A 56348-nucleotide genomic window follows, 5' to 3' on the forward strand; every position below is an offset into this window, starting at 1 on the left:
CGTCCGCGGGGCGGCCGTCGTCGTCGGCGCACCAGACCGCGTCCGCGCCCAGGGCCAGGGCGGTGAGGAAACCGTAGGCGAAGCCGCCCGCCCCGCCCAGATTCGTCCGGCTCGCCAGGTACACCGCCCGCTCCCCGGCGAGCTCTGCGACCAGGTCGCGGACCGCCTCCTCACAACCGTTGTCCACCACAATCACCCAGTCCACCGGGTGAGTCTGGCCCACCACCTGCTCCAGCGAGGCCCGGAGGAGCTCCACCCGGCGATGGGTGACGATCACCGCTGCAGTGGTGCCGGAACGTGACAAAGTGGCTGTTGGCATGGGGATCATTGTGCCACCTCCGCCCACCACGGGCCGTCCCGGATGAACGTGTTGTGCCATCTCCACACCTGACGCGCCTCAGTACCCAGATGCTCCGGGTCCTCATTGACGGCCGCCGCAATCTGCTCCACGACATCCTCCAGGTGGTATTCCACGCAACTCCCCGAATAGCGCAGCACCCGGTACCCGTGCCGGACAGCGTAATTGGCCTTCCACCGGTCAGCGATGAACGTCTCGCGGCTTTCGGCCGAGTGGTACTTGTAGCCGTCGATCTCCACGATCAACTGCGCCGCCTCGATCACCCCGTCGAAAAGATAGCCCCCGATGTCCTTGTTCTGCTCGACGACCAGCCCCCGCTCCCTGAGCCTGCGGAACACCTTCCGCTCGGCGTCGCTGTCACCGCCGACGGCCGCCCGCCCGAGCAGACTCGCCAGCCCCGGTGAAACCCGCGGCAGCTGCTCCAGGTGGCGCTCCAGCAACTGTCTGCCCTCCTTCCGTCGGTACGCCTTCTCCAGGAAATCCAGCAGTTCGGAGTCGTCATGATCCATATGATCGGCCACCGCGGACACAGGGGACACCACCTTGAGTTCCCCGATTGATTCGAAGGGCAGCTTCCTGCTCTGCCTCAGGGTCAGCAACGGGGTCCCCGTATCCGAGGAACCATAAAGAACCCGCCCGGTCAACGGCAGCGTGAGCTCCTGCTCAGAGTGGAGTTCGAAGGCTGTTTTTCCCGAGTACACCAGGGTCGGCCGCCGATGCGCCAGCGCCCGCAGCAGCAGGCTGCCTGCCGGCGGGGAGGTGGTGTAGACGCCCCGTTCCACGCGGTGCAGTTGACCCGCCTGCACCAACACGGCGATGTGGTGCGCACTGACCCCGTTCGCCTTCAACATCGCCGTATCCACGACCGCGTCCTTCTCCAGCCGGAACTTCTTCATGTCTCATCCCCCCAGGCGGAGAGATTATGCCGGGAGCGGCGTTCGCGCAGCTCGAGAATCCGCCGCAGAGTGGACATCGGTCCGGAAACCGGGCCGTTTCAGCGGCGATGTCAGCGCGGCGGCGGATCCTTTTGGGGGACACCATCGACGCAACGGGCGTGCCGGGCATACGGGGCGTCGGGAAGCACGGATATCCGCCGCAGGGTGGACATCGGTCCCGAAACCGGGCCGTTTCAGCTGCGATGTCAGCGCGACGGCGGATCAACCTCCCTCCGCCCCGCTACGGGGAGGGGGTCGGTTGGCCGTCCTCGTCGAAACGCTGCAGCAGGGAGCGGACGTAGTCGCCGGCACCCTTGCCCTCATAGGCCTCCACGACCTCGTCGACGAGGCCGGCCTTGCGCACATGGCCGTGGTCGATCCACAGGGCGGTGTTGCACAGCTGGGCGAGGAAGTCGTTGGAGTGGGACGCGAAGACGAGGATGCCGGAGCGTTTGACCAGTTCCTGCAGGCGGACGCGGGCCTTGGCCATGAAGGCGGCGTCGACGGCGCCGATGCCTTCGTCGAGAAGCAGGATCTCGGGTTCGATGGAGGTGACCACGCCGAGGGCGAGGCGCACGCGCATGCCGGTGGAGTAGGTGCGAAGAGGCATGTTGAGGTATTCGCCGAGCTCGGAGAAGTCGGCGATCTCGTCGATCTTGGCTTTCATCTGTTTGCGCGTCTGGCCGAGGAAGAGGCCGCGGATGATGATGTTCTCGTAGCCGGAGATCTCCGGGTCCATGCCGACGCCGAGGTCGAAGACGGGGGCGACGCGGCCGCGAATGTCGGCGGAGCCGCGGGTGGGTTCGTAGATGCCGGACAGCAGGCGCAGCAGCGTGGATTTGCCGGCGCCGTTGTGGCCGACGAGCCCGACGCGGTCGCCTTCCCGCAGGTGCAGGTTGATGTCCTTGAGCGCTTCGACGACGACGGTGTTGTCGCTGTTGCGGCCGATGGCGCCGCCGGCGGTGGAGAGCAGGGTCTTCTTCATGGAACGCGATTTGGCGTCGAAGATGGGGAAGTCGACGCAGGCGTCGTAGGTGTCGATGGAAACCAAGGGATCCTCCTAGACCCAGTAGCTGACGCGGAATCGCCACTGCTTCATGGCGAGCAACGCGAGGACGAGGCCCAGGGCCGTGAAGGCCAGGACGATCCACCAGTGGTAGGCGGCCAGGGGCTGGCCGATTAAGGGTGCGCGGATGATCTCCATGTAGTGGTACAGCGGGTTGATCTCGGCGAGCAGGGCGCGTTCGGCGACGTCGCCGCCCTGCTCCTTGAGCGTCTGCGTGGTCCACACGATGGGCGTGACGTAGAAGAGCAGCTGCACCATGGCCTCGAGCAGCGGTGCGACGTCGCGGTAGCGGGTGGCGACGATGCCGAAGAACATGGTCACCCACACCCCGTTGAGGATGAGCACCGCCATCGCCGGGATGGCCATCAGCACCTCCCAGCCGAGGTCCCGGGGGAAGATGAGCATGAGGATGACCCAGATGACCAGGTTGTGGGCGAGGAACAGCGCCTGGCGCCACACCAGCCGGTAGACGTGGACACTCAGCGCGGAGGGGAGCTGTTTGATCAGGCCCTCGTTGTCGATGAAGATGTCCGAGCCGTCCTTGATGCAACCGGAGATGAACCCCCACATGATCAGGCCCACCGTGACGTGCGGCAGGAACTCGGCGAGTTCGATCTGGAAGAGCATGGCGTAGAGCAGGCCGAGGGCCAGTGCCATCACGCCGGTGGCGATGGTGATCCACAGCGGGCCGAGTGTGGAGCGGCGGTAGCGCTGCTTGATGTCCTGCCAGCCGAGCTGCAGCCACAGTTCGTGCTGGCGGAATCCGCGGACCAGGTCGTTCCACGCCGCGCCGAAGGTCTTGGACCTGGAGGCGGGCGGGTTCGTGTCGACGCTCGCCGTCATGCGGGCGACGTCGTCACGCAACTGCTGTTCGTCCAGCTGGTTTCGGTAAGGGGATGGTTCCTGCACACCGACAACACTATCCCCGCGGGGGCGGTTGACGGGCATCCGGCGCCGGTCAGGTCCGCGCCGGCCCGCACTCTGTGAATTTCATGGGAGTCCGGCCAGAATTAATCTGATTCACAGGTCGCCTAGCAGGGCTTTCCTGCTTATCTGTCCGGCGCGGGGGCGATGGTGCATCTGGGCGGTGGACGGGGCATACTGGACGGACGTGTCGGAAGGAGTGTCGTGAATGGCCTATGACGTCGCCCGGGTGAGAGGGCAGTACGTGTCCCTCGGAGACGGGTGGACCTACCTCAACGCGCACCAGTGCCCGCAGATCCCGGAGCGTGTGTCGGCGGCGGTGTCGCGTTCCTTCCGCCTGGCCACCGGCGTGGCCGAGGTGGAGAAGTCCTCGGGTTCCCATTCCCGGGTGCATGAACCCGGCCGCCTGGAGGGGTCGCTGCTTCTCGACGCCGCCCGCACCGCCGTCGCCGACCTCTGCGGCGCCACCCCGGACCGGGTCATCCTGGGGCCGAGCCTGCCCGCCCTCTACGTGTCGCTGGCCCGCGCGATGCGGCCGCTGCTGCGCGCGACGTCCTCCGTGGTGCTCTCGGGTCTCGACGAACCAGACCTGGTGGCCCCGTTCGAAGAGACGGGGGCGCGGATCCGCCGCGCCCAACCGGACCTGGGGACGGGCACGTTGCCGGCCTCGCAGTACAGCGAACTCGTCGACGGCTCCACCCGCCTCGTCGCCCTCTCCGCCGCCCAGCGTTATCTGGGCACCGTCGCGCCCGTCGCGGAGATCGTCGAGCACACGCGCTCGCGTTCCCGCGCCTGGGTGCTTGTCGACGCATCCTCCTACGCCCCCTACCGCCCCCTCGACGTCAGCGACTGGGACGCCGACATCGTCGCCCTCGACGTCGCGGCCCTCGGCGGCCCGCAGGTGTCGGCGCTGGTGTTCCGGGACACCGCGATGTTCCGACGCCTCAACCCGGTTCTGGAGACCCCCGTCGCTCCGGCGCTGGCGGGCGGTGTGCCCACCCTCGTGGACGTCATTGCCGACCAGACCAGCCCCGGCGGAACCCGCCGTACCCGCCTCCAGCGCGCCATGCGGGAGATGTCGGGTTACCTCACGTCCCTGACGGGTGAGCTGCAGCAGTTCCTCGGTGCTCTGCCGGCCGTGCACATCCTCGGCGTCACCGGCGAGGCGGGCGACGGCGGCCGCTCCGACCGGATCCCGCGCCTGTCCTTCGCCGTCCGCGGCGTCCCCGCCCGGACGGTCCACCAGCGGCTGCTGGACAACGGCCTGGTCACCACGATCCTGCCCCTCGCCCGGCTCTTCGCCGACATGGGCGTGGACGAGGTCGGCGGCGCCGTCACCATCTCCCTGAGTCCGTACACCGCCCGCCACGACCTCGAGCACCTCACCCGCGTCGTGGCCTCCCTCGCCTAGGCCTCCAGCACGATCTTTCCGGTGACCTCGCCGGAGTCCAGCAGATCGTGGGCCTTCGCTGCCTCGGCCAGCGGGAGGACGGCGTGGATGCGGTGGGCGATGCGGGCGTCGGAAAGCATCGGCCACACGTGCTCGACGGTGGAGGCGACGACCTCCGCCTTGCCGGCCAGGGAGCGGGCGCGCAGGGTGGTGCCGCGGACCGACAGGCGGCGCGGGAGCAGCGCGCCGAGGTTGATCTCCGTCTTCACCCCGCCCTGCAGTCCGATGATGACGAGCTGACCGTCCTCGGCCAGCGCGCGCAGGTTCTGCCGCAGGTATTTCGCGCCGATGATGTCGAGGATGACGTCGCAGCGCCCCTTGAGCTCTTCGGCGAAGTCCTGTTCGCGGTAGTTGATCAGGATGTCGGCGCCGAGTTCGCGGCACACCTCCAGTTTCTCCGCGGAGCCGGCGGTCACCGCGACGGTAGCGCCCAGCTGCCTGCACAGCTGGATGGCGAAGGTGCCGATACCGCCCGCGCCTCCGTGAATGAGCACCGTCTGCCCGGCGCGCACCCCGGCGAGCATCCCCAGGTTGGACCACACCGTGCACGCCGCCTCCACGACGCTGGCGGCCTCGGTCAGCGAGTAACCCGCCGGAATCGGCATGAGCTGACCCTCCGGCACAGCGACGTACTCGGCGTAACCCCCGCCGGCCAGCAGACAGGCGACCTCCTCGCCGGCCTTCCGCCCGGTGGCGCCCGGGTCCTCGATGACGCCCGAGCACTCCAGGCCGATGATGTCCGACGCCCCCGGCGGCGGCGGGTAGTGCCCGCGCGCCTGCAGCAGATCACCCCGGTTCACGCCCGCTGCGTGCACCTTCACCAGGACTTCGCCGTCCCTGAGCTGCGGCAGGTCAGTGTCGACGAGTACCAGTGAGCGCGGATCTTCCGGATTGGTCAGTTGGATTGCCTTCATGCCATCCCAGGGTAGGGAAATTCCAGGCCTGGGGGTGGCTCAGGTATTGTGGAGGATTGTCGTCGGGGAGTTTTCCCGGGCGACGAGGAGATGTGGCAGAGCGGCCGAATGCACTGGTCTTGAAAACCAGCGAGGGTCAAACCTCCGGGGGTTCAAATCCCCCCGTCTCCGCTGCCAAGTGCCTTCCACCGCCGCCGGTGGGAGGTACTTCTTCCGTGGCGGACGTTTCCACTTCGTGCCCCCTCAAGACACCGTCGTGACCTCTCCGGACAGCTTGAGGGGGTACGAAGTGGAAAACCGGCCGCGGAGCCCGGCCCCCGGGTGAATACCGGAGGGTGGAGGTGGAGCAGATGACGCTCACCAGAATCATGGGGAACCTGGGGCCGGGGCTGGCGGGGTAGCATGCCCGCCGGCGGCCCGTCAGCCCTGCCGGTTGAGCCAGGCGTCGATGCCGCCGGCCAGGCTCACCGGTCCCGTCACTCCGCGTTCGGCCAGGGCCCGGACCGCGCGGGCCGAACGGATGCCGCCGGCGCAGTAGATGACCACGTCCTGGCCGGGGGCCGGGGTCGGGGGAACCCATCCGCCGGTGAGCACCTCGCCGAGGGGGACGTTGACGGCGCCCGGGATGCGGGTACCGGCGAACTCGTGGGGTTCGCGGACGTCGATGAGCAGCGGGGCGTCGGGGAGCTCGGTGACCTCCGGTACGGGGGGAAGTTCCGGGGAGGTGACGGGGCCGTTCCCCCGCACCCGGGTCAGGGTCTCCTGCGTGCCGACGACCGGCACGTACTCCCACGTGCCGTCCAGCCCGGAGAACACGGCGAGACGGCCGATCAGCGGGCGGCCCAGACCGGTCAACAGCTTGATGGCCTCCAGCGCCATGGCGGAGCCGACCACCCCGACCACGGGTCCGAGCACGCCGGCCTGGGCGCAGTTGGGCACCACTCCCGGGGCCGGCGGCTGGCGGTAGATGTCCTCGTAGATCGGGCCGTGGCCGGCGTGGAAGACGGAGAGCTGCGCGTCGTGGCCGAGGATCGAGGCCCACACGTGGGGGATGCCCAGGCGGGCGCAGGCCCAGGAGGCGAGGTGGCGGGTGTCGAAGTTGTCGGCGCCGTCCAGGACCACGTCCGCGCCCTGCAGCACCTCCAGCGCGTTGGCGAGGGTCAGGCGCCCGGGGGAGGCGGCGACGGCGATGTCCGGGTTGAGGGCCCGCATCGCCTCGGCGGCCGACTCCGCCTTGGGGCGGCCGACGCCGGCGTCGCGGTGGATGACCTGGCGGTGGAGGTTGGAGATGTCCACGGCGTCGTCGTCGATGACGGTGATGCGCCCGACGCCCGCGCCCGCCAGGTAGAGCAGCGCGGGCGAGCCCAGGCCGCCGGCGCCGATGACGGCCACGTGCGCGCGGGAGAGGGCCTCCTGGCCGGCCAGGCCGAAGTCGGGCAGGGAGATCTGGCGGCGGTAGCGGGAGACCGGGGTCATTCCAGACCCACCCACTGGGAGGCGCCGTCGGGGAGCTCCTGCTCCTTCCAGATGGGCACCTCGGCCTTCACCCGGTCGGCCAGCTCCGCGGCGGCGGAGAAGGCGGCCCGGCGGTGGGCGGCGGCGGCGACGACCACGAAGGCCAGGTCCCCGATGGACAGGTCGCCGGTGCGGTGTGCCGTCCACAGGCGCGCTGCCGGGTGCCCGTTGCTCACCTCCCGGGCCACGACGGCGATGACCTCGCCGGCGGTGGGGTGGGCGGTGTACCGCAGGCTGGCCACCTGGTGTCCGCCGTCGTGGTCGCGGACCACGCCCTCGAAGGTGACGACCGCGCCCATGGCGTCGGTGGCGGTGGCGGCGCGGGCGTCGGCGAGCAGGGGCTCCAGGGGAGCTTCGGTCATCGTCGCGGAGATGACCAATCCGGTCTGTTCGGCGACGTAGGCGGGGTCAGTGCTCATGGTGTCCCTCCAGCTGGTCGAGGAGATGGGTGAGGATCGGCTCCAGTACGGCCGCGCCGTCCCGGGCGCCGCCGGTGGAGCCCGGCAGCGTCATGACGAAGGTCGAACCCGCCACACCCGCCACCGCCCGGGACAGCACCGCGGTGGGCACGGCCGCCAGCCCCCGGTTGTAGAAGGCGTGCACGATGCCGGGCAGCTCCCGGTCCAGGTGCGGGGCGACGACGTCGACGGTGCGGTCGTCGGGGGTGACGCCGGTGCCGCCCGAGGTCAGCAGCACCGAGGGGTCTTCGGCCAGGGCCCGGCGGAAGGCCTCGTCGATGTCCGCGTCGGCGACCACCCTGGCGTCCGGGGTGTCCACGCCGACAGAACGCAGGAAGTCGACGAGAATCGGGCCGGAGCGGTCGGCGTACTGTCCGCGGGCGGCCCGGGTGGATGCGACGAGGACGAGGCCGGTTCTGGTCATACCCATCACCTTAGAACGGATGGACCCGGACGCGGTCGCCCGCGGGCAATCCGCCCGGGGCGGGGATCCGGATCACGCAGTCGGCCTCGAGAGCCTGGGCCAGCAGGTGGGAACCGGGGCCGCCGACCGGCCGCACGCCCTCCGCGGTCACCTTCCCCCGCAGGAACTGGTCGCGATCGGGCAGCCCCGGGGCGTCCTGCGCCAGCGGGAGGGTGAGCGGTGCCGGCGCGGACCCCAGGACCGGGGCCACGAAGAGGAGGAAGCTGACCAGCGTGGACACCGGGTTTCCGGGCAGGCAGATCACGGGCACCCCCCGGAAGGAGGCCAGCCCCTGCGGGCCGCCCGGTTGCTGGTCCACGTGTCCGAACCAGCCGGAACCCTCGAGCACGCGGCGCACCACCTCGAACTTGCCGGCGGAGATGCCGCCGGAGGTGATGACGGCGGTGGGCGAGTGCGCGTCCACGGCGGCGGCGAGGTCGGCGCTCAGTCGCGCCGGGTCGTCGTCGGTGTGCAGCCGGGCCGCGACCTCGATGCCGGCGCGGGCGCACAACGCCTCGAGCATCGGGCCGTTGGCGTCGGGGATGCCGGCCGCGCCCGTCCCGCCGATCTCCGCACCGCCGGTGCAGAGGATGACCCGGGCCCGCGCCAGGACCTCCACCTCCGTGATCTCCTGGCCCGCGAGCACCCCGACCGCCACCGGGCCGAGCACCGCGCCGGCGCGCAACAGGGTCTCCCCGGCGGCGATGTCGGAACCGGCGGGGCGGATGAACTGGCCGGGGGTGGGGGAGACGGTCACCCTGACCGTGGCGCCGGCCTCGGGGAAGGCAGGCGGATCGCAGGCCTCGACGGGCACGACCGCCGCGGCGCCCGCGGGCACCTTCGCGCCGGTCATGATGGGGACGATTTCGCTGAGGATGCCCTCCGGGTAGGCGGCGTCGGGGTCGGCTCCCGCCGCCAGTGTCTCGCCCACCCGGAACTCGCCGGGTGAGGCGGCGATCTGCTCGGGGGAGAGTGCGAAGCCGTCCATCTGCGAGTTGTCGAAACGCGGCGAGGGGTGCCCGGCGAGGAGTTCGCCGGCGAGGACGCGCCCGGGGGCGTCCGCGAGCGCGACGGTGACCGCCCGTCGGGCGGGAACAGCCTCGAGGACTGCGGCCAGGTGATCTTCGGGTGAACGCATGCCGTCCATGCTATCCCCGGTGATGGCATGCTGGACAGCGTGGAAATTCATTACTTTGCCGCTGCCCGCGCCGCTGCGGGGGTCGAGAGGGAGAGCGTCACCGCGGCGACGCTCGGGGAGCTTCTCGACGACCGCGCGGCCCATCACCGCGGAACCACCGACGCCGGAATGTCCCTGGGGGAGATTTTCGACCGCTGCACGTTCCTCGTCGACGGCCGCAACAGCGGCCGCGACACGCCCCTGGCGGGGGCGGCCCGGGTCGACGTGCTGCCGCCCTTCGCCGGCGGCTAACGCTTGAGGCCGACGGAGCCCAGGACGAGCCCCATCACCCACGTCGCGATCCCCATGACGACCGCGCCCATCAGCGCCGGCACAAATCCGTCGACCCTCAGGCCCAGGCCCAGCGCGCCCGAGAGCCAGCCGGCCAGCAGTAAGAGGGCCGCGTTGATGACCAGCGCGAACAGTCCCAGCGTGAGAATGGTGAAGGGCGCGCCGAGCAGCCGCAGGACGGGGCCGACGACGGCGTTGACGACGATGAACACCAGCGCCACCCACATGAAGGCCCACGGGTCATCCGGCGGGGTGACGGACACACCCGGGACGAACTGCGTGACCACGTAGAGGGCGATGGCCGTGACGATGATGTTCAGGAGAAAGCGGAGCATGCCTCCATCATGGGTCACAGACCCGCCGCGCGCCACGCCTCCAGCAGCCGGTCGGTCTCCTCTTCCGTGGTCACCGTGATACGCACGCACTCCGGGAAGGCCCGCACCAGGACGCCCTGATCTGCGAGACGGTCGGCGATGTCCTGCGAATCGACGCCCGGCAGCCACACGAAATTGCCCTCGCTGCGGCGCACACCGAGCGCGTCGGCCACACGGTCGCGCTGCACGACGGTCTCCTCGGTGCGCTCCAGCAGCTCGTCCGCGGCGTTCAGGCTGGCCAGTGCGCCTGCCTGGGCCACGGAACTCACTCCGAAGGGGACGGCCATCTTGTCCAGCGCCGTGATCAACTCCGGGGACCCGAAGGCGTAACCGATCCGCACTCCGGCCAGCCCGTAGGCCTTGGAGAAGGTGCGCAGGCCCACGACATTGGGGTAGCGGGTGATCGCCTCGGTGCCCACGACTGTGTTCTCGGCCCGGTTGTACTCGAAGTAGGCCTCGTCCAGGCCCACCACCACGTCCGCCGGGACCTTCGCCATGAAGCGGTCGAATTCATCCTGCGTGATCACGGCCCCGGAGGGGTTGTTCGGGCTGCACAGGAAGATCAGCCGGGTGCGCTCCGTGACGGCGTCGGCCATGGCGTCGAGGTCGTGGCGGCCGTCGTCGAGAAGCGGGATCGCCACCGGGGTGGCCCCGACGATCTGCACGAAGATCGGGTACGCCTCGAAGCTGCGCCACGGGAAGATCACCTCGTCGCCCGGGGCGGCCGTGATCTGCACCAGCTGCTGGCACAGCGCCGAGGAACCGCAGCCGACGGCGATCTGCGCCACGTCCAGCTCGAGGTGCTCCGCCAGCGCCTCCTTCACGTCCCCGGCGAACATGTCCGGGTAACGGTTGGCCCCTGCGGCGGCTTCGGACATGGCCCGGACGGCGGCCGGCAGCGGGGTCGCGGCGACCTCGTTGGAGGAGAGCTTGAGGGCATCCGGCCGGCGGGTGCCGGGGACGTAGGCGGGCATGGCGGCGAGGTCGGGGCGGATCATGACACCGGAGTCTATCGCGGTTTAAACGCGGTTTGATCGCGGGGCTGTCCGGCAGGTACGATACCGGGAGTCTCACCACTGCGAAGTGGCGGACTGGAGACGTGCCAGAGTGGCCGAATGGGACTCACTGCTAATGAGTTGCCTGCTTAACGGCGGGCCGGAGGTTCGAATCCTCTCGTCTCCGCGCGCCCGTAGCTCAACGGATAGAGCATCTGACTACGGATCAGAAGGTTGGGGGTTCGAATCCCTCCGGGCGCACCAGTAGCTACCCCAGGCGAAGTCTTGTATGCCTGGGGTTTCTGCATTGCCCGGAAAATCCTTCCCCGGGTGGACCCGGGGCCGAGGTCCATGCGACGGCGGAATGGCCGCCTCCCGGGAAAGGGTCTACCGTTGACCAGCGGATAAGCCTGCCGGACGGCGGGCGCCGCAACCCCGGGAGGTGTCATCGTGACCGACGTCGACGCACTGGAGAGAATTCTGCGTTCCGCCGAGGACATTCCGCCGGAACGGGCGGCCGAAATAGCGGCGCGGCTCGAAAAGACCCCGATCCAGGAGGTCGTGCGGCTGGTCGAGCGGTCGACGGCGACGAGGGCGGCCGTGGTGCTGCGGCTGCTGTCGCGACGTCGCTCGATCGCGGTCTTCGACGCCCTGGACGCCGCGCACCAGGCCGATCTCATCGATGCGTTGGGGGACCGGGCCGTCTACGAGTTCTTCGCGGAGCTGGACCCGGATGACCGGGTCTCGCTTCTCGACGAACTGCCGGCCGAGATCGCCGGCCGCCTCCTGCGCACCCTCGACGGCTCCGAACGCGAGATCACGGGCGTGGTCCTCGGTTACCCGAAGGGTTCGATCGGCCGCCGGATGTCGCCGGAGGTGCCGCACCTCTACGAGGACATGAGCGTCGACGAGACGATGGATAAGCTGCGCCGGGTGGCCGATGACGTGGAGACGATCTACACCCTGCCGATCATCTCCCGGGACCGGACGCTGGTGGGCGTCATCTCCCTGCGTGAGCTGTTCACCGCGGAAGGGTCCGCCGGTGTGGCGGAGTTGATGGCCGAGCCGGTGTTCGCGAGCGCGCACGATGAGGCGGAGGAGACCGCCCGCTGGTTTCTCCCCCTGGACATTCTGGCGATGCCCATCGTGGACGACTCCGGCCGTCTCGTCGGCATCCTCACGTTCGACGACGCGGTGGACATCGTCGAGGACGCGGATTCCGAGGACACCGCCCGGTCCGGTGCCCACGAGCCGCTCCAGCAGCCCTACCTGTCGACGCCGCTGCTCAGGGTCGTGCGCTCGCGCATCGTGTGGCTGCTGGTCCTGGCGGTGTCGGCCCTTCTGACGGTCCAGGTGCTGGACACCTTCGAGGACACCCTGGCCGCTGCGGTCGTGCTCAGCCTCTTCATCCCGCTGCTCACCGGCACCGGCGGCAACACGGGCAACCAGGCGGCCACCACCGTCACCCGCGCCCTCGCGCTCGGCGACGTCCGCCCGCGCGACGTCCTCTCCGTCGCGTGGCGCGAGGTCCGCGTGGGCATGCTCCTGGGCGCGCTGCTGGGGACGATCGGACTCGGGTTGGCGTCGTTGGTCTACGGTCTCGACATCGGAATCGTCATCGGGTCCACGCTTTTCCTGGTGTGCACGATGTCGGCGACGGTGGGTGGAGTCATGCCGATCATCGCGAAGAAGGTGGGCGCGGATCCGGCGGTGTTCTCCAATCCCTTCATTTCGACTCTCAGCGACGCTACGGGTCTTATTGTGTATTTCCTCATCGCAAAGACAGTTCTCGGTCTGTAAAATCCGGCGCCTCAGGAATTAATCACCCCTGGACAGGGGTGACCTTCGGGTTGGTGTTGCGCCCGTCTCCGCAGGTGGCGTGCGGCAGGCGCACCAGTGACCCTCACCGCCCAATTGGCGCATGGTGGGGTACTGCACTTAGGTATCTCCGGGTAAGTACCACCACCTCCGTTCCCGACCGGGAACTCCGACGGAAGGATCGTGCATCATCATGAGCACTCCTCAGACCCACGAGGCCGAGGTTCTCGTCGAGCCGGCGCCCGGCGACCTCGCCGAGGGGCGCGACCCCCGCGAATGGCACCGCCAGGCGTTCGGCATCGTCATCGGCGTGCTGCTGGCCGCCCTCGTGTATCTCTTCTTCCCCGCTGACGCCGCGGAAACCGTCCTCCAGTCCGCCGGTGCGGACCCCGAGGCGGAGTACTCCCACCAGGCCATGCGGATCGTCGCCGCCACCACCGTGCTGATGGGTGCATGGTGGATGACCGAGGCCATCCCGCTGGCGGCCACCGCACTGCTGCCCATCGCGATCTTCCCGCTCTCGCAGGTGGCGACCTTCGCGGAGGTCGGGTCCCCCTATGCCAGCGCCACGATCTTCCTGTTCCTGGGCGGATTCCTCCTCGCGTTGGGCCTCCAGCGCTGGAACGTGCACCGCCGTATGGCGCTCGCCGTCGTCCTGGCCGTGGGCACCAGCCCCAAGCGGCTGATCCTCGGATTCATGATCGCCACCGGTTTCCTCTCCATGTGGGTCTCCAACACCGCCACCGCCGTGGTCATGCTGCCCATCGGCATGTCCGTCCTGCACCTCACCGCCGGCCTGGTGGGCGGCATGCACCACCAGAAGAAGTTCGCCACCGGCCTCATGTTGGCGATCGCCTACTCGGCGTCCATCGGTTCGCTGGGCACCCTGATCGGCACCCCGCCCAACGCCCTGCTCGCCGGCTACATGGCGGAGGCGCACGACATCACCATCGGCTTCGGCCAGTGGATGATGGTCGGCGTTCCCATCGCCGTGGTGTTCACCCTGATCGCCTGGCTGGTGCTGATCACCGTGTTCAAGCCTGAGATGGACGAGATCCCGGGCGGCCGCGAGCTGATCCGCGGAGAGATCGCGAAGATGGGCTCCTGGTCCCGCCCGCAGATCATTGTGACGGTCATCTTCGTGCTCGCCGCCCTGTCGTGGATCTTCGTTCCGCTGATCATCGACTGGACCGGTGCGGAAGTCGGCTACAACGACGCGCTCGTCGGCATCATCGCCGGCCTGCTGATGTTCGCCATCCCCGCCGACCCGAAGACCGGCGTCCGCATCCTCGACTGGAAGACCGCCAACGAGCTGCCCTGGGACGTTCTCCTGCTCTTCGGCGGCGGCCTGGCGCTGTCCGGCATGTTCACCGCCACCGGCCTGTCGCTGTGGATCGGTGAAGTGGCCAAGGGTCTGGAGGTCCTCCCGACCTTCCTGCTCATCGCCGCGGTCGCCGCGCTGGTCCTGATCCTCACCGAGTTCACCTCCAACACCGCCACCGCCGCGACCTTCCTGCCCATCATGGGCGGCGTCGCGGTCGGCATCGGGCTGACGGCCTCCACCGACATGAACATTCTCCTGCTGACCATCCCGGTCGCGCTCTCCGCCACCTGTGCGTTCATGCTGCCGGTGGCCACCCCGCCGAACGCCATCGCCTTCGGTTCGGGGTACGTGAAGATCGGCGACATGATCAAGGGCGGCGTCTGGCTCAACCTCATTGCTGTCGTGCTGATCACCCTGGCGACCTTCTTCATCGCCGTCCCGGTCTTCGGCCTCGTCCTCTAGAACTCGCCTGACCTGCGAATTTGTTTGTTGTCGTCGGCCTGATGTAATGTTACATCTCGTTGCACAGCAGCAAACCTGCGCCCGTAGCTCAACGGATAGAGCATCTGACTACGGATCAGAAGGTTGGGGGTTCGAATCCCTCCGGGCGCACAAATGAAACCCCAGGCAGATTTTCTGCCTGGGGTTTCTGCGTTGCGCGGAAATCCGCCGCCGGAGGGCCCCGGGGCCGGGCATCTAGAAGATGTCGATCCGCCCGCCCAGGGATTCGGCCTGCTCCAACTGGCGGACCCAGCCCGGGGTGCCCGGGTGGAGGCGCAGGAGCGGGCGGGAGGAGATCTTCACCGGCGACACGGACTCGCCGCGGGCACCGTGGCGGGCCTCGAAACGCACCCGGGCGGCGTAACCGGTCTCGGCGAGGGCGGTGAGGTCGGGGCGGTCCTTGGCCAGGGAGTCGCGGGCGTCGTGAAGCAGCTCGAGGGCCTCGTCGAGGGCGGCGACGACAGCGTCGGCGTTGGTCTCGCACATGGCCTGCACGAGAGAGGGCTGGGTGCCGGCGACGCGGGTGGAGTCGCGGAAGCTGCCGGCGGCGAGGGACTGCGCCAGAGCGCCGCCGTTGTCGCCGACGATGGCGAGGGTCTCGGCGAATACGTGGACGAGGTGGGAGACGCGGGCGACGGCGGCGTCGTGGCGCCCGACCCGGGCGGGGATGGCGTCGGCGCCGACCCCGAGGATCATGCGGGCGACCTCGGTCCACAGGGCGATCCACTCGGGGGATGCGTCGGGGGCGTGGTCGTAGGTGATCACCCAGGCCGCGCGGGTGAACAGGCCCTCGCGGGAGGCGTCCCAGCCGGAGTCTGCGGTGCCGGCCATGGGATGGCCGCCGACGTAGCGGTCCTCCAGGCCCCGTTCCTTGACCAGGTCGTAGACGGCGGCCTTGACGGACACGACGTCGGTGATGCCGCAGGAGGGGGCGTGCTCCATGATGGCGTCGAGAAGCCCGGGGATGGCGGGCATCGGCGTCGCCACGACGATGATCGCCCGGTCCTGTTCGGCGCGCTGCAGGGTGAGCGCGAGGTCGTCGGAGGCGTCGAATCCGGCGGCGGAGGCGGCGCGGGCGCCGGAGCCGGAACGGTTGTAGCCGTAGACGTGCACGCCCTGAGCGGCGAGGTCGCGCAGGAGCGAACCGCCGATGAGGCCGAGACCGAGGATGCAGATGGGGCGGGAAAGGTTCGTCGAGGTCACCTGACAAGTGTGGCACAAGCAGACTAATCTCACCCGTATGGAACACGAGGAGTACGGCCAGAGCTTCGCCGTCACGGTCGCCAGCCAGGATGGCGGGTGGGTGGTGCGTACCTTCGACGATGATTTTTCTGCGTTGGCCACCTCCATCCGCGCCGTCCGGGCCCTGCGCAGCGAGGGTCCTGCGTTCGCGCTGCTGTGCGTCGAGGACGAGTATTTCGTCATCGTCCGGCCCATCCCCGACGGGGTGCAGGCGTTGGTGTCGGACGCGACGATGGCGGTGGACGACGATTTCGCCGCCTCGGTGCTCGGGGAGCTCGACGCGGAGATCCCCGATCTCGACCCGGACGAGCTGGACGAGATCGACGGCTGGGCGGACGGCGACTTCGAGGTGCTCGCCGACCTGGGGCTGAGCGCGGAGGTGCTCGGGGTCATCGTGGACGACTCCGACATGTGGCCCTCGGAACAGCTGGTCCGGATCGCCGAGGAGCTGGGATTCGCCGAAGAACTCATCGATGCCGCAGGTCTCGACGATTAACGTCCTGCCCCGCGAGGAGGGTCTGGTGCGCGCCGAACGGCTCATGCGGCGCGCCCTCGAGGTCGCCCGTTCCACACCTGCCGGCGACGTCCCCGTCGGCGCCGTCCTCTTCGGCCCGGACGGGCGGGAGCTGGCGGCGGGCACGAACCGCCGGGAGGCGGACCGCGATCCCACCGCGCACGCGGAGATGCTGGCGATCCGGGAGGCCGTGAAAAAGCACGGCGATTCCTGGCGCCTGACGGGCTGCACGCTCGTGGTCACCCTCGAGCCCTGCACCATGTGCGCCGGTGCGCTCCTCGGCGCCCGCGTCGGCGAGCTGATCTTCGGGGCTTTCGAGCCCAAGACCGGCGCCTGCGGCTCGCTTATCGACGCCGTCCGAGCCCCCGGCCAGCTCCACCGCCCGGCGGTGCGCGCCGGGGTGCTCGAGGGGGAGTGTGCGGCGCTGATGGCTGGATTCTTCGGATCGTTACGGTGACGTTATGCGAGGTTCGTCACATATCACTACCGTGGGAGGGGTACCTGCACCGACCGAAATCACGAAAGCGAGTGACCATCATGAGCACATTCGAGAACAAGGCGAAGGACCTCGGCGGCAAGGCCAAGGAGGCCTTTGGCAAGGCGACCGACAACGAGCGCCTCGAGGCCGAGGGCAAGGCGGACCAGACCAAGGCCGACATCAAGGAAGGCGCCGAGAAGGCCGGCGACAAGGCCAAGGAGGCCGGCGACCGGGCCCTCGGCGCGTTCCAGGACGACGACAAGCGCTGATCCGGCCCCGCTGATTTGGCGCGTTCGGACCCGCTCGATTACTCTTGCCGGAGGCCGTTTATCGGCCTGAACAAGGTGGCGTGTCCGAGCGGCCGAAGGTGATCGCCTCGAAAGCGATTGTTGGGTAACCCCCAACCGAGGGTTCAAATCCCTCCGCCACCGCCAGCTGAAGGCCCCGACGACAGTCGGGGCCTTCTGTTATTTCCGGCTACCTCGGTAGACTGACCCTGTTTGATTGTCGACAGTATTGAGGAAGCCCATACCCCGTGGCTAAATTTCTGTTCAAGCTGGGACGCTGGTCCTTTCACCACAAGTGGATCGTCATCGTCTTGTGGCTGTCGGCGCTGGCCGGAGTCGCGGGCGCGGCGGCCGCATTCCAGAAGCCCTTCTCCAACGAGTTCTCCATCGGCGGCACCCCGTCCATCGATGCGACCTACACGCTGGTGGAGAAGTTCCCGGACGGCGGCAACCCCGTCAACGCCGCCGGCGTGAACGTGGTGTTCGCGGCGCCGGAGGGGCAGACCCTGGCGGAACCCCAGAATTTCGCGGCGGTCGACCGGGTGGTGGGCCACATCGAGGACAATCTCCCCGACCTGACCGGCACGGAGCGTTTCGGTAACCCGGTGGAGGTGTCGCCCGCCCTGCAGGAGGGCGTCGTGGCCCAGATGACTGAGCAGGGGCTGCCGGAGGAGACGGCCCGCGCGGACGCGGAGAACCTCAAGATGCTGTCCGACGACGGCCGCATCGGCTACACCACCTTCACCATCGACGTCGACTCGTCGATGGACGTCACCGACGAGCACCGCCGGACCGTCAACGACGCCATGGACCTCGGGCGCGACGCGGGCATCGAGGTCGAGGCCGGCGGCGCCGGTTTCGGCGACCCCATCGCCATCAAGACATCCAGCGAGATCATCGGCCTGGTCATCGCTTTCGTGGTGCTCATCGTGACCTTCGGTTCCATGGTGGCCGCGGGCCTGCCGGTGCTCACCGCCGTCATCGGTGTCGGCATCGGCGCCTTGACGATCATGATCGCCACCGCCTTCGTGGAACTCAACAACATCACCCCGGTCCTGGCGGTGATGATCGGCCTGGCGGTCGGCATCGACTACGCGCTGTTCATCCTCTCCCGCTACCGGGTGGAACGCGAACGCATGGCCGCCGACGAGGCGGCCGGCATGGCGGTGGGCACCGCCGGGTCGGCGGTCGTCTTCGCCGGCGCCACGGTCATCATCGCGCTGGCGGCGCTGGCTATCGTCAACATCGAGTTCCTCACCGCCATGGGCCTGTCGGCCGCCTTCACCGTGTTCGTGGCCGTGCTCGTGGCGCTGACCTTCATCCCCGCCCTGCTGGGCGTGCTCGGCGACCGGACCTTCGCCGGCCGGGTGCCCGGCGTGGCCGGTAACCGGCGCAGGAAGCACGTCCGGGAGGAGCGCCCGCGCAGCCAGAAACCCACGATCGGCAACCGGTGGATCCACTTCGTCCGCCGCGCTCCGGGTCTGGTCATGGCCGTTGTCGTCCTCTCCCTGGGGGCGATGTCCTACCCGGTGCTCAACATGGAACTGTCCCTGCCCTCGGACTCCACCTCCAACCTGGACACCACCCAGCGCAAGTCCGCCGACCTCATGGCGGAGGGCTTCGGCGAGGGCGTCAACGCGCCCTTCCTGGTCATCGTCGACGCGGACGACGTCGACGTCGACGCCCCCGCGCTGCAGCCGCTCGTCCTGGCACAGGAATCGATGGCGGCGGAGGATGCGCCGGTCGACCGTCGAGAAGCGGCCGTCACCAGCTCCTTCCTCTACACGGTCGGCCAGCTCAAGAACGTCGGCGGCGTGAAGCACGCGCAGCTGATCGGCATCAACGTCGACACCAACGCGGCGCAGATCCTGGTCACCCCGCAGACGGGGCCCGACGACCAGTACACGTCGCAGGTCTCCCACGCCCTGCGCGAGCAGGGGACGCAGATCGCGGACGCCACCGGCGCGGAGATCGGCCTGACCGGCCTGACGGCTGTGCAGATGGACATCACCGAACGGCTCTCCGGCGCCATGCCGATCTACCTGGCCATCGTCGTCGGCCTGGCGATCTTCCTGCTGCTGGGAGTGTTCCGTTCGGTGATGGTCCCCGTCGTCGCCGGGCTGGGCTTCCTGCTCTCGGTGGGCGCGGCCTTCGGCGTGACGGTGCTTGTGTGGCAGGAGGGCCTGTGGGATCTGGTGAACACGCCCTCCCCGCTCATCTCCTTCATGCCGATCTTCCTCATCGGCGTCACCTTCGGTCTGGCCATGGACTACCAGGTCTTCCTGGTCACCCGCATCCGCGAACACTACATCGCCCTGCGGGTGAAGGAACGCGCCAACCCCGATTCCGACACGCCTCGGGCCATGTCGAAGCTGGACGCCGTGGAGGAGTCGACCATCATCGGTTTCACCCGCGGCGCACGCGTGGTCACCGCCGCGGCGCTGATCATGATCGCCGTGTTCGTCGCTTTCATCGACCAGCCGCTGCCCTTCATCCAGATCTTCGGCTTCGCCCTGGGCGTGGGCGTGTTCTTCGACGCCTTCTTCATCCGCATGGCGCTGGTGCCCGCCACGATGTTCCTCATGGGCAACGCCACCTGGTGGATCCCGCGCTGGCTCAACCTCCTCATCCCGCGGATGGACATCGAGGGCACCGCCCTGGAGAAGGAGTGGGAGGCCAGGCACGCCGCGGAGGAGGAGCACCGGAAGCAGATGGGTACGGTGGCATCATGACCGACCTCTCCTTCTCCCTGGGCACCGAACTCGAATCCGGCCCCGGCCGGCACGGCCGCACCGGCGTCATCCACACCCCGCACGGCGACATCGCCACCCCGGCCTTCATCCCCGTCGCCACCAAGGCCACGGTAAAGACGCTGACCCCGGAGCAGATCAGGCAGACCGGCGCGCAGGCCATCCTGTCCAACGCGTACCACCTCTACCTGCAGCCGGGCGCCGACATCGTCGACGAAGCCGGGGGAGTGGGCCGCTTCGAGAACTGGTCCGGTCCCACCTACACCGACTCCGGCGGTTTCCAGGTGATGAGCCAGGGTTCCGGCTTCCAGAAGACCATCTCCATGGACGCCGCCGAGGCCATGGCGAACGGCCATCTGCCGGCGAAGAAGAACATGGCCAAGGTCGACGAGGAGGGCGTGGACTTCACCAGTTTCATCGACGGTTCCCGCCACCGTTTCACGCCCGAGGTGAGCATGCAGATCCAGCATCAGCTCGGCGCGGACATCATCTTCGCCTTCGACGAGTTGACCACCCTCATGGACGCCCGCGACTACCAGGAGTCCTCCGTCGAACGCACCCGCCGCTGGGCGCAGCGCTGCCTCGTCGAGCACGACCGTCTCACCCACGAGCGCGCGGACAAGCCCCTGCAGTCCCTGTGGGGTGTCGTGCAGGGCGCGCACTACGAGGATCTGCGCCGCCAGGCCACCCGCGGCCTGGTGGAGCTTTCCGACGCCGCCGTCGACCAGGGGCGCCGCGGTTTCGGCGGTTTCGGCATCGGAGGTGCCCTGGAGAAGGAGAACCTGGGCACCATCGTCGGCTGGGTCTGCGATGAGCTGCCCAAGGACAAACCCCGCCACCTGCTGGGCATCTCCGAGCCGGACGACATGTTCACCGCCGTCGAGGCGGGCGCCGACACCTTCGACTGCGTCGCCCCCACCCGCCTGGCCCGCCGAGGCGGCGTCTACACCCTCGACGGACGCATGAACCTGGAGGGCGCCCGTTTCAAGAGGGACTTCCGCGGCATCGACGAGGAGTTCGGCGGCTACGTCTCCGAGAACTACTCCCGCGCCTACCTCCGGCACCTGTTCAAGGCGAACGAGTTCCTGGGCATGACGCTGTGCACCATCCACAACCTCAGCTTCATGATCCGGCTGGTGGACAATATCCGCGCCTCCATCGACGGCGGTTACTTCGAGGAGTACCGGGCGGAGTTCCTGGGCCGCTACTACGCGGGCAAGGGGTAGGCCAGCTGAGACAGGGCCGTCATGACGTGCACTCGTCAAATGTGACATCTGACGGGTGCGCGTCTTCCGATATGCCCAGGTCGGAGACCGGATCCTTCTTGGCGCCCGTCCGTCATGACGTGCACCCGTCAGAATTGTCCAGGCCACGTCAGGCCAGGTAACCCTCCCGCTTCTTCACCCACCCGATCACCGCGTAGGTGACCGGCAGCAGCAGCACCTCGAGCAGCGTCTTCCACAGGAACCCGACGACGACGAAGTTGATCAGGTCCGGCAGCGTCGAGATGCCGATGACCGGGGCGGCGATGAGGCAGAACAGTAATGTGTCGCCGAATTCGCCGACCACGGTCGAACCGATGAGGCGGGCCCACAGCGACTTCTCGCCGGTGCGCTGCTTGATGGCCACCAGCACCCATGAGTTGAGCAGCTGCCCCACCACGTAGCCGGCCAGCGACGCCACCACGATCTGCGGCACCAGACCCAGCACGTGGGCGAATTCTTCCTGCGACCCGTAGAAGTCGGCGGGTGGCAGCCAGATGGCGACGTAGAAGGACGCCACGGCGAGGACGGTCACGGCGAAACCCGCGAAAATGGCGCGCCGGGCTGCCTTGAAGCCGTAACACTCGGCCAGCACGTCGCCCAGGATGTAGGCCAACGGGAAGAGGAAGAAGGCGCCGTCGGTGATCAGCGGTCCGACGGCCACGCCCTTGGTGGCCAGAATGTTCGAGATGAGGAACACCGCGACGAAGAGCGTCACGATGACGGGGTAGTAGGTGCGCTGCAGCGGAATGAACTGCGCCTCGGTTGTGCTCATGTGAGACATGGTCGCACATGGTTATCCTGGGGTCATGACTGAGCACGCTGGCCGATACGCCCCCTCGCCGAGTGGAGACCTGCACTTCGGTAATCTCCGCACCGGACTCATCGCCTGGCTCTTCGCCCGCCAGAGCGGCCGGAAGTTCCTGCTGCGCGTGGAGGACGTCGACACGCAGCGCTCCACCATCGACTCCGCGCACCGCCAGATCGACGACCTGCTCACCCTCGGGTTGACCTTCGACGGGGACATCCTCTACCAGTCGGAACGCTCCCACGCCTACCAGCGGGCGCTGGACCTGCTCACCTCGCACGGCCACGTCTACGAGTGCTACTGCTCGCGCCGGGAGATCCAGGAGGCGCCCCGCGCCGCGCACCACGTCCCCGGCAGCTACCCGGGGACCTGCCGGGAGCTTTCCGACGCCGAGCGGGACGAGCGTCGGGAAGCGCTCGCCCGGGAGGGCCGCAGCCCCGCGCTGCGCCTGCGCTCCGAGGTGGACACCTTCACCATCCGGGACTTCTACCACGGGGACTACACCACCGAGATCGATGATTTCGTGCTGCGCCGCGGCGGGCAGAACACGGACTGGGCCTACAACCTCGCTGTGGTCGTCGACGACGGTTTCCAGCACATCGACCAGGTCGTCCGCGGAGACGACCTGCTGCCCAGCACCCCGCGCCAGGCGTATCTCGCGAGTCTGCTCGGCCTCTCGGCGCCCGAGTACGTGCATGTCCCGCTCGTGGTCAACCAGGCGGGCCAGCGCCTGGCCAAACGTGACGGCGCCGTCACTCTCCGCGAAATGCTGCTTCACGAGCCCGTCCACCACATCATCGAGAAGCTCGCGGCATCGCTCGGCTACCCCGGGGTGTCCACGTTGAAGAAGCTCCTCGAGGTGTTCCGGCCCGAGGACCTGCCGCGCGAACCCCTGGTGTGGCGCTGACCGCTTGGGTATCTTCGGCCCCAACCGATCAAACGTGAGGAAGGGCACCATGGACTCGAACGAGACAGCCGCTCGCATCGTCGCCGGCACACAGGACGCCGTCATCTACGCCGACCGGGACGGCGCCATCCAGTTGTGGAACGTCGGTGCCGAGCGGATCTTCGGCTGGAGCGCCGAGGAAGCGGCGGGGGAGAGCCTGGACATCATCGTCCCCGAGAAACACCGTAAACCGCACTGGCGGGGCTGGTACCGCGTCATGGACACCGGCCTCACCCGCTACGGCGCGGACCCCCTGGCCGTGCCCGGGCTGCGCAAGGACGGCAGCATCGTCTCCCTGGAGTTCTCCATCACTATGCTCAAGGACGCCGAAGGGAGGATTGAAGGTATCGCCGCGATTCTCCGCGACGTGAGCAAGCGTTGGAACCGGGAGCGGGCGCTGAAGAAGCGGGTGGAGGAGCTGGAGGCGGCGCAGCAGGCGTAGGCACAGGTGCGGCGGCGGCGCCCGAATCCTCCGCAGGGTGGACCTCGGGCCCGTTCCGGGCGGTTTCTCCTCGCGACGTCCACCCGTCGGCGGATTTAGACGCCCCCGCCCCGCACCCTTACCCCGGAAAAGCGAAGAACCCCCAGTCTCCCGGGGGTTCTCGCTGTGGCGGAGGATAAGGGATTTGAACCCTTGAGGGGATTTCTCCCCGCACGCGTTCCAGGCGTGTGACATAGGCCGCTAGTCGAATCCTCCTGGCCGAACACATCAGCATGGCTGTTGTGTTCTCGCAAAACAATACACAACGACGTCTGAAAAACACAAATCGCAGGTCACGTCCGGGGAACCTCGGGAAACCAGGGCGGGGGAGTTGGCCTGAGGGTGCCGGGATGGTCTAGAGTGGTCGGCAGGATCCCGTGCGGCGTCCATCTTGTGAACTCCCCCAGGGCAGGAATGCAGCAAGGGTCAACGAGCTCTGGCGGGTGCGCGGGATCCCCTTATTTTCTCTTTGCGTCTAACATTGTGGCCGTACACTCCCTTTGGAAGGTAGGCCCTCAACATGACGCTCCTCGACTTCGATTCCGACCGCCTGGCAGAGTTCGCGACGCAGGTCCGCGGTGACTATGAAGAGCTCAAGGCGAAGAACCTCAAGCTTGACCTCACCCGGGGAAAGCCCTCCTCCGAGCAACTCGACGTCGGTGAGGCCCTCCTGGCGCTGCCCGGCGAGGGCGACCACAAGGACGCCGACGGCGCGGACGTGCGCAACTACGGCAACCTCAAGGGCATCCGCGACATCCGCGAGCTGTGGGCCGACGTGCTGGGCATTAACCCGGAGTACCTCGTCGCCGGTGACGCCTCGTCCCTGAACATCATGTTTGACCTGGTCTCCTGGTCCTACGCCTTCGGCAACAACGATTCGGAGCGCGCCTGGAAGGACGAGGAGAAGGTCCGCTGGATCTGCCCCGTCCCCGGCTACGACCGCCACTTCACCATCAGTGAGCACTTCGGCTTCGAGATGGTCTCCGTGCCCATGCTCGACGACGGCCCCGACCTGGCGGCGATCCGGGAACTGGTGCAGGATCCGCAGGTCAAGGGCATGTGGGCGGTGCCGACTTTCGGCAACCCGACCGGCATCACCTTCTCCGAGGAGGTCTGCCGGGAGCTCGCGTCGATGGAGACCGCGGCGCCGGACTTCCGCATCGTGTGGGACAACGCTTACGCGGTGCACACGCTGACGGACGAGTTCCCGCCGATCCACGACGTGGTGGCGTTCGCGGAGGAGGCCGGCAACCCGAACCGTTTCTGGGCGATGTCCTCGACCTCGAAGATCACCCTCGCCGGTGCCGGTGTGAGTTTCTTCAACTCATCGAAGGCGAACCTCGACTGGTACCTGGCGACCGCCGGCGTCCGCGGCATCGGCCCGAACAAGGTCAACCAGCTGGCGCACGCCCGTTACTTCGGTGACGCGGAGGGCGTGCGGGCTGTGATGCGCAAGCACGCCGGTTCCCTGGCGCCGAAGTTCACCCGCGTGCAGGAGATCATGCGCGAGCGCCTCGGCGAGTACGAGGTCGCCCGCTGGACCGAGCCCGAGGGCGGTTACTTCATCTCCCTCGACGTCATCGACGGCACCGCGTCGCGCGTCGTGGAGTTGGCGAAGGAGGCGGGCATCGCCCTGACCGGCGCCGGTTCCTCCTTCCCGCTCAAGGATGACCCGAACAACCGCAACATCCGTCTCGCCCCCTCGCTGCCGCCGGTGGAGGAGCTGGAGGTGGCGATGGACGGGGTGGCCACCTGCGTGCTGCTCGCGGCCGTCGAGAAGCTCGGGGCGTAGGTGCGGCGGGAGGAGATCGTCCAGTGGCTCGGCGGGCTCGTCCCCGCTGAGCTGGAGTTCCGGGAGGATTCGGCGGCGGCGGACCTGGGCGACGATCAGCGGATGGCGCTGACGGTGGGTTTCTCGGACGTTGATACGGGGCTCGTCGCGGTGGACGGCGGCGCGGATGTGCGTTCGGAGCTGATCGCGGTTGCCCGGGCGGAGAAAGAACAGCTCAGGGCCATCGTCGAGGCGGCCGCGCGGATGCTTGCCGACGCCGCCGGCCTTCTCCCCGCCCAGCCCGGCACCATGATGCCGAACCTGGCGGAGCGGGCGGGCCTGCAGGACGTCACCGTCGCGCACGGCCTGTTCGTCCCGCCGTACCTGTGGGGCGGGGAGACCCCGCGGGTGACGGAGGAGGATCGGCTGACGGTCGTGCTGCAGCTGGTCATGCTCACTGACGCCGAGTACGCCTACGCCGTGGAGGAGGGGCCCGGCGGGCTGCAGCAGGCGCTGGGTGAGGCGGGCATCGATCTTCTCGACTGGCGGCGCTGACTCCCCGGGTAGGCTGTTCGACGTGGCTCTCTACCGGAAGTACCGTCCCGCCTCCTTCGCCGAAGTCGTCGGACAGGAGCAGGTGACTCGTCCCCTGTCGGTGGCCCTGGATTCGGGCCGCATCAACCACGCGTACCTCTTCTCGGGGCCGCGCGGTTGCGGTAAGACATCCTCGGCGCGCATCCTGGCACGTTCGCTCAACTGCATCGAGGGGCCGACGTCGACTCCCTGCGGGGTGTGCCCCTCCTGCGTGTCGCTCATGCCCGGGGGGTCGGGCAACCTGGACGTCACGGAGATCGACGCCGCGTCCAACAACGGCGTCGACGACATGCGTTCCCTCCGGGAAAGGGCCCAGTTCGCGCCCGCGGAGTCCCGCTACCGCGTGTACATCATCGATGAGGCGCACATGATCTCGGGCGCGGGCGCCAACGCGCTGCTCAAGATCGTGGAGGAGCCGCCGGCGCACGTCATCTTCATCTTCGCCACCACCGAACCGGAGAAAATGATCGGCACGATTCGGTCGCGCGTCCACCACTACCCGTTCCGCCTGCTCACCCCGCAGGCGATGCGTGGCCTGCTGGAGCGCACCGTCTCAGCGGAGGGCGTGCACGTCGACGATTCCGTCTATCCGCTGGTCATCCGCGCAGGCGGCGGCTCCCCGCGCGATTCTCTCTCCATCCTGGACCAGCTCATCGCCGGTTCCGGCCCCGAGGGTCTCACCTACGACATTGCGCTGCCCCTGCTGGGTGTCACGGACCTCTCGCTTATCGACGCCGCCGTCGACGCCCTCGCCGCCGGCGACCGGGCCGCGCTGTTCACCACCGTCGACGACGTCATCGAGGCCGGCCACGCCCCGCGCCGCTTCGTGGAGGACCTGCTTGAGCGTCTCCGCGACCTGATGGTCCTGCAGGCGGTCCCGGAGGCCTTCGAACTCGGCCTCGTCGACGCCCCGACCGACCGTGCGGACGTCCTCCGCCGCGAGGCCGCCTCCTTCACCGCCGCGCAGCTGGCGCACCTGGCCACCACCACCAACGACCGGATCGCCGACATGCGCGGCGCCACATCCCCGCGCCTGCTCCTGGAGATCCTCTGCGCCCACCTGCTCCTGCCCGCCGCCCCGGTCCAGAGCGCCGGGGGAGTGGCCGCCGCGGCCGCCACCGCGGCGTCGGCCGCCCCTGCCGCCCCGGCGGCTGCTCCGGCAGCGCCATCCGGCGGCAAAGTCTTCGAACGGCCCTCCGTCCGGCGGGCCCGGGAAGCCGTGGTCAACAAACCCGTCGAACAGCCCGGGCCGGAGGTCCCCCAGCCGCCGTCGCCGTCGCCTGCGCAGGTACCTGCGTCGGCCCCTGCGCCGACGAAGCCTGTGCCCACCCCGCCCCCGGCTCCGGAGACACCGAAGCGGCCGGAGCCCGCCGATCCGGTTGATCCGGTTGATCCCGTCGACATGCTCCGTGCCCGCTGGTCGGAGATCCGTCAGCTGGTCTCGGGGCGCAACAAGGTCGCCGGCATCATGCTCGCCGAGGCTCGCGTCCTGGGCCTGCGGGACGACACCCTCATCCTCGGCCATAACACCGGCGCTCTGGCGGAACGCCTCAACGCGGAGTCGAACAACAAGGACATCGCGGCAGTGGTGTCCGAGGAGGCGAAGCGCGAGCTCAAGGTGCATTGCGTCATCGGCACGGATCCAGCGGCCGCGGGTTTCGGGGCGCAGCCGGCCAAGAAGGAGGCGTGGAACCCGCAGCGCGAATCCCGCGACGAGGCTGAGTCGCCGTCGACGCAGCAGCCGGCGCAGCCGGCCCCGGCACCCGCACCTGCGGCAGCCCCTGCCCCCCAACCTGATCCTGCGCCCGCGCCGATGTGGGGGCGGCCGCGCCCCCTGGGCGGGGAGCAGGCTCCAGTTCCGGCTCCGCCTACCCCGGCCCCGGCCCAGCCGAAGCCGGAACCTTCCCCTGATCCGGCGCCGGAAGGGGCCGGGCCCAGGTCATGGGAGGCCGCCGCCGAGCGCGGCCGCGTGAAGATGGCCGAGCGTGCTGCGCGCCCCTCCTTCGGCGACGGCGTGCCCCTGCCCCCCGAACCCATGGACGACGACTCCGAGCCGGCCCCGCCCGAGGAGCCTGAACCTGCGCCACAGTCACAGCAGGTCCCGCAGCCCGCGCCGGAGCCGACCCGCCGCGAAGAGGAGGAGAAGATGATGGTCGAGGCGGCCCGGGAACCGGGGACGTTCGACCGTCGCGACGCGACGACGATTGTGGTCGAACTGCTGGAGCAGGAGCTCGGCGCGCGGCGGCTGTGAGCCGGTAGACTTGCGCGCGATCCTTCCCCACAACGAAAGGCCAGTCATGACCCAGCCGGATATGTCCCAGATTCTCGCCCAGGCGCAGGAGATGCAGGCCAAGCTGCAGCAGGCGCAGCAGGAGATCCTCGCTTCCGAGGTCACCGGCACCGCCGGCAACAACCTGGTCACCGTCACCATGACCGGCGGCGGCGAGGTCACCAACGTGAGCATCGATCCGCAGGTCGTGGACCCGGAGGACGTCGACACGCTGCAGGACCTGGTCATGGGCGCGTTCCAGGACGCGCACGCCAAGGCCGGCGACCTCGCCGCGCAGAAGATGGGCCCGCTGTCCGGCGGCGGCGGCGACCCGTTCGGCGGAATGCTCGGCTGACAACCCTCCGAATCGGGTAGCGTGGCTTCACCGACACATAAGAGGTGAGCCATGTTAAGTCGAATCGACGACCCCTTCTTCCTGGATTCCGCCGGCCCGGAGCGCCCCCTCGTGGTGTTCCTGGGCGACGGCACCGACGACGAGGACCACGACATCCTCTTCCCCGCCCTCCGCGACCGCGGTGTGGCTGTCATCCGTGTCCACCCGGAGGAGCTGGTCGTCCGCCTCGACCGCGACCGGGTCACGTTCGCGGTCCGGGGGCGGGAGATGGCGCCGGACCTCGTGGTCGGCTGGGTGCTCGACGAGCTGCTGTTTCCCGGCATGACCCAGCTCGACGTCTTCGCCCGCGCCGGAGTGCCGGTCATCAACGACGCGATCACCCTCTTCCGCGCGCAGAACAAGCTGCTCGACAGCTCCATGCTCGCCGCCGCGGGCGCGCTGCGCTATCCGGTCATCTCCGGCCGGGACACCGCGGAATTGGGCACGTGGCTCGACGGCCTCGACGGCGCGGCCGTGGTCAAGCCCCTGTACGGCCACGGCGGCCGCGGCATCGAGCGTATCGACACCCCCGCGGCCCGCGCCGCCCTCATCAGCCGGATCGAGAACGACGGGCGGCCCTATTACGCCATGCCCTGGATCGAGAACCCCGGCCGCGACATCCGCGTGTACACCGTCAACCACCGCGCGGTGTTCGCCATGTACCGCTACGCCCCGCCGGGGAAGTGGATCACCAACGTCCTGGCGGGCGGACTCATCGCGATGTGCCCGCTCACCGAGGACATCGCGCATCTCGCGGAGCGGGCGTCGCGCGGGGCGGGAACCCTCATCGGCGGCGTCGACATCGCCGAGAACCTGCACACCGGCGAGCTGGTCGTCTACGAGGTCAACTCGTGCCCGACCTGCGAGCCTCCCGTGCTGGAGATGATCGCGGACTTCCTCGCGGCGGCCGCCGAAGATCTCGACGCCGCCTTGGAGACCTGGCGGCCGTCCCACGTCCACACCGATTTCGACGGCTCGCCCGACCTCTTCCACGCCAGCAAACGCGGACGTCTGCACCAGCCCTCCTGAGGGGCGGTCGGGGAGGTCCGGCGGGGCAGGCACTATCCTGGACCGGACGGCGCGGCGGGTTATCCGCGGCGCATGAACCGGACGGAAAGGTGTCGGAAGGCAACGTGTTTGAAGGACCGCTCCAGGACCTCATCGATGAGCTCTCCCGGTTGCCCGGCGTGGGCCCGAAAAGCGCCCAGCGCATCGCCTTCCATCTGCTCAGCGTCGAGCCGGACGACATCAGCCGGCTCACCGCGGCGCTGGAGGCGGTCCGGGACGGGGTGACCTTCTGCCGCATCTGCTGCAACGTCTCCCGCGAGGAGGTCTGCCGCATCTGCGCCGACTCCGGCCGCGACCGCGGCATGATCTGCGTGGTGGAGGAGCCGAAGGACATCCAGGTCATCGAGCGCACCGGCGAGTACAACGGCCGGTACCACGTGCTCGGCGGAGCCCTCGACCCGCTGGCCAACGTCGGCCCGAAGGACCTGCACATCGCGGAGCTGCTGCAGCGCATCGGCGGGGTGCGGCCGGACCGCGAGCTCGCGGACTCCACCCCGGCCGCGCCGATCCACGATTCGGTCCCGGACATCCACGAGGTCATCCTCGCGACCGACCCCAACACTGAGGGGGAGGCGACCGCCTCCTACCTGGCGCGGCTGCTCCGGGACTTCCCCGGCCTCACGGTCTCCCGGCTGGCCTCCGGCATGCCCCTGGGCGGCGACCTGGAGTTCGTCGACGAGCTGACCCTCTCCCGCGCGTTGAGCGGCCGGCTGAAGCTGTGATTCCGGTGCCGGCTCAACCCCGCAGAGTCTCGTCCGCCAGAAGGTAGCCGGGGAGGGAGCCGACGGGGATGACCGCGACGTCGTGGAGCTTCCAGTGCAGGTCGAGGATCTGCCGGCGCGCCTCCATCAGCTGCGCCAGGCTGGGATCCTGCCCGGGTTCCGGGATGACGAACATCTCCACGTGGAAGACGTGGCCCTGGTCGCGCACCCGGGCGGCGGCCTGCCGCACCCACGGGATCGCGCGGGTGACCTCCTCGGCCTCGTGGATGAGGGGGTGCTCCTCGGAGTCGTCGAAGCGGGTGGCCCGGGTGTCGGTGAGATCCCCGACGGCGGCCTTGACGTTGGTCACGCCGTCGAAGACGATCGACCCGGCGACGAGGATGGCGGCCGCGGAGTCCAGCCACCACAGTCCGACGCCGATGCCGAGAACACCGATGATGGTGGCCACCGCGGTGGTCCAGTCGGCCTTGTTCATGTCGGCGTCGGCGCGCAACACCTTATCGTGGAGTTCCTCCGCCAGTTTCAGTTTCATGCGGCCGAGGATCACCGGAATGACGGCGGTGGGGATCATGACGGCGATCATGAGCCAACCGGCCCAGAACTGCCGGCCGAAGATCACCGTCGTGCCGACGGGCGGCTTCTCCAGGCTGATCAACCCCAGGAGGGAGGAGATCAGCAGAATGCCGCCCATGAGCAGCAGGGCGGTGCCCGCGACCAGGTGGGCCACGCCGATGGAGCGGTGATGGCCGTAGGGGCGCCGGATGCTGGGCCGGATGCGGATGATCCGGGCGGCGATGAGGAAGGCGACCGGCGGCAGCAGGGACAGCGCGTCCTCCGCCCAGGCGGCCTGCATGGCCTGCGACTGGCCGGCGACCAGGCCCACCGCGACCAACGAGACGAGTACGAAGCCGACGGTGATCCACTCCAGCCGGATGGCCCGGGCGAGCGCCTGCTGCGGTTTCTCCGGCAGCGGACCCCCGAGCGGACCCGCGTCGGCGTCGTTGACCCAGTTCATCGGACCTCCCCCTGCGCGCGGGCCAGGTGGCGTTCGAGTTCCACCAGCAGCTCGTTCTCGCCCATCCGCACGCCCATGACCATCTTCTCCTCGTTGCCGCCCGCGGACGGCACGGACGCGTAGGGGCGTGTCAGAGCCATGTGCGAGGACCACGGCGCGGAGGTGGTGAGTCCGCCGATGACGAGGTCGAGCTGGCCGTCCTTGATTCCGGTCGCCAGCACCGACTCCGGACCGGGCCGCCATTCCACCTCGGCGTCGATCCCCTCGGCGAAGCTGGTGACCAGATCCGCCTCGATGCCGGTGGCGCGGCCGCTCTCTTCGTCGATGTCCACCCAGGGCGGGTGTTCGGAGACACCGACCACCAGGGTGCCGCCCCGGGCGCGGTCGTAGGTTCCGTCGGCGTCGACGGGAATAGCGGACAACACCCCGCAGGCGCCGAGCACGGGGGCGGCCGACAGTGCCAGGGCCACCAGGGGTACGACGGGTCTCATGCTGCCTCCTGAAAGAATCCCACCGGATATGAGGCAATGCTAGGCCGGACAAGCGGTTCCCGGCACGCGAGGATCGGGAGGCGTGTCAGGATTGCGCTGAAATTTCCCGGAGGCGCCGCGCTGACCTGGGGAACCTCCCGCCCCCAGGGAAAGTTCAGCCCGATCCCGACACCGCGGAGGGGGGCGGGTTACTTCAGCCGCTCCAGGCGCAGGCGGTCGATGACGGCGATCTCCAACGGCTCCAGATCCGCCAGGGCGATGCCCAGCGCATGGGCCAGGAGAAGGTCCGCGAGCTGCGGATTCCGGGCCAGGACCGGCCCGTGCATGTAGGTGGCGATAACGCTGCCCTGCACCGCACCCTCCGCGAAACGCTGGCGGGAGCCGTCGGCGACGTCGGCGGAGGCGGCGACGTCGCAGTTTCCGGTGCCGCGGTTGACGCGGCCGAGCGGCTCGGCGCCCGGGCCGAGGAGGGTGGCGCCGAGGTGGTTCTCGAAGCCGGTGAGCGGCTCCGTCAGATCGGCGGTGATCCCCGCCTTCGTGGGGGTGGCCGCGACCTCGCCGATGGCGCGCTGCTGGAGGCCCACGGTGGTGGCGTCGATGAGCCCGAGCCCGTCGACGACCCGGCCCCCGGCCCGGAAGGACTCGCCGAGGACCTGCAGGCCGGCGCAGACTCCCAGGATGGGGCGGCCGGACCAGGCCGCGCGGGTGAGTCCGCCGTCGGTGATGAGGTGCTCCGCCGCCAGCGTCTGGGCGGTGTCCTCGCCGCCGCCGAGGCAGTACACGCCCAGGTCGTCGGGGATGGCGTCGCCGAGCTTGAACGCCAGGATCTCCGCGTCGAAACCGCGCATGCGGGCCCGCTGGCGCAGGACGAGGGCGTTACCGTCGTCGCCGTAGGTGCCCAGGACGTCGGGCAGGACGAGTCCGATGCTCAGGTGCTCAGCCACGTTCAGTCTCCTTGCTCAGTGCGCGCTTCAGATCGCGGAAGGCGGTGTAGTTGGCCAGGACCTCGATGCGTCCCGGCGGGCAGGCGAGAACCGCCTGAAGGGGGTCGGGGAGGAGTTCGTGGGTGATGTCCGCGTAGGTCAGGCGAACGGCGAGGTCGGTGCCGCGTTCGCCGGAGGCCTTGACCTCGAGGCCCTCGAAGTCCTCGAAACGCACGTCCCACAGCCAGGAGAGGTCCTCGCCGTCGGCGACCTGGCCGTTGACGGCGATGACCAGCCCGTCCGCGGAACGGTCGATCATGGACAGCGCCTCCTGCCAGCCGGCGGGGTTCTTGGCCAGCAGCAGGTGGATGTCGCGGTCGCCGAGCCGGACGGTGGAGTAGCGGCCGGCGACGTTGTCCACGCCTTCGGTCGCGCTGATTGCCGCGTCCAGCGGAACGTGGAAACCCTCGACGGCGGCGGCGATCGCCTGTGTGGCGTTGCCCCGGTTGGCGCGCCCCGGCAGCTTCAGGTTCAGCGCGGACCGGCCGTGCGGAGAGACGAGGCCGTCGTCGGTGACGGTCCAGGTGGGGGTGGGGCGGCGGAAGACGCGGCCGTCGGGAAGGGGCTTGACGGCCCACCAGTCGTCTCCGTCGCGGACGACGTGGCCGCCGGTGCGGGGGCAGGAGACGGAGTCGCCGATCCAGCCGGCGCCGGCGGCGACCCACACGACGTTCGGGGTGTCGAAGGCGACCGAGGTCATCAGCACGTCGTCGCAGTTGGCGATGACGAGCATGTCCGGGTGGCTGTCCACCGTCTCGCGCAGGGCGCGCTCGATCTTGTTGATCTCGCCGACGCGGTCGAGTTGGTCGCGGGTCAGGTTGAGCAGTACCAGCGCCTCGGGGTTGAGCCGGTCGGCGACCGCGGGGACGTGGAGTTCGTCGACCTCGAGCACCAGGTGGGTGGCGTCCTTCCCGGCCAGGAGGGCGGAGATGAGACCGGCGTCCATGTTGTCGCCGCCGTCGTTGGTGGCCACGGCGTACTTCGACCGCATCGCCGCGGCGAGCATCCGGGTGGTGGTGGATTTGCCGTTGGTTCCGGTGACCAGCACCGTGGGGCGGCCGCGGCCGAGCTTCTCCATGATGGTCGGGTCGATGGCGTTGGCCACCAGCCCGCCGATCATGCCGCCGGCGCCCCGGCCGGACAGGCGGGAGGCGGTGGTGGCGAGCCGGGCGGCGGTGGTGGCCGCGGTCGACCGCAGACGGCGCAGGACACCGGAATCTCTGGAACTCATGCCACCACAGTAGTACTAGCGCCCGGGCTTGCTCTGCACGCGGGACACGGCGTCGAGGAACTCGGCGTCGGAAAGCAGGGGGATGTCCTTGCGCGCGGCGTGCATGGCCTTGCCCCGCAGATCGCTGGTCTGGTTGCAGACGACGACACTCGTGGTGCGGGTGAGTTTCTCGGAGTAGACCAGCTCCGCCTTCAGGGCCGCCTCAATGAGGACGTCCGGGTCCACCTCGACCTCGGGGGCGATGACGACCTCCATGCCGCGCGCCAGGTTGCGGCCCGGCACAAGGGGGCCCGGGTTGGGGTGGGGGCGGGGTGCCTCCATGGCGTCGACGCGGATGTGGGAGCGCTGCAGGCCGAACCGGTCGGCGCGCAGGTCCTCGGGGACGGCGCTGGAGAGCTCCCCGTGGTCGCGGATGGCGAAGAAGATGTCGATGAGCATGTCGTTCGTCTCCCGCGTCGTCTCGTGCTCCGACTGCCGGGCGCGCTCGACGGTGGCCACGGGCGACTCTGCGTCCACCCCGAGGGTCAGGGCGAGCCCGGCCGGCCGGGTGTCCTCCAGCAGGATCTGCTGGCGGCGCGCGGAAGCGAGCGTATCGACGATCGCGGCCGGCTTCGGTACGTGCCCCACCCGCTGGCGGCGCCGCCCCCGGCCGCGCCCCCGCCCGCGGGAGCGGTTGGTGCGGGCGGCGGCGTTCATGGCGCGCCGGGCCTCGGAGACGAGGAAACCCCACACGCGGGGGGCGTTGTGGACGACGAGGGTGCGGTCGTCGAGAAGCCGGTTCAGGGTCCGCAGCACCTGGGAGAAGCGCTGGCCTTCGGCGACCTGCTCGTGGGTGAGGCCGTGGTAGTGATGCGGGCCGGGGTCGCCGCCCGGGTTGAGCACGGCGTGGAACTCCTCGCCGATCTCCCCGTCCTCGTTGAACGTGAGGGCATCGACGGCCACGAGCCGGGCCGTCGTCGGGTGGATCCCGGTGGCCTGGACGGTCACGGCGACGAAGGGGAATTCAGTGACTTCAGCGGCGCGGCCGTCCTGCTCGGTGTCACCGTTGGTCATTGTCATTGTTCAGAGTCTAGTTCACGGGCCCGTGCGATCAGGACGGCGAACCGGACGGGGCGTCGGGAAGCGGAAAAAAGGGGGGTGCGCTGCCGCGCACCCCCCTTCAGCCGTGGTCGGCGGGGGCTTAGACGCCGCCGGCCAGGACGGAGACCTTGCTGGCCAGGGCGCGGTTGACCGCGGAGGTCAGCGCCTTGAGGGAGGCGCGGGTGATGGAGCCGGCGATGCCCACGCCCCAGGCGGCGGAGCCGTTGACGGTGGCGTAGATGTAGCAGGCAGCCTCGGCGTCATCGCCCGCGGAACGGGACTGCTGGGAGTAGAACTGGACCTCGGCGTCGATGCCCAGCTGCTCCAGGGCGTTGGCGAAGGCGGCCACGGGGCCGTTGCCGGTGCCGGTGATCTCCTTCTCCTGCCCCTCGTGGATGACGGTGGCGGTGACGTTGGCCTGGTCCTCGTCGGTCTCGGCGTTCTCCACGTGGACGGTGATCTGCTCGACCGGCTCGCGCACGTCGAGGTACTCGGTGGCGAAGATGTCCCACATGTTCTTGGAGTTGACCTCGCCACCCTCGGAGTCGGTGACAGCCTGGACGACGTTGGAGAACTCCACCTGCATCTGGCGCGGCAGGTTGATGCCGTGGTCCGTCTTCATGATGTAGGCGACGCCGCCCTTGCCGGACTGGGAGTTCACGCGGATGACGGCCTCGTAGTCGCGGCCGACGTCCTTCGGGTCGATGGGCAGGTAGGGCACCTCCCAGGTGGTCTCGCGGAGCTCGTCCCAGGTGACCTCGGTGCTGTCGGCGTTCGGCTTGACCTGGGCAGCCATGGCGTCCAGGCCCTTGTTCACCGCGTCCTGGTGGGAACCGGAGAAGGCGGTGAAGACCAGATCGCCGCCGTAGGGGTGGCGCTCAGGGACACGCAGCTGGTTGCAGTACTCGACCGTGCTGCGGACCTGGTTGATGTCCGAGAAGTCGATCTGCGGGTCGACGCCCTGGGTGAGCATGTTCAGGCCCAGGGTGACCAGGTCGACGTTGCCGGTGCGCTCACCGTTGCCGAAGAGGCAGCCCTCGATGCGGTCCGCGCCGGCCAGGTAGCCCAGCTCGGCGGCGGCCACGCCCTCGCCGCGGTCGTTGTGCGGGTGCAGCGAGATGATGATGGAGTCGCGGCGGGCCAGGTGGCGGTGCATCCACTCGATGGAGTCGGCGTAGACGTTCGGGGTGATCATCTCCACCGTGGACGGCAGGTTGATGATCATCGGGTTCTCCGGGGTGGGCGCCATGACCTCGGTGACGGCGTCGCACACCTCGCGGGCGAACTCCAGCTCGGTGCCGGTGAAGGACTCCGGGGAGTACTGCCAGCGCCAGTTGGTGCCCGGGTAGTCCTGGGCGATGGACTTGATCAGCTCGGCGGCGTCGACGGCCAGCTGCTTGATGGCCGGCTTCTCCTTGCGGAACACCACGCGGCGCTGCAGCTCGGAGGTGGAGTTGTAGAAGTGCACGATGACGTTCTTCGCGCCCTCGCACGCCTCGAAGGTGCGGCGGATCAGGTGCTCGCGCGCCTGGACCAGTACCTGGATGGTGACGTCCTCGGGGATCATGTCCTTCTCGATGATCTCGCGGACGAAGTCGAAGTCGGTCTGGGAGGCGGAGGGGAATCCGACCTCGATCTCCTTGTAGCCCATCTGGATCAGCAGGTTGAACATGCGGCGCTTGCGCTCCGGGCTCATCGGGTCGATCAGCGCCTGGTTGCCGTCGCGCAGGTCAACTGCGCACCACTGCGGGGCGACGGTGATCTTCTTGTCCGGCCAGGTGCGGTCCGGCAGCACGATGTTCTCGACGGCCTCGGCGAAGGGGCGGTAGCGGTGCACCGGCATGGCGGAGTTGCGCTGCTTGTTCCAGGCGGGCTGGCCCTCACGGCGGGGTCCGTCGGGGGTGCGGATCTCGGAGGGGGCGGAGATGAAGGAGTCGTTCGGGGACATGGAGTTTTCCTTTTCGGGTCTTCGTGCGGCTATCAGGGGCCGTCAATGGCCTTCACTGTAGTAGCCGGGGAGGTCTCGCCGCTGATGATCAGCGGGAGAAGCGACCGGCAACACCGAACCCCGCGGCGGGCTGCCGGTCGCTTCTCAGTGGACCTGGGACCCGCCGCGGCGAAGAAGAAGGAGGTTCGCGCGGTAGAACATGCAGTGAAGTCTACACCGGAAAGTGTTCGGGGCAACACTTTCTTGCGAAGAATCAGGAAAACCCCTGGCCCCGCCAGATGTCGGCGGAGCCAGGGGGTCGGACTGTCGAGCTAGAAGTGGGCGAGGAGGGTTCGGAACGGCCAGGTGAAGAAATCCCAGGCGAACACGAACGGGCTGGAGAGCCAGGTACCGATTTCTGCGGAGCCGTGGAGCATGATTCTTGTCCTTTCGGGTGATGGATGAACCAGGCCTTATTTTAGCCTCCGGGGCAACGGGTGGCCAGGGTCCGGAAAAATTCAGGGCCCCGGCCCGGCAGCAGAAAACCCCGCCCGGGCCGGATGAACGGCTCGGGCGGGGTGGTCAGACTCGAGAAGTGCTCGAGCTGAGGGGTTCCTACTCGGAGGAGCCGGAGGACAGCAGGCCCTCGAAGGCGCCGAAGATGCCCTTGACGAACGCGATGACGCCGTCGAAGAGGCCCGCGGAGGTGGAGGACAGGGCGGTGAAGAAGGTCTCGATGGACTCCATGGTGGTGCCTTTTAGTTGAATGGTTGAACTGGCATCCACCTTAGTCAGGAATGTCTCAGAACAGCAACATTTAGATAAATTATTTGACTGTGGGGCCTCCTGGGTGGGCGTCGAGAATCGGGCGGCCAGCCGGGCGGAATCGACGAGAAGAAATCTTCGATGAGCAGCGTGAACGGCAAAGGAGTGAAACTGAGCGTGAGATCTCCTTGTGGTCGGGGTGGCGGCACGCCCGTTCGTAGTTAGGATGACGCGGTGACCACCCGTGATTCCAGGCTGCGCCTGCTTGTCGACGCCGCATTCATCTTCCTCGTCGGCGCCGCCTTCCGCATCGCCGCACTGGCCGTCCTCGCCCGGGCGAACAATGATTCGCTGGGCGGCCTGCTGAACAAGTGGGACTCGGATTATTACCTGGGCATCGCGGAGGCCGGCTACTTTGCCGCGGACCTGAACACGGACGTTCCCGTCCACCACCGGACGCTGGCCTTCTTCCCCGGATTCCCGGCGCTGGTCCGGTTGGTTCACGAGGTGACCCGGCTGGACGTCGTCACGGCCGCGGCCACGGTCAACGTGGTGGCCGGCGTTGCCATGACCGCCGGCGCTATGTCGATCGCCTGGCGCATGGGGGCAGGCCGGGCGGGCCAGATTGGGGCGGGCGTCCTGGTGTCCTCGGCGCCGATGTCCATCACGTACTCCATGCCGTACTCGGAGGCGCTGTTCGGGGCGCTGGCGTTCTGGTCGATCGTGTCGCTCATGGACCGCCGGTGGGGCCTCGCGGCCGGCTTGATCTTCCTGCTCGGCTTCACCCGGTTGACCGCGGTGGCGATGATCGGGGTGTTCGGTCTGGTGCTGCTCCTGCAGGCCCGCCGGGACCGGCGTGCCTGGGCTTGCCTGGCGCTGACCCCGTGGTCCCTGCTGGGCTACCTCGCCTGGGCGAGCTGGCACACGCGCGATGAGGGAGGGTATTTCGGAATCCAGGAGGCGGGCTGGCACTCAGGCTTCGATTTCGGCGCGGCGACGGTGCGTTGGGTGTGGGAGGTCCTCACCACCAGCGCCGAGGGCGGCTACCTGCTCAGCGTCGGCGTGATGGCGGCGGCCGTCGTGGCGCTGGTGGCTGCATGGGGACGCACCCCGCTGGAGGTGTGGTGGTTCTCGGCCGCCATCCTGGCCACCGTCCTGCTCTCCGACGGCATCATGCACTCCCGCCCCCGCCTGCTCCTGCCGGCGGTGATCCTGCTGCTGCCGTGGGTGCTCCGGGCCGCGGAGAGGCTCCCCCGGGGTTGGCAGCTGGGCGCCGCCGCCGGGTGGGTGGTGTTCGGGGCGTGGTTCTCGGCGTACATGCTCGCCGTATTCGAGTGGGCGATCTGAACCGGTTCTGGCCAACTTGGCGCGAGATTCCCCCCGCAATGGGGTGGTTTCCGGGGAATGTAGTTGCGCCCGACGTGCGCCTTCCGCTTCAAGTTGTATTGAAGCCACAATCAGTTAACGAAGAGCCTCACACTGTCCGAGCGCCTCTGATTTTCCGGGGATAAGTCTCATATTTCGCCGGGAGATCTCGATAGAACGGACGGAAACAGGCACTGCTTCTGGTCTCTGGGGATTGTCTGGCGCGGTTTCGATCCATATCGCGTCCTTCTGGCTCGCCCAGATTGATGACCTGGACAGCCAGGAGAAAACCGTGGCCCATCGCAACCCCCTCGGGGTCGCGTGGGGCCGTACAGCCCCCGGTGTCTCGGGTGCGCTCCCGCAGGAACGGGCAGTAACCATGGACAACCGCAACGCCGACACCTTGGAGAGGAGATAGACCATGCTCTTTCTTCCGCTTCCCATCGTGATCGAGAACTTCCAGTTCGCCGGATCGTCCCTGCTCGACTTCTTCGTCGGCAGCTCCATCTGGCTGTACGACATCGTCGCTGGCACCGGCAGCTCCATGACGGAACTGTTCACCGTGACCTCCTCCTGATCGGAGGTCACCCGCAGACACCACCGTCGCGGCGACCATGGCGAGGAACGCCAGCGCCATGAACAACCAGCCGGTCACCGTCGACACCTGGAACTTCTCGCCCAGAACGAGGTAACCCAGGGAAAACGCGACGATGGGTTCAGAGATCGTCATGGCGGGCAGGGAGTTCTTCAGCGCGCCGGCGTTGAAGGAGTACTGCTGGACGATGGTGCCCAGGGTGGCGCCGAGGATGAGGGCGTAGGTCTCCCAGTTGGTGATGATCGCCCACACCCCGCCGTAGATGAAGATGTCCACGAACGCCTTGCTCAGCACGGCGACGTAACCGAAGAGGGCGCCGGTGACGATGCCCAGGAGCAGCGCTTTTTCCCGGCGGATCTGCTTCTGCGCCACCCGTTCCAGGGTGATGAGCACCACGGCGCCGACAGCCAGCGTCGGCAGCCAGCGTTCCAGCGGGGGCTGCGGATCGCCAGGCAGGGGTCGGCCGAGCATGACCAGCACGGTGACGCCGATGGTGAGAGTACCCGCCCAGAACATCTCGTGGGCGGAGATACGGCGGCCGTCGTACTTCGCGGCCAGCGGCAGCGTGAACATCAGGGACAGGACGAGCACGGGCTGCACAACCAGCAGGGTGCCGAAGCCCAAGGCGACTACCTGCAGCCCGTAGCCGAGCAGGGCGGTGCCGGTGCCGGCCCACCACAGGGGGCGGCTGATGGCATTCCAGAACGGGGAGCCTCTGAGGGAACCGTCCGCGGGGGCCTCCTCCGCGATGCGGTGGCGCACCACGGTTCCCCACGCGATGGTGAGGGCGGAGGCCAGTGCGAAGAGCACGGCCAGCAGATTGCTGTGCACGCGCTCAACCTTAGTGAAACTGAGCCTTTGCGCAGGATCAGACGCCCGTGGACACCTGCGACTCAAATGCTGCCCGAGCGGGGTTGACAGGTACGATAGGGCAGAACTTTGTGCACCCTAGACGAAAGGCGACCTGCCGGTGGCTCTGATCGTTCAGAAATATGGAGGCTCCTCCCTGGAGAGCGCGGAACGTATCCGCGCCGTGGCGGAGCGGATCGTGGCCACCAAGAAGGCAGGCAACGACGTCGTGGTCGTCTGCTCCGCAATGGGTGACACCACCGACGAGCTGCTGGACCTGGCGTCCCAGGTCAACCCGGTCCCGCCGGCCCGCGAGATGGACATGCTGCTCACCGCCGGTGAGCGCATCTCCAACGCGCTGGTCGCCATGGCGATTGAGTCCCTCGGAGCGGAGGCGCAGTCCTTCACCGGTTCGCAGGCGGGCGTGCTGACCACCGAGCGGCACGGCAACGCGCGCATCATCGACGTCACCCCGGGCCGCGTGCGGGAGGCCCTCGACGAGGGCAAGATCTGCATCGTCGCCGGTTTCCAGGGTGTGAACAAGGACACCCGTGACGTGACCACCCTGGGCAGGGGTGGCTCGGACACCACCGCGGTGGCCCTGGCGGCGGCGCTGGACGCTGACGTCTGCGAGATCTACTCGGACGTCGACGGCGTCTACACCGCCGACCCGCGCATCGTGCCCAACGCCCAGAAGCTGGAGAAGCTCTCCTTCGAGGAGATGCTCGAGCTGGCGGCCGTCGGTTCGAAGATTCTGGTCCTGCGCGCGGTGGAGTACGCGCGTGCGTTCAATGTTCCCCTGCGAGTTCGCTCGTCTTACAGCAATGATCCCGGCACCCTGGTGGCCGGTTCGATGGAGGATATCCCCGTGGAAGAAGCAGTTCTCACTGGCGTAGCTACCGACAAGTCCGAGGCCAAGGTCACCATCCTGGGCATCCCCGACAAGCCGGGCGAGGCGGCCACCGTGTTCCGCGCCGTCGCCGACGCCGAGATCAACATCGACATGGTGCTGCAGAACGTCTCCTCCGTGGAGCACGGCACCACCGACATCACCTTCACCTGCCCGCGTTCCGACGGACCCCGTGCCATGGAGCTGCTGAAGAAGATGCAGGCCAAGCACGGCTGGTCCAACGTGCTCTACGACGATCAGGTGGGCAAGGTCTCCCTGGTCGGCGCGGGCATGAAGTCCCACCCGGGCGTCACCGCCGACTTCGCCGAGGCGCTCCGTGACGCCGGTGTGAACATCGAGCTCATCTCCACCTCGGAGATCCGCATCTCCGTCCTCATCCGCGAGGCCGACCTCGACGATGCCGCCCGCGCCCTGCACGAGAAGTTCGAACTCGGCGGCGATGCCGAGGCGACCGTCTACGCCGGCACCGGCCGCTAGATCCCCATTCCTGAAGGAGAAATAACAGCCATGACCACTCTTGCTGTCGTAGGTGCCACCGGCCAGGTCGGCCGCGTCATGCGTTCCATCCTCGAGGAGCGCAACTTCCCCGCGGACAAGGTCCGCTTCTTCGCGTCCCCGCGTTCCGCCGGTTCCGTCCTGGAGTTCCGCGGCGAGGACATCACCGTGGAGGACCTCACGCAGGTCACTCCCGAGTCCATCGCGGACGTCGACATCGCCCTCTTCTCCGCCGGCGGCTCCACCTCCCGCGAGTGGGCCCCCGTGTTCGCCGCGGCCGGCGCCACCGTCATCGACAACTCCTCCGCCTGGCGCAAGGATGAGGATGTCCCGCTGGTCGTCTCCGAGGTCAACGGCGCGGAGGCGAAGACCCCGTCCAAGGGCATCGTCGCCAACCCGAACTGCACCACCATGGCCGCGATGCCGGTGCTCAAGCCGCTTCACGACGCCGCCGGCCTCATCCGCCTCCACATCTCCTCCTACCAGGCGGTCTCCGGCTCCGGTCTGGCCGGCGTGGAGACCTTGGCCAAGCAGACCGCCGAGGTCGGCGACGACAACGTCAAGCTGGTCCACGACGGTTCCGTCGAATCCCCGGCGGACTTCGGTCCCTACGTCGCCCCGATCGCATACAACGCTCTGCCCATGGCCGGTGCGCTTGTTGACGACGGCTCCAACGAGACCGACGAGGAGCAGAAGCTGCGCAACGAGTCCCGCAAGATCCTCGGCATCCCGGGCCTCAAGGTCGCCGGCACCTGCGTCCGTGTGCCCGTCTTCACCGGCCACACCCTGACCATCCATGCGGAGTTCGACCGTCCCATCACCGCCGATGAGGCCACCGCTCTGCTTGCCGACGCCCCCGGCGTCGAGCTCGTCGACGTCCCCACTCCGCTGGACGCCGCCGGCAAGGACGTCTCCCTGGTCGGCCGCATCCGCCAGGATCAGTCTGTCGACGACAACAAGGGCCTCGTGCTCGTCGTCTCGGGTGACAACCTGCGCAAGGGCGCCGCGCTGAACACCGTGCAGATCGCCGAGCTGCTGGTGTAGCTCGCTCCCCGGCTCACACCACCCCCGGCTTTGAGTCCGAGGGGTGGTTTTTCGTTCCCCGGTTGCTATTCTTCCCCAGAATTCGCTGCGGTCGCCTCGATGAGGTCCTTCCGTGCTCGCGCCACCCGGGAGCGGATGGTGCCGATGCGCACGTCGGCGATCTTCGCGGCCTCCTCGTAGGTGTAGCCGAGGACCTGGGTGAGGATAAGGGCCTCGCGGCGTTCGACGGGGAGGGCGTCGATGAGGGCGCGGGCGTCGATCCAGTCGGACCAGGAGGAGGCGTTGGCACCCGCGACGGGGGTCGTGGCGGCGGCGTCCTCGTACTCGGTGATGGATTTCCGGGGGCGGGCCATGTCGTGGCGGATGTTGTCCACCCATACCCGTCGGGCGAGGGAAAGCAGCCACGTGCGGGCTGAGGAGCGGGCGGCGAAGCGGGGGAGCGCACCCATGACTCGGAGGTAGGTCTCCTGCGTGAGGTCGTCGGCGGTGTCGCGGCCGCCCAGGTGGGCGAGGAGCCGCCACACGTCGTCCTGGGTGGCCCGGATGAACTCCGTGAGTGCCTGGCGGTCACCGCGGCCAGCGCGAAGGGCCAGGTCGGTGACGCGGGCGTCGTCACGAGCGGAGTGCATGGTCACGGTCAAAGACGTTACCAGTGCAATCTGCGGGATCTTCCCTGCGCGACTAGGTTGGGGTTGCGCGGGTCACAAAATGGACCTAAGCTATCAATTATTCGCCTCTGATAGGCGAGATGGATTATGAATCAGAAAGAGGAGCCCATGAACGACCAGAACTCCGCCGCAGACAACATCCTCGACCGTGGCAAGCGCCCCGCCGCCACCGGCCAGACCACCCGCCACAACGGCGCGCCGGTGGCCTCCGAGAACATCTCCGTCACGGCCGGCCCGCAGGGCCCGAATGTCCTCAACGACATTCACCTGATCGAGAAGCTCGCCCACTTCAACCGCGAGAACGTCCCGGAGCGCATCCCCCACGCCAAGGGCCACGGCGCCTTCGGCGAGCTGCACATCACCGAGGACGTCTCGCAGTACACCAAGGCGAAGCTCTTCCAGAAGGGCACCGTGACCCCCATGGGCGTGCGTTTCTCCACCGTCGCCGGCGAGAAGGGCTCCCCGGACACCTGGCGCGACGTCCACGGCTTCGCCCTCCGCTTCTTCACTGAGGACGGCAACTACGACATCGTGGGCAACAACACCCCGGTGTTCTTCATCCGTGACGGCATCAAGTTCGCCGACTTCATCCACTCCCAGAAGCGCCTCCACGGCAGCGCGCTGCGCGATGCTGACATGCAGTGGGATTTCTGGACCCGAACACCCGAATCCGCCCACCAGGTGACCTACCTCATGGGCGACCGCGGCACCCCGACGACCACCCGCCACATGAACGGCTACGGTTCCCACACCTTCCAGTGGCTCAACGAGGCCGGCGAGGCATTCTGGGTGAAGTACCACTTCATCTCCCGCCAGGGCGTGGAGAACTTCACCAACGCGGAGGCCACGGAGATGGCCGGCAAGAACGCCGACCACCACCGGCAGGACCTCTACGAGTCCATCGAGCGCGGCGACTACCCGATCTGGGACGTCAAGGTCCAGATCATGCCCGTCGCCGAGGCGGAGGAGTACCGCTGGAACCCCTTCGACCTGACCAAGGTCTGGTCCAAGAAGGACTACCCGCGCATCGACGTCGGCCACTTCGTCCTCAACCGCAACCCGCGCAACCACTTCGCCCAGATCGAGCAGATCGCCCTCGATCCCTCGAACCTGGTGCCCGGCGTCGGCTTCTCCCCGGACCGCATGCTGCAGGCGCGTATCTTCGCCTACTCCGACCAGCAGCGCTACCGGATCGGGCCGAACTACCGCGACCTGCCCATCAACCAGCCCGTCAACCCGGTCAACACCTACAGCAACCGTGGCCCGATGGCGTACTTCTTCGATGACGCAGACCAGCCGACCTACACCCCGAACCGCTACAGCAAGGGTGCCGGCTACCTGGACAACGGTTCGGACTCCTCCTCCGGCCAGTCCTACGGCAACGCCACCGACCTGTACGTGAACCCGGACCCGCACGGCACGGACCTGACCCGTTCCGCTTACGTCCGGCACCCCGAGGACGGGGACTTCGTCCAGGCCGGCATCCTCTACCGCGACGTCTACGATGACGCGGCCAAAGAGCGCCTGGCGGACAACATCACCGACGCCATGCAGGGCGTCTCCCCTGAGGTGGAGGAGCGTGTCTACTGGTACTGGACCCAGGTGGACGAGAACCTGGGTCAGCGCGTGAAGGAGCTCTTCGCAGAGAAGAAGTAGGTTTCTCCATCACCTGAATCGCCCCGCCGCGCCGAAAGGTGCGGCGGGGCGATTGCTTGTCGACGCCCCGCGTCTCAGACGATCCGGAACGTTTGTTCGGTCAACTGGATGGCAGTGTCTGGCGGGCAGCGCATGATGGGGCCAGATCCCGTGCCCCAAGGAGGCCCTCATGTTCACTCCCACCCGCACCGCGCTGCTCGTCGGTGCCGTCGCACTTTCGCTGACCGCCTGTTCGCCTGCTGAGACGGAGACCGTGGTGGTCACCGAGACGGTGACGGCGGTGGCAGCGGAGTCCAGCACGGCGTCGTCGACGAAGGACTCGGCTCCGGAGACCGTCACCTCCACAGCGGTCGCTGAAGCCCGGGAACCCCAGAAGCGTGAAACGACAACGCGGGAGACCAGCACCCGTGAGACCAGCACCCGCGAGACCTCCACCCAGGTGGCTGCCAGCGCTGCAGATGACGGAGTGCCGTCCCAGTACAGTGCCGCGCTCAGCGTCGCGTCCGATTACCTCGATTACTCCGCCTTCTCCAAGCAGGGCCTCTACGACCAGCTGATCTTTGAGCAGTTCACTCCGGACGCGGCACAGTACGGCGTGGACAATGTGCAGGCCGACTGGTCGGCGAACGCCCTACGGACCGCCAACGACTACGTCGAATACTCCGGATTCTCGAAGCAGGGCCTTTACGACCAACTCATCTACGAGGAGTACACCGCAGAGCAGGCGCAATACGGTGTGGACAACCTGCAGACGGACTGGAACGCCAACGCACTGCGGACAGCGCGCGAGTACCAGTCCTTTTCTCCGATGTCCGAGGCGGGCCTCTACGACCAGCTGATCTACGAGGGCTACACCCCCGACCAGGCCGCCTACGCCATCGCCAACCTCTGACTCAGGCACCCGGCTGGTAGGCGCGGTCCTCGGCGTGCTTCTTGTCCACGACGGTGACGCCGTAGATGGACCTGCCGATGTAGTAGGAGCCGACCGCGCCGACGATCCATACCCCGGCGATGGCCAGGATCGCCCGGATGAAGTTGTTCAGGTCGAAGCCGGTGGTGGACCAGTCGATGATGAGTTTGCTGAGCAGGAGCAGGGGTACGCCGACGCCCACGACGGGGCCGATGAGGTTGGCGCGGGTGAGCGCATCGGGGGCCCGCCACATAGCTACGGCGGTGGCCACGACCATGACGGTGGCCAGGATGACGATGGCGGAGACGACAATTTCGACGATGCTCATGGCTACCTGCGTCCCTTCGAGATGATGCGGGCCATCGACAGGGTGGGCAGTACGCCGCCGGCGATAGCCGCGAGGAGGGCCACCTCGTAGCCGATGGAGGTCGGATTGGTCAGCGTCCAGGTCAGGAAGATCGCGATCATGGTGTAGAAGACCAGGTCGCTCAGGACGGCCTTCGTCAGGACGTCGGAGGTGCGCAGCACCAGTACCAGGCCGGAGACCAGGCAGGCCGTCATGATGGCGATGCAGACCGCGAGGATCCACTCGAAGGGGGTCACCGGTTCTTTTCCTTCCGGTCGGTGGGGTAGGCGTAGAAACGGGGGTCGAGTTCCACTGCGGAGCCCTGGCCCGGGACGCCGTGGTCGATGGAGCGGACGTGGGGGGCCATGCGGGCCTCCATGTCCGCCAGGCCTTCGACCACTTCCGTGGGGTCGGAACCGAAGGCGGCCTGGACCAGCAGGATGCGGGGGTCACCGGGCACGGTGGGTTCGCGCAGGCCCAGCGAGAGGGTGGAGGGGGTGGCGGTGATGGAGGTGGTGAACCAGAAGATCTGCCACTCGCTGGTCACCCGCAGCGGGTAGCGGACGACGACCGGGTCGTATCCGGCGTCGGGCCGGAATCCGGCCCAGGCGACCTGGAAACCGGCGACGAAGATCTCCTTGATCCACCAGGGAATGTACAGGAACAGGTGCATGTCAGCGGCCTCCCTGGAGGTCGGTCATGTCGGGGACTCCCACCGGATCGTCCCCGAGGACGGCCGATGCGTAGCCTTCGGTGTCGAGGAGTCCGCCGGTGGCGGTGAGGGTGGCGTCGATGAGCGGGCCGGCGAAGAGGAACATGGCCACGGAACCCGCGATGAGCAGGGCGGACGGCGCGACCAGATGTTTCGCCACGCGAAGATTGGAGGGGTAGCGCTGCATGGGCTGGCCCCAGAAGACCTCGCGCCACACGCGCAGCATGCTCAGCAGGGCGCCGACGGAGGCGACCACGATGACCGCGATGACCAGCCACGACCACCAGTTCGCGGCGCGGGCGATTTCGAAGACGATGAGAATCTTGCCCCACATGCCGGAGAACGGCGGGAAGCCGACGAGGGAGAACGCTCCGGCGGCGAAGAGGGCGGCCACCAGCGGATCACGGCGGGCCAGGCCGGAGAGCTGCGAGAGCAGGCCGGTGGCGTAGGTCTCCTCGATCGCGCCGGAGGTGAGGATGAGCGCCGCGACGGTGACCATATGGTGCAGGGTATAGAGCAGGCCAGCGGCGAGGGCACGCTGCGGGTCATCGGCGGTGAAGGCCAGCATGACCAGGATGAAGGGCATGCCGTTGATCATCTGGTAGCCCAGGACGCGGCGGATGGAGTTCTCGGCCAGGCCGGCGAAGGCGCCGATGACCATGGAGACGAGCATGAGGGCGATGATCAGCCAGTTCCATCGGTCCTCGAGGTCGAAGATGTTGACGTAGATCCGGAAGAGCATGTACACCGCGACCTTGGTGTGCAGCCCGGAGAACAGGCCCATCACGGCCGCGGAGGTGCCCGGGTAGGTGCGGGGCAACCAGGTGTGGGCGGGGAAGACGCCGGCCTTCGCGCCGATGGCGATGATGACCAGACCCATCGCCACGACCGCCGGGCCGTTGCCCGCTGCCGCCCCCTGCAGTGCCGCGATGTTCACGGAGCCGGTCACACCGTAGAGCACGCCGACGCCGATGAGCAGCAGGGTGGAGGCGGCCAGGTTGACCAGCACGAAGGTGCGGCCCCCGGCCAGTCTGGCCCAGGTGCCGGACATGGCGATCAGGCCGTAGGAGGGCAGCAGCATGACCTCGATGAACACGAAGAAGTTGAACAGGTCCGCGGTGAGGAGCGCGCCGTTGACGCCCGTGATCAGGATGAGCGTGAGGGAGGCGTAGTAGCGCGAGACCGTCTCGCCGGAGATGGTGGCGAACCAGTTGGCGGTTGCCGCGATGATCATCGTGGTGATGATCATGATCGCGGAGAACGTGTCCGCCGCAAAGGGAATCGCCACGCCGCCGACGTACAGTCCCACGTTGTGGGCGATCGTGCCGTTGTCCGCGGTGTGGGCGAACAGCCAGCCACCGGCGAGGACGCCCGCGACGGGAACGCCGATGTGCAGGATGTCGCGTGCCCGGCGCCAGGGCAGCAGCACCGCGACGGCCGCCGCGAACAGCGGGACCGCGGCGAAAAGGGGGAGTGTCCAGTCCATCTAGATTTCTCCGTTGCTTCTCGACGCCGCCCGGCCCAGCGTCTCCACCGGGTCGGCGCCGATGTTGTCGTCGGCGGGCTCGGGGATGTCGGTGTCATCGTCGTGGCCCAGGGCCGCGAGGGTGAGCAGGATGGTGGTGGTGGCCATGGCGATGACGATGGCCGTCAGGACGAAGGCCTGGGGGAGGGGATCGGCGGCGTCGGCCAGGGGGGTGCGGTCGGGGAAGGGTTCTCCACGCCAGGCGCCCACGCCGCCGGCGAGCAGCGTCAGGTTCCCGGCATGGCCCAGCAGGGACATGCCGAACACGATGCGCACCATCCCACGCTGCTGGATGAGGAACACCGAACCGGTGACCAGGACGGCGATGGTCAGTGCGAGGATCATCGGTTCGTCTCCCTGTCTGTCTCGTTGAGCACCGACAGCGGTGCGGAGGCCGGGTTGATGGGTGCCGGGTACGGGTCCGCGGAGCCCTCATCGACGGTGACCTGCGGGGTGACGGGCAACGGGCCCGCCTGGGCGCGGGCCCAGTCGAGGTCGTTGAGGTCCACGCCGGGGCGCAGGTATCCGCCCAGGGCGTTGATGGCCATCGTGAGCATGCCCAGCACCGCGAGGTAGATGCCCAGGTCGAAGATGAGCGAGGTGGTCATGTGCTGGCCGAGGATGTAACCGTGGATGGCGTAGAGGAAGGAACCCTCCAGCAGACCGAGGAACCCGGCGCCCACGGCTGTCATGATGCCGATTCCGGTCAGCCAGATCGGGGTGGACTCCCGGAAGACGATCGAGTCCTGGCCCCTGGACAGGTACCCCAGGCCGATGGCGGCGCCCATGATCAGGGCCGCGACGAAACCGCCGCCCGGGTCCTGGTGGCCGCGCATGAACACCAGCACGCTGAGGACAGCCAGCACCGGGATGACCAGGACGATGACCTTGCGCATGGGAATCGAGTTGAGCTGCGACTGGCCGAACGGCGCCGGGCGGGTGCCGTCCTTGAAGGGGTGTCGCGGCATGGACTTGGCCACCGCGGCGATGACGATGGCCGCCATACCCAGGACCGAAAGCTCACCGAGGGTATCCAGTGCCCGGAACTCCACCAGGATGGTGGCCACGACGTTCTGTCCGCTGGTGATCTCGGGGGCCTCGGTGAGGTACCACATGGCCAGCTCGGAACGCTCGCGGCGGCCCAGCAGGGCGTGGACGCCGGTGAAGGCCACGGCGCCGGCCAACAAGGCGATGATCAGGGCTCCGATCTGCCGCCTGCCGGACTTCACCTTCGGGAACAGGTTGGGCTGGTAGCGCAGGACCATCATGATGACGATGACCGTGAGTGCCTCGACCGTCAGCTGCGTCAGCGCCACGTCCGGTGCGCCCAGCAGCATCATCTGCAGGCTCATGCCCACGCCGACGGTGCCCAGGAGCACGGCGGCCGTCAGTCGCGAGTTGGTCACGGCCAAGCCGACGACGGAAACGGCGATGATCAGCAGCGGGATCAGGTCCCACGGATTGTCCAGCCCGGGAGTGCGCGGTGCGGGGGTGATGCCGTCCACTCCCGGGGTGAACCAGGTGGCCACGCCGAGGACGATGACGCTTAGCACCAGCGGCAGCAGGTGGCGGGAGGGGTTGAGAGTGTTGGCCATCGCGCCCAGCGCGCGCCCGAGGAGCGTGGCGCCGTGGACGAGGGCGGAGAGCAGCTCGTTGCCGGAGGCGGGGGCGAGCTTCCGGCCCTCGAGCAGCGGCCAGATCCGTTTGCGTGCGACGACCCCGAGCGTGCCGACGACCAGCACCGCCACGGAGATGAGCAGCGGGACGTTGACGCCGTGCCACAGTGCCAGGTGCGATTCGTGCGTGGCGCCGACGGAGGCGACGACGGCCTCGACGGGGGCGTCGAAAAGCGGGAGCATGAACGCCAGGGGCAGGGAGAGCACGCCCGGCAGGGCGGCGGGCAGCCAGAGCCGCACCGGGGCCTCCTTCACCCCCGACATGTCCCGGGGGCCGTCGAAGAACGCCCCGAAGACGATCTTCGCGGAGTAGGTGAACGTGAGCACGGCGCCGATCGCCGCGACGAAGAGGAGCAGGCCGGCGGCGGGTGCGTCCTGGAAGGCGCTGAGCATGCCCTCCTTGGAGACGAATCCCAGCAGGGGCGGCACCGCGGCCATCGACGCCGCGCCCACGACCACCGCACCGAAGGTCCACGGCATCCGGTTCCACAGCGGGCCCAGGCGGCGGATGTCGCGGGAACCGGCCTGATGGTCGATCACACCGATGAGCATGAACAGGGAGGACTTGAACAGAGCGTGCGCCGCGGTGTGCACCACGGCCGCGGCGAGGGCGTAGGGCGTGCCGACACCGATGGTGGCGACGATCCAGCCCAGGTGCGAGACCGTCGAGTACGCCGTGAGCTGCTTGAGATCCGTCTTCTGCACGGCGAACAGGGCCGACATCACGGCCGTGGTCATACCGACGATGATGAGCAGGGCGTTCCACACCGCCACGTCGTGGAAGACCGTGGAGAAGCGCAGCAGCAGGTAGATGCCGGCCTTGACCACCGCCGCGGCGTGCAGGAACGCGGACACCGGGGTGGCCGCCGCCATCGCCTCCGGCAGCCAGAAGTGGAAGGGCAGCTGCGCCGACTTGGTGAACGCGGAGACCGCCACCAGCACCGCCACCGGAACTGTCAGCTCAGGTCGCTGCGACCAGAAATCGCTGGCCAGGATCTCCTGCAGGTTGGTGGTGCCTGCCGCGGTGGCCGCGATGGACACCGCCGCCAGCAGAGTCAGTCCGCCGATGAACGTGAGGATGAGGGTGCGGACCGAACCGGCCTCGCCCCCGGAGCCCGAACGTGCGATGAGCATGAAGGACGCCAGCGAGACGAGCTCCCACGCCAGGAAGAGCATCACCACATCGTCGGCCAGCACCAGCAGCAGGATCGACAGCGTGAAGGCGGTCATGATGGTGTAGAAGCTGGTGTTGCCCTGGCGTCTGGGCAGGTAGGCGGCCGAGTAGATGAACACCACCGCGCCGATCACGAGCGCCAGCAACGCGAAGAACAGCCCCAGCGCGTCGCCCCGCAGCGAGAATGTCACGTCCATCCCCGGCGCGACCACGTCCGTGACCCACACCCGGGAGAACTCCAGCGGACGACCGTCCGACACGCCGGGAAGCTCCCTGGCCAGGAGCACAGCCCCTGCCAGGAACAGGGCCGCCAGGGGCCAGCCGGCATTTCGATCGAAAAGTCGCACCGCGAGTGGGGCCGCTACAACCGCCAGCGCCGCGAGCGAAATGACAAGTATCAGTGTCACGGTGGGGTACCACGCTCAATCAGCTCGGGGACATGTGGGAATCACATAGAATCCCGAATGACGTTACCAGTCACACATTACGGTGCGCCTACCACATCTCCACCCGGCCGGAGCAGTACTTTCTTAAGGCATGAGCCTGCCCACCACCCGCACCCGCCACTGGGTCACGGCGATACTCCTCCTCGTGCCGCTGATCGTCGGCACCATCGTCGCCGCGGCCACCCACCTCGACGCCGCCCGCAGCTGGAGCAGCGCAGAGGAGCCCGCCGCCGCCCCCGTCGCGGCCCACGGAACCGAGCTTGTCGACGCCCGCCGGGCCGCCGGCGAGGCCGGTGCCCAGGCTGGTTTCCTGGCCACCGGGACCGGGGAACTCGTGGACGGTGTCGCGGAGATGCGGGAGCAGGCCACGGTTCTGCCGGAACAGTTCGACGAGGCGGTCGTCGGTGCCCAGCAGCTCCATCAGGGGCTCGTGGAGCTCCAGGCCGGAGTGGGGCAGCTCGGCGGCGGGGCCACCGAGGTCGCCGACGGCGTGGGCGGGGCAGTCGACCAGGTCGTCGGCCTCGGCGCCATCCAGGGCCAGCTCATCGAAGCCATCGACCGTACGACCCGCGAACTCGACGGAGCTGAGGATCCCCGGCTCATCGAGGCCCGGACTCAGCTCCTCGACCTCCGGGGGCAGGTGGAGAACCTGCAGCTCAACGGAGCCGTCGCCGACCAGCTCCGCGCACTCAAGGACGGCTCCCGGGAGATCGCCAACCAGCTCAGCGTCCCCGGATACGCCTTCCACGACGGCGTCTACTCCGCCACCAAGGGCGCCCAGGACCTCTCCTACGGCCTCTCCCAGGCGCAGGGCGGCGTCGGTGAGGCAGTCGCCGGTGTCGGCACCCTCGACGAAGGCGCCCAGCGTATCGACGACATGGCCACCCGCACCCAGGACCGCATCGGTGCCGTCCAGCGTGCACTCCCCGTCACCCAGACCGCCGTCACGGAATCGACGGCCGGACCCGTCGCCGCGCTCACCCCGATGTACGCCCTGCTCATCGCCGCCCTGGTGATGCTCGGCGGAGCCTTCGCCGGAGCTACCCGCAACTGGTGGATCCTGCTGGGCGCCGTGCTAGGCCTCACCGGCCTGGGCGTGATGCTGCTGTGGTTGACCGCCACCGGTCTGACCGCCACCGTCGCGGCCTGGTCCGCCCTGGTCCTGGTGTTGGCAACGGTGGCCGCCGCCGTGGCTACCCGCGTCCTGCTCAGCCTGGCCGGCCCCGCCGCCGGCTGGATCGCCGCGGGCGTGCTCGGCCTGGCCCAGATCGGCCTGGTCGGCTGGGTGTGGAAGTCCCTGTCGGCCACCGACGTCGCCGGAGGGTGGCAGATCCTGGCCAACCTCTCCCCACTGAGCTGGGCCACCGCCGGCCTGACCACCCTGGGCAACGAAGGCTCGCCCCAGATCCTCTGGCTCGCCCTCGCCGTGCTGGGCGCCATGGCGGTGGCCGGGGTGTCTGGTGTGGCGCTGGGCGGGCGCCGGGCGGCCGCCGCCACGGCGTAAGTACCGCCGGAGTTGTTTAGGCTGGGGGCTGATCTTCGTCGGGATGGGAGCCTCACATGCGTGCGCTGTGGACGACCGGACTGTCAATCGTCGCCGCACTCGTCATCGTCGTGATCGTTGCGGCCGCCGCCATATACCTCTGGCCTCACCGGTCCCGGGAGCTGCAGAACGCCGATTCCGCATCCATGTCCTACGGTCAGGCCATGGAGGCGGTCCAGGAACAGCGGGTATCCGACGCCGCCCGCGGAGTAACCGTAGAATGCCGCAGCCGGGCGCTCACCCACGATGGCAAGACGGAAGGCGCCGACGTCTTCCTCCACGGGATCCGCGTCTGCCCGAGTCAATTCGATGGGCTGGCCCGGCACTTCTTCGAGGCCGGTTACAACGTGTATCTCCCGGTCGCCCCGGCGCACGGAACAGCGGACCCCAAAGCGCATGCCGAGGTGGAGGCCGGGGAACTCGTCGATTACGTCGATGAATCGATCACGACCGCCACGGGGCTGGGCGAGGATGTCGGCGTGGTCGGGCTCTCCGGAGGGGGACTGCTCGGGACGTGGGCGGCGCATCAGCGCCCCGAGGTGGAACGGCTGCTCGTTCTCTCCGGGTTCTATGAACCAGCGGCCTCGGAGGCCCCGAAATGGCAGCTGCCTCTGCTGAAGACCCTGTATGGGAAACATCTGGTCGCGGACTCCTTCAGCAACGGCGCCGACAGCGCGGACCCGGGTTTCTCCTATCGGGCCCTGGCGCAGTACCTCATCATCGGCGACAACCTCCGGACCGATCCGGAGTCCCCGGCGCTGAGGAGCGTGGCGACGGTGACCGCAGAAGACGACGCCCGTATCGACCACGAGTTGGCGGTGTCCATTCCCGGGACACTCGCCGAAGCGAATGGGCTCGAGCTGCTGGAAGCTGTCATCCCGGGGGAATGGGGGGTGGGCCATGAGGTCGTGAACACCTCCGTTCCCGGGGTGGCGGAGCATCGGGAGGAGCTCTTTCATCTTTACCTCGACCTGTATGCGGGCCGCCCGGCTGCAGGTCTTGCATGAGGCCCGTGTGCCCGCGTCGAGTTCAGGGGGAGGAGATCACCCCTGCTTTCGACCGCGTGGGCAGTCCTCTCCTCTCCCTGAACTCGACCGGGCGGAAGGGACGGAGGGGATGGCAGACGGAGACACCCCCTGACTGAAAACAGTCAGGGGGTGTCTCTGTGGTCGGGATAACAGGATTTGAACCTGCGACCTCCTCGTCCCGAACGAGGCGCGCTACCAAGCTGCGCCATATCCCGGCGTACCGCGTGGGTACCTGGAATACCATAGCCCACATTCTCGGTGGGGGACAAAACGCCAGTTCAGTCGGAGGTTTCCGTGATCCGCAGCAGGGTCGCGGAGGGGCGGCAGAACAGGCGGAACGGGACGAACCTGGAGGTGCCGAGGCCGTTGGAGACGTGCATCTTCATGGGGCCGAAGTCATGGAGTCCCTGGACGCGGGCGCGGTCAATACCGCAATTGGTCACGATGGCCCTCGAACCCGGCAGGCACAGCTGGCCGCCGTGGGTGTGGCCGGAGAGGGAGAGCTGGTAGCCGTCCTCCGCGAAGCGGGACAGGACCCGCGGTTCGGGGGAGTGGAGGAGGGCGAGGGAGAGGTCGGCGTCGGGGTTGGGCGGGCCGTCGATAAGCGGGTAGTCGTCGAGGGCATGGTGCGGATCATCGACGCCGGCGGCGGCGATGCGCACGGTGCCCACCTGGAACTCGACGCGCTTGTGGGTGGCGTCGTGCCAGCCGCGCTCGAGGAACGCCGCGCGCATGTCGCGCCAGGGGAGATCGACGTAGGAGGGCGCGTGCTTGCGGCCGAGCAGGTAGGAGAAGGGGTTGGGCAGCCGCGGGGCCCAGTAGTCGTTGGTGCCGAAGACGAACATGCCGGGGCGGGCCAGCAGCGGCCCGAGGGCGCGGAGGACGTCGGGGACGGCGCGCTCGTCGGAGAGGTTGTCGCCGGTGTTGACCACCAGGTCGGGGTTGAGGGAGTCCAGCGCGCTCACCCACGCGATCTTGGTGTCCTGGCCGGAGATCATGTGCAGGTCCGAGACGTGCAGCAGGCGGAACTCGGCCTTGCCGCGCAGCGTTCCCGGGGGAAGCAGCGGCACGGTGACGTCCTTGAGCTCGAACTTGTCCAGCTCGGAGTGTCCCCAGGCGGCGATTCCCGCGGCGGCCAGGGCGCTGACGCCGGCCAGGCCTGCGAGGGGGAGGATACGCTTGGTCACCTTGGCTGTCTCGTTCACCCGGCCCACCCTACCCGGCGGGTACCGTGGGGCCCATGAGCGAACTCAAGAGCAGGATCCGGGACGACCTGAAGACGGCCATGAAGGCGCGGGAGAAGGGGCGGACGGGCACGATCCGTATGCTGCTCGCCGCGATTCAGGCGGAGGAGACGACCGGAGCGAAGCACGAGGTCACGGATGAGGAGATCCTCCGGGTGATCGCCCGGGAGATCAAGAAGCGCCGGGAGTCCGCGGAGATCTACGCCGCGAACGACCGTCCCGAGCTGGCGGAGACGGAGCTGGCCGAGGTGGCCGTGCTGGAGGAGTACCAGCCCACTCAGCTGGATGACGCCGCCGTGGCCGCCCTCGTCGACGATGCCGTCGAGTCCGTCGCCATTGAGCTCGCCGTGGCGCCGAATGAGGTCTCCATGAAGCAGATGGGCCAGGTCATGAAGGTGGCCACCGCCGCGGCCGCCGGCCAGGTGGACGGCAAGCGTCTGTCGGCCGCGGTGCGGGCGAAGCTGGCCTAGCTAGATTCCCAGGGCCTCGCGGATCTGGGAGGCGACCTCGTCGATGTCCTC

General features: G+C 68.3%; 54 protein-coding genes, 7 tRNA genes, 1 other RNA gene and 1 pseudogene (2 of these 63 cut by a window edge). 31 read left to right on the top strand and 32 right to left on the bottom strand.

All coding sequences use genetic code 11. From position 1 onward, the window contains the following. The 4 genes from glfT1 to wzm all read right to left on the bottom strand — a co-directional run. Positions 1–328 carry the beginning of a galactofuranosyltransferase GlfT1 gene (gene glfT1 / locus B840_RS00815; protein ID WP_156971807.1) on the bottom strand. The gene continues 593 nt to the left of window position 1, outside the view, so 328 of the gene's 921 nt are visible here — the first part of the coding sequence; it begins with the start codon at positions 326–328; its stop codon lies beyond the left edge, outside the window. Then, the gene (locus B840_RS00820; protein ID WP_042620553.1) at positions 325–1254 is read right to left on the bottom strand and encodes a DUF559 domain-containing protein; all 930 of its coding nucleotides are present in this window, start codon (positions 1252–1254) and stop codon (positions 325–327) included. The genes glfT1 and B840_RS00820 overlap by 4 nt, the downstream gene beginning before the upstream one ends. Positions 1255–1534: 280 nt before the next feature. Further along, entirely contained in the window at positions 1535–2344 is an 810-nt protein-coding gene (gene wzt / locus B840_RS00825; RefSeq protein ID WP_042620554.1) for a galactan export ABC transporter ATP-binding subunit Wzt/RfbE, read from the bottom strand. A 9-nt stretch (positions 2345–2353) separates the two neighbouring features. Next, a complete protein-coding gene (gene wzm / locus B840_RS00830; protein WP_169745287.1) occupies positions 2354–3202 on the bottom strand; it encodes a galactan export ABC transporter permease subunit Wzm/RfbD in 849 nt (282 codons plus the stop codon). Between the two features lie 289 nt (positions 3203–3491). Here wzm and B840_RS00835 point away from each other — a divergent pair, with 289 nt between their 5' ends. Continuing rightward, positions 3492–4694, top strand: a complete 1203-nt coding sequence (locus B840_RS00835; protein ID WP_042620556.1) for an aminotransferase class V-fold PLP-dependent enzyme — start codon at positions 3492–3494, stop codon at positions 4692–4694. On the opposite strand, the gene B840_RS00840 is transcribed toward B840_RS00835, so the two are convergent. Then, on the bottom strand, positions 4691–5647 hold the full coding sequence (locus tag B840_RS00840; RefSeq protein WP_042620557.1) for an NAD(P)H-quinone oxidoreductase: 957 nt from the start codon (positions 5645–5647) through the stop codon (positions 4691–4693). The two genes, B840_RS00835 and B840_RS00840, sit on opposite strands and share 4 nt — an antisense overlap. 86 nt (positions 5648–5733) lie before the next feature. On the opposite strand from B840_RS00840, the gene B840_RS00845 reads away from it, so the two are divergent. Then, positions 5734–5818 (top strand) — tRNA-Ser (locus tag B840_RS00845). Positions 5819–6067: 249 nt separating this feature from the next. Here B840_RS00845 and B840_RS00850 read toward each other — a convergent pair. The 4 genes from B840_RS00850 to B840_RS00865 are packed head-to-tail and all read right to left on the bottom strand — an operon-like array spanning position 6068 to position 9221. Then, on the bottom strand, positions 6068–7123 hold the full coding sequence (locus tag B840_RS00850) for a ThiF family adenylyltransferase (RefSeq protein WP_042620558.1): 1056 nt from the start codon (positions 7121–7123) through the stop codon (positions 6068–6070). Next, the gene (locus tag B840_RS00855; RefSeq protein ID WP_042620559.1) at positions 7120–7581 is read right to left on the bottom strand and encodes a molybdenum cofactor biosynthesis protein MoaE; all 462 of its coding nucleotides are present in this window, start codon (positions 7579–7581) and stop codon (positions 7120–7122) included. The genes B840_RS00850 and B840_RS00855 overlap by 4 nt, the downstream gene beginning before the upstream one ends. After that, positions 7571–8044, bottom strand: a complete 474-nt coding sequence (locus B840_RS00860) for a MogA/MoaB family molybdenum cofactor biosynthesis protein (protein ID WP_042620560.1) — start codon at positions 8042–8044, stop codon at positions 7571–7573. The genes B840_RS00855 and B840_RS00860 overlap by 11 nt, the downstream gene beginning before the upstream one ends. Before the next feature lie 10 nt (positions 8045–8054). Then, positions 8055–9221 carry a molybdopterin molybdotransferase MoeA gene (locus tag B840_RS00865; protein WP_042622405.1) on the bottom strand — a complete coding sequence of 389 codons (1167 nt, stop codon included), beginning with the start codon at positions 9219–9221 and terminating at the stop codon, positions 8055–8057. Positions 9222–9260: 39 nt separating this feature from the next. Between B840_RS00865 and B840_RS00870 the strand changes: the two genes are divergently transcribed. Beyond that, a complete protein-coding gene (locus B840_RS00870) occupies positions 9261–9512 on the top strand; it encodes a MoaD/ThiS family protein (protein WP_229676553.1) in 252 nt (83 codons plus the stop codon). Here the strand turns inward: B840_RS00870 and B840_RS00875 are convergent. Both B840_RS00875 and hisC read right to left on the bottom strand, forming a co-directional pair. Beyond that, on the bottom strand, positions 9509–9886 hold the full coding sequence (locus tag B840_RS00875; protein WP_042620562.1) for a phage holin family protein: 378 nt from the start codon (positions 9884–9886) through the stop codon (positions 9509–9511). The two genes, B840_RS00870 and B840_RS00875, sit on opposite strands and share 4 nt — an antisense overlap. Positions 9887–9900: 14 nt before the next feature. Beyond that, positions 9901–10923 (bottom strand): histidinol-phosphate transaminase, encoded by a 1023-nt coding sequence (gene hisC / locus B840_RS00880; protein WP_042620563.1) that lies wholly within the window; start codon positions 10921–10923, stop codon positions 9901–9903. Positions 10924–11018: 95 nt separating this feature from the next. Here hisC and B840_RS00885 point away from each other — a divergent pair. The 5 genes from B840_RS00885 to B840_RS00905 all read left to right on the top strand — a co-directional run bounded on the left by B840_RS00885 (position 11019) and on the right by B840_RS00905 (position 14674). Next, a tRNA-Ser gene (locus B840_RS00885) sits at positions 11019–11107 on the top strand. A 1-nt stretch (position 11108) separates the two neighbouring features. After that, a tRNA-Arg gene (locus B840_RS00890) sits at positions 11109–11184 on the top strand. A gap of 186 nt (positions 11185–11370) precedes the next feature. Next, on the top strand, positions 11371–12720 hold the full coding sequence (gene mgtE / locus B840_RS00895) for a magnesium transporter (protein ID WP_229676552.1): 1350 nt from the start codon (positions 11371–11373) through the stop codon (positions 12718–12720). A gap of 211 nt (positions 12721–12931) precedes the next feature. Continuing rightward, positions 12932–14524: an SLC13 family permease gene (locus B840_RS00900; protein ID WP_042620565.1), complete on the top strand. Its 1593-nt coding sequence runs from the start codon at positions 12932–12934 to the stop codon at positions 14522–14524. Positions 14525–14601: 77 nt separating this feature from the next. Next, positions 14602–14674 (top strand) — tRNA-Arg (locus B840_RS00905). 84 nt (positions 14675–14758) lie between these two features. Here the strand turns inward: B840_RS00905 and B840_RS00910 are convergent. Next, positions 14759–15766 carry a prephenate dehydrogenase gene (locus B840_RS00910; RefSeq protein ID WP_042620566.1) on the bottom strand — a complete coding sequence of 336 codons (1008 nt, stop codon included), beginning with the start codon at positions 15764–15766 and terminating at the stop codon, positions 14759–14761. Between the two features lie 37 nt (positions 15767–15803). Here B840_RS00910 and B840_RS00915 point away from each other — a divergent pair, with 37 nt between their 5' ends. From B840_RS00915 to tgt, 6 genes are all read left to right on the top strand, one after another. Further along, on the top strand, positions 15804–16301 hold the full coding sequence (locus tag B840_RS00915) for a tRNA adenosine deaminase-associated protein (protein ID WP_042620567.1): 498 nt from the start codon (positions 15804–15806) through the stop codon (positions 16299–16301). After that, the gene (locus tag B840_RS00920; protein ID WP_042620568.1) at positions 16279–16776 is read left to right on the top strand and encodes a nucleoside deaminase; all 498 of its coding nucleotides are present in this window, start codon (positions 16279–16281) and stop codon (positions 16774–16776) included. The genes B840_RS00915 and B840_RS00920 overlap by 23 nt, the downstream gene beginning before the upstream one ends. A gap of 80 nt (positions 16777–16856) precedes the next feature. Further along, a complete protein-coding gene (locus tag B840_RS00925; RefSeq protein ID WP_042622406.1) occupies positions 16857–17066 on the top strand; it encodes a CsbD family protein in 210 nt (69 codons plus the stop codon). A 74-nt stretch (positions 17067–17140) separates the two neighbouring features. Further along, positions 17141–17231, top strand: a tRNA-Ser gene (locus B840_RS00930). Positions 17232–17332: 101 nt separating this feature from the next. After that, positions 17333–19816 (top strand): MMPL family transporter, encoded by a 2484-nt coding sequence (locus B840_RS00935; protein WP_042620569.1) that lies wholly within the window; start codon positions 17333–17335, stop codon positions 19814–19816. Further along, entirely contained in the window at positions 19813–21060 is a 1248-nt protein-coding gene (gene tgt / locus B840_RS00940; RefSeq protein ID WP_042620570.1) for a tRNA guanosine(34) transglycosylase Tgt, read from the top strand. The genes B840_RS00935 and tgt overlap by 4 nt, the downstream gene beginning before the upstream one ends. A 148-nt stretch (positions 21061–21208) precedes the next feature. Here the strand turns inward: tgt and B840_RS00945 are convergent, their stop codons facing one another. Further along, the gene (locus B840_RS00945; RefSeq protein ID WP_373285076.1) at positions 21209–21871 is read right to left on the bottom strand and encodes a queuosine precursor transporter; all 663 of its coding nucleotides are present in this window, start codon (positions 21869–21871) and stop codon (positions 21209–21211) included. Positions 21872–21905: 34 nt separating this feature from the next. Between B840_RS00945 and gluQRS the strand changes: the two genes are divergently transcribed. After that, positions 21906–22811, top strand: coding sequence for a tRNA glutamyl-Q(34) synthetase GluQRS (gene gluQRS, locus B840_RS00950; RefSeq protein ID WP_042620572.1), 906 nt, complete (start codon positions 21906–21908; stop codon positions 22809–22811). Positions 22812–22860: 49 nt separating this feature from the next. Further along, the gene (locus B840_RS00955; RefSeq protein WP_042620573.1) at positions 22861–23292 is read left to right on the top strand and encodes a PAS domain-containing protein; all 432 of its coding nucleotides are present in this window, start codon (positions 22861–22863) and stop codon (positions 23290–23292) included. A gap of 166 nt (positions 23293–23458) precedes the next feature. Here the strand turns inward: B840_RS00955 and B840_RS00960 are convergent. Beyond that, positions 23459–23547, bottom strand: a tRNA-Ser gene (locus tag B840_RS00960). A gap of 150 nt (positions 23548–23697) precedes the next feature. Here B840_RS00960 and ffs point away from each other — a divergent pair. The 7 genes from ffs (at position 23698) to recR (ending at position 30149) form a co-directional block, all read left to right on the top strand. Continuing rightward, positions 23698–23796: signal recognition particle sRNA small type (gene ffs / locus B840_RS13010), an RNA gene on the top strand. Positions 23797–23851: 55 nt separating this feature from the next. Then, positions 23852–25123 (top strand): aspartate aminotransferase type Ic, encoded by a 1272-nt coding sequence (locus B840_RS00965; protein ID WP_042620574.1) that lies wholly within the window; start codon positions 23852–23854, stop codon positions 25121–25123. After that, positions 25124–25657: a suppressor of fused domain protein gene (locus tag B840_RS00970; RefSeq protein ID WP_084602692.1), complete on the top strand. Its 534-nt coding sequence runs from the start codon at positions 25124–25126 to the stop codon at positions 25655–25657. It begins immediately after the preceding gene. 22 nt (positions 25658–25679) lie between these two features. Beyond that, complete coding sequence (locus tag B840_RS00975; RefSeq protein WP_042620575.1) at positions 25680–27947, top strand: DNA polymerase III subunit gamma and tau; 2268 nt, start codon at positions 25680–25682, stop codon at positions 27945–27947. A gap of 46 nt (positions 27948–27993) precedes the next feature. Further along, the gene (locus B840_RS00980) at positions 27994–28320 is read left to right on the top strand and encodes a YbaB/EbfC family nucleoid-associated protein (protein WP_042620576.1); all 327 of its coding nucleotides are present in this window, start codon (positions 27994–27996) and stop codon (positions 28318–28320) included. A gap of 51 nt (positions 28321–28371) precedes the next feature. Next, positions 28372–29388 (top strand): ATP-grasp domain-containing protein, encoded by a 1017-nt coding sequence (locus tag B840_RS00985; protein ID WP_042620577.1) that lies wholly within the window; start codon positions 28372–28374, stop codon positions 29386–29388. A gap of 104 nt (positions 29389–29492) precedes the next feature. Beyond that, the gene (gene recR, locus B840_RS00990) at positions 29493–30149 is read left to right on the top strand and encodes a recombination mediator RecR (RefSeq protein WP_042622408.1); all 657 of its coding nucleotides are present in this window, start codon (positions 29493–29495) and stop codon (positions 30147–30149) included. 13 nt (positions 30150–30162) lie between these two features. On the opposite strand, the gene B840_RS00995 is transcribed toward recR, so the two are convergent. The 7 genes from B840_RS00995 to B840_RS13935 all read right to left on the bottom strand — a co-directional run bounded on the left by B840_RS00995 (position 30163) and on the right by B840_RS13935 (position 37623). Next, the gene (locus tag B840_RS00995) at positions 30163–31164 is read right to left on the bottom strand and encodes a cation efflux transmembrane domain-containing protein (RefSeq protein WP_042620578.1); all 1002 of its coding nucleotides are present in this window, start codon (positions 31162–31164) and stop codon (positions 30163–30165) included. Next, a complete protein-coding gene (locus tag B840_RS01000; RefSeq protein ID WP_042620579.1) occupies positions 31161–31655 on the bottom strand; it encodes a substrate-binding periplasmic protein in 495 nt (164 codons plus the stop codon). Before B840_RS01000 ends, B840_RS00995 begins: the two co-directional genes overlap by 4 nt. A gap of 188 nt (positions 31656–31843) precedes the next feature. After that, a complete protein-coding gene (locus tag B840_RS01005) occupies positions 31844–32599 on the bottom strand; it encodes a type 1 glutamine amidotransferase (protein ID WP_042620580.1) in 756 nt (251 codons plus the stop codon). Continuing rightward, the gene (locus tag B840_RS01010; RefSeq protein ID WP_042620581.1) at positions 32592–33869 is read right to left on the bottom strand and encodes a Mur ligase family protein; all 1278 of its coding nucleotides are present in this window, start codon (positions 33867–33869) and stop codon (positions 32592–32594) included. Before B840_RS01010 ends, B840_RS01005 begins: the two co-directional genes overlap by 8 nt. 15 nt (positions 33870–33884) lie before the next feature. Beyond that, positions 33885–34928: an exonuclease domain-containing protein gene (locus tag B840_RS01015; protein WP_042620582.1), complete on the bottom strand. Its 1044-nt coding sequence runs from the start codon at positions 34926–34928 to the stop codon at positions 33885–33887. A gap of 121 nt (positions 34929–35049) precedes the next feature. Further along, positions 35050–36897, bottom strand: coding sequence for a 2-isopropylmalate synthase (gene leuA / locus B840_RS01020; protein WP_042620583.1), 1848 nt, complete (start codon positions 36895–36897; stop codon positions 35050–35052). A 594-nt stretch (positions 36898–37491) separates the two neighbouring features. Continuing rightward, positions 37492–37623, bottom strand: coding sequence for a hypothetical protein (locus B840_RS13935; RefSeq protein WP_268236848.1), 132 nt, complete (start codon positions 37621–37623; stop codon positions 37492–37494). 252 nt (positions 37624–37875) lie between these two features. On the opposite strand from B840_RS13935, the gene B840_RS01025 reads away from it, so the two are divergent. Beyond that, positions 37876–38988 (top strand): mannosyltransferase family protein, encoded by a 1113-nt coding sequence (locus B840_RS01025; RefSeq protein ID WP_042620584.1) that lies wholly within the window; start codon positions 37876–37878, stop codon positions 38986–38988. 616 nt (positions 38989–39604) lie between these two features. Here the strand turns inward: B840_RS01025 and B840_RS01030 are convergent. Beyond that, positions 39605–40432 (bottom strand): annotated as a pseudogene (locus B840_RS01030) (DMT family transporter); the annotation flags it as partial. A gap of 139 nt (positions 40433–40571) precedes the next feature. On the opposite strand from B840_RS01030, the gene B840_RS01035 reads away from it, so the two are divergent. Both B840_RS01035 and B840_RS01040 read left to right on the top strand, forming a co-directional pair. Beyond that, positions 40572–41837, top strand: coding sequence for an aspartate kinase (locus tag B840_RS01035; protein WP_042620585.1), 1266 nt, complete (start codon positions 40572–40574; stop codon positions 41835–41837). 30 nt (positions 41838–41867) lie between these two features. Then, the gene (locus B840_RS01040; RefSeq protein WP_042620586.1) at positions 41868–42899 is read left to right on the top strand and encodes an aspartate-semialdehyde dehydrogenase; all 1032 of its coding nucleotides are present in this window, start codon (positions 41868–41870) and stop codon (positions 42897–42899) included. A gap of 65 nt (positions 42900–42964) precedes the next feature. On the opposite strand, the gene B840_RS01045 is transcribed toward B840_RS01040, so the two are convergent. Next, positions 42965–43528 (bottom strand): RNA polymerase sigma factor, encoded by a 564-nt coding sequence (locus B840_RS01045; RefSeq protein WP_042622410.1) that lies wholly within the window; start codon positions 43526–43528, stop codon positions 42965–42967. A 147-nt stretch (positions 43529–43675) separates the two neighbouring features. On the opposite strand from B840_RS01045, the gene B840_RS01050 reads away from it, so the two are divergent. Further along, positions 43676–45223 (top strand): catalase, encoded by a 1548-nt coding sequence (locus B840_RS01050; RefSeq protein WP_042620587.1) that lies wholly within the window; start codon positions 43676–43678, stop codon positions 45221–45223. Between the two features lie 169 nt (positions 45224–45392). Continuing rightward, a complete protein-coding gene (locus tag B840_RS01055; protein WP_052491033.1) occupies positions 45393–46115 on the top strand; it encodes an Ltp family lipoprotein in 723 nt (240 codons plus the stop codon). Position 46116: 1 nt separating this feature from the next. Here B840_RS01055 and B840_RS01060 read toward each other — a convergent pair whose 3' ends face one another. The 6 genes from B840_RS01060 to B840_RS01085 are packed head-to-tail and all read right to left on the bottom strand — an operon-like array spanning position 46117 to position 51973. Further along, complete coding sequence (locus B840_RS01060) at positions 46117–46461, bottom strand: Na+/H+ antiporter subunit G (protein WP_042620588.1); 345 nt, start codon at positions 46459–46461, stop codon at positions 46117–46119. Positions 46462–46463: 2 nt separating this feature from the next. Continuing rightward, entirely contained in the window at positions 46464–46694 is a 231-nt protein-coding gene (locus B840_RS01065) for a cation:proton antiporter (protein WP_042622412.1), read from the bottom strand. Positions 46695–46732: 38 nt separating this feature from the next. Then, positions 46733–47152: a monovalent cation/H+ antiporter subunit E gene (locus tag B840_RS01070; protein ID WP_042620589.1), complete on the bottom strand. Its 420-nt coding sequence runs from the start codon at positions 47150–47152 to the stop codon at positions 46733–46735. 1 nt (position 47153) lies between these two features. Next, on the bottom strand, positions 47154–48677 hold the full coding sequence (locus tag B840_RS01075; protein ID WP_042620590.1) for a monovalent cation/H+ antiporter subunit D family protein: 1524 nt from the start codon (positions 48675–48677) through the stop codon (positions 47154–47156). Then, positions 48678–49061 (bottom strand): cation:proton antiporter subunit C, encoded by a 384-nt coding sequence (locus B840_RS01080; protein ID WP_042620591.1) that lies wholly within the window; start codon positions 49059–49061, stop codon positions 48678–48680. After that, on the bottom strand, positions 49058–51973 hold the full coding sequence (locus B840_RS01085) for a DUF4040 family protein (protein ID WP_042620592.1): 2916 nt from the start codon (positions 51971–51973) through the stop codon (positions 49058–49060). The genes B840_RS01080 and B840_RS01085 overlap by 4 nt, the downstream gene beginning before the upstream one ends. A gap of 130 nt (positions 51974–52103) precedes the next feature. Here B840_RS01085 and B840_RS01090 point away from each other — a divergent pair, with 130 nt between their 5' ends. Together B840_RS01090 and B840_RS01095 are read left to right on the top strand one after the other, a co-directional pair. Further along, a complete protein-coding gene (locus B840_RS01090; RefSeq protein WP_042620593.1) occupies positions 52104–53516 on the top strand; it encodes a hypothetical protein in 1413 nt (470 codons plus the stop codon). A gap of 56 nt (positions 53517–53572) precedes the next feature. Then, complete coding sequence (locus B840_RS01095; protein ID WP_042620594.1) at positions 53573–54562, top strand: alpha/beta fold hydrolase; 990 nt, start codon at positions 53573–53575, stop codon at positions 54560–54562. Positions 54563–54721: 159 nt separating this feature from the next. Here B840_RS01095 and B840_RS01100 read toward each other — a convergent pair. Together B840_RS01100 and B840_RS01105 are read right to left on the bottom strand one after the other, a co-directional pair. After that, a tRNA-Pro gene (locus B840_RS01100) sits at positions 54722–54798 on the bottom strand. A 63-nt stretch (positions 54799–54861) separates the two neighbouring features. Next, entirely contained in the window at positions 54862–55740 is an 879-nt protein-coding gene (locus B840_RS01105; protein ID WP_042622413.1) for a metallophosphoesterase, read from the bottom strand. Positions 55741–55823: 83 nt separating this feature from the next. On the opposite strand from B840_RS01105, the gene B840_RS01110 reads away from it, so the two are divergent. Next, the gene (locus B840_RS01110; RefSeq protein ID WP_042620595.1) at positions 55824–56297 is read left to right on the top strand and encodes a GatB/YqeY domain-containing protein; all 474 of its coding nucleotides are present in this window, start codon (positions 55824–55826) and stop codon (positions 56295–56297) included. Here the strand turns inward: B840_RS01110 and B840_RS01115 are convergent, their stop codons facing one another. Beyond that, on the bottom strand, positions 56298–56348 hold the 3' portion of the coding sequence (locus tag B840_RS01115; RefSeq protein WP_042620596.1) for a penicillin-binding protein. 2340 nt of this gene lie beyond the right edge of the window; 51 of the gene's 2391 nt are visible here — the last part of the coding sequence; its start codon lies off the right edge, out of view — the gene reads right to left on this strand; its stop codon occupies positions 56298–56300.

The sequence above is a fragment of the Corynebacterium marinum DSM 44953 genome, from assembly GCF_000835165.1.
GTDB lineage: Bacteria > Actinomycetota > Actinomycetes > Mycobacteriales > Mycobacteriaceae > Corynebacterium > Corynebacterium marinum.

Coding starts and splice junctions, on each gene's coding strand:
- B840_RS00965 (WP_042620574.1), top strand. CDS start 23,852: ATGACGCTCCTCGACTTCGATTCCGACCGCCTGGCAGAGTTCGCGACG.
- B840_RS01075 (WP_042620590.1), bottom strand. CDS start 48,677: ATGGACTGGACACTCCCCCTTTTCGCCGCGGTCCCGCTGTTCGCGGCG.
- B840_RS01065 (WP_042622412.1), bottom strand. CDS start 46,694: ATGACGGCCTGCCTGGTCTCCGGCCTGGTACTGGTGCTGCGCACCTCC.
- B840_RS00945 (WP_373285076.1), bottom strand. CDS start 21,871: ATGAGCACAACCGAGGCGCAGTTCATTCCGCTGCAGCGCACCTACTAC.
- B840_RS01000 (WP_042620579.1), bottom strand. CDS start 31,655: ATGAGACCCGTCGTACCCCTGGTGGCCCTGGCACTGTCGGCCGCCCCC.
- B840_RS01090 (WP_042620593.1), top strand. CDS start 52,104: ATGAGCCTGCCCACCACCCGCACCCGCCACTGGGTCACGGCGATACTC.
- B840_RS01110 (WP_042620595.1), top strand. CDS start 55,824: ATGAGCGAACTCAAGAGCAGGATCCGGGACGACCTGAAGACGGCCATG.
- B840_RS01070 (WP_042620589.1), bottom strand. CDS start 47,152: ATGCACCTGTTCCTGTACATTCCCTGGTGGATCAAGGAGATCTTCGTC.
- B840_RS00925 (WP_042622406.1), top strand. CDS start 16,857: ATGAGCACATTCGAGAACAAGGCGAAGGACCTCGGCGGCAAGGCCAAG.
- B840_RS01015 (WP_042620582.1), bottom strand. CDS start 34,928: ATGACAATGACCAACGGTGACACCGAGCAGGACGGCCGCGCCGCTGAA.
- B840_RS13935 (WP_268236848.1), bottom strand. CDS start 37,623: ATGGAGTCCATCGAGACCTTCTTCACCGCCCTGTCCTCCACCTCCGCG.
- B840_RS01080 (WP_042620591.1), bottom strand. CDS start 49,061: ATGATCCTCGCACTGACCATCGCCGTCCTGGTCACCGGTTCGGTGTTC.
- B840_RS01010 (WP_042620581.1), bottom strand. CDS start 33,869: ATGAGTTCCAGAGATTCCGGTGTCCTGCGCCGTCTGCGGTCGACCGCG.
- B840_RS01095 (WP_042620594.1), top strand. CDS start 53,573: ATGCGTGCGCTGTGGACGACCGGACTGTCAATCGTCGCCGCACTCGTC.
- gluQRS (WP_042620572.1), top strand. CDS start 21,906: ATGACTGAGCACGCTGGCCGATACGCCCCCTCGCCGAGTGGAGACCTG.
- hisC (WP_042620563.1), bottom strand. CDS start 10,923: ATGATCCGCCCCGACCTCGCCGCCATGCCCGCCTACGTCCCCGGCACC.
- B840_RS00920 (WP_042620568.1), top strand. CDS start 16,279: ATGCCGCAGGTCTCGACGATTAACGTCCTGCCCCGCGAGGAGGGTCTG.
- B840_RS01045 (WP_042622410.1), bottom strand. CDS start 43,528: ATGCACTCCGCTCGTGACGACGCCCGCGTCACCGACCTGGCCCTTCGC.
- B840_RS01050 (WP_042620587.1), top strand. CDS start 43,676: ATGAACGACCAGAACTCCGCCGCAGACAACATCCTCGACCGTGGCAAG.
- leuA (WP_042620583.1), bottom strand. CDS start 36,897: ATGTCCCCGAACGACTCCTTCATCTCCGCCCCCTCCGAGATCCGCACC.
- B840_RS00995 (WP_042620578.1), bottom strand. CDS start 31,164: ATGAACTGGGTCAACGACGCCGACGCGGGTCCGCTCGGGGGTCCGCTG.
- B840_RS00980 (WP_042620576.1), top strand. CDS start 27,994: ATGACCCAGCCGGATATGTCCCAGATTCTCGCCCAGGCGCAGGAGATG.
- B840_RS00985 (WP_042620577.1), top strand. CDS start 28,372: ATGTTAAGTCGAATCGACGACCCCTTCTTCCTGGATTCCGCCGGCCCG.
- B840_RS00900 (WP_042620565.1), top strand. CDS start 12,932: ATGAGCACTCCTCAGACCCACGAGGCCGAGGTTCTCGTCGAGCCGGCG.
- B840_RS01060 (WP_042620588.1), bottom strand. CDS start 46,461: ATGAGCATCGTCGAAATTGTCGTCTCCGCCATCGTCATCCTGGCCACC.
- B840_RS00835 (WP_042620556.1), top strand. CDS start 3,492: ATGGCCTATGACGTCGCCCGGGTGAGAGGGCAGTACGTGTCCCTCGGA.
- B840_RS00860 (WP_042620560.1), bottom strand. CDS start 8,044: ATGACCAGAACCGGCCTCGTCCTCGTCGCATCCACCCGGGCCGCCCGC.
- B840_RS01040 (WP_042620586.1), top strand. CDS start 41,868: ATGACCACTCTTGCTGTCGTAGGTGCCACCGGCCAGGTCGGCCGCGTC.
- wzm (WP_169745287.1), bottom strand. CDS start 3,202: ATGACGGCGAGCGTCGACACGAACCCGCCCGCCTCCAGGTCCAAGACC.
- B840_RS00955 (WP_042620573.1), top strand. CDS start 22,861: ATGGACTCGAACGAGACAGCCGCTCGCATCGTCGCCGGCACACAGGAC.
- tgt (WP_042620570.1), top strand. CDS start 19,813: ATGACCGACCTCTCCTTCTCCCTGGGCACCGAACTCGAATCCGGCCCC.
- B840_RS00875 (WP_042620562.1), bottom strand. CDS start 9,886: ATGCTCCGCTTTCTCCTGAACATCATCGTCACGGCCATCGCCCTCTAC.
- B840_RS00915 (WP_042620567.1), top strand. CDS start 15,804: ATGGAACACGAGGAGTACGGCCAGAGCTTCGCCGTCACGGTCGCCAGC.
- B840_RS00855 (WP_042620559.1), bottom strand. CDS start 7,581: ATGAGCACTGACCCCGCCTACGTCGCCGAACAGACCGGATTGGTCATC.
- B840_RS01055 (WP_052491033.1), top strand. CDS start 45,393: ATGTTCACTCCCACCCGCACCGCGCTGCTCGTCGGTGCCGTCGCACTT.
- B840_RS00820 (WP_042620553.1), bottom strand. CDS start 1,254: ATGAAGAAGTTCCGGCTGGAGAAGGACGCGGTCGTGGATACGGCGATG.
- B840_RS00865 (WP_042622405.1), bottom strand. CDS start 9,221: ATGCGTTCACCCGAAGATCACCTGGCCGCAGTCCTCGAGGCTGTTCCC.
- B840_RS00840 (WP_042620557.1), bottom strand. CDS start 5,647: ATGAAGGCAATCCAACTGACCAATCCGGAAGATCCGCGCTCACTGGTA.
- B840_RS00850 (WP_042620558.1), bottom strand. CDS start 7,123: ATGACCCCGGTCTCCCGCTACCGCCGCCAGATCTCCCTGCCCGACTTC.